Annotated in this window: 55 protein-coding genes, 1 tRNA gene and 2 pseudogenes (1 of these 58 cut by a window edge); 39 read left to right on the plus strand and 19 right to left on the minus strand. The window is 58.6% G+C overall.

All coding sequences use genetic code 11. The features are described 5' to 3' along the window. Nucleotides 1–107: pseudogene (locus tag PY650_RS19540) on the minus strand (SOS response-associated peptidase); the annotation flags it as partial. Nucleotides 108–415: 308 nt separating this feature from the next. Between PY650_RS19540 and PY650_RS19545 the strand changes: the two are divergent. From PY650_RS19545 to PY650_RS19555, 3 genes are all read left to right on the plus strand, one after another. After that, a complete protein-coding gene (locus PY650_RS19545) occupies nucleotides 416–577 on the plus strand; it encodes a DUF3309 family protein (protein ID WP_120704055.1) in 162 nt (53 codons plus the stop codon). Between the two features lie 198 nt (nucleotides 578–775). Continuing rightward, nucleotides 776–1,081, plus strand: a complete 306-nt coding sequence (locus tag PY650_RS19550) for an ETC complex I subunit (RefSeq protein ID WP_285881187.1) — start codon at nucleotides 776–778, stop codon at nucleotides 1,079–1,081. Between the two features lie 93 nt (nucleotides 1,082–1,174). Beyond that, a tRNA-Arg gene (locus PY650_RS19555) sits at nucleotides 1,175–1,251 on the plus strand. Between the two features lie 202 nt (nucleotides 1,252–1,453). Here PY650_RS19555 and PY650_RS19560 read toward each other — a convergent pair. Both PY650_RS19560 and PY650_RS19565 read right to left on the minus strand, forming a co-directional pair. Beyond that, entirely contained in the window at nucleotides 1,454–1,615 is a 162-nt protein-coding gene (locus tag PY650_RS19560; RefSeq protein ID WP_285881189.1) for a hypothetical protein, read from the minus strand. Nucleotides 1,616–1,702: 87 nt separating this feature from the next. Next, a complete protein-coding gene (locus PY650_RS19565) occupies nucleotides 1,703–2,422 on the minus strand; it encodes a LysE family translocator (RefSeq protein WP_285881190.1) in 720 nt (239 codons plus the stop codon). Between PY650_RS19565 and PY650_RS19570 the strand changes: the two genes are divergently transcribed. Further along, nucleotides 2,416–2,883 carry an Lrp/AsnC family transcriptional regulator gene (locus PY650_RS19570; RefSeq protein WP_285881192.1) on the plus strand — a complete coding sequence of 156 codons (468 nt, stop codon included), beginning with the start codon at nucleotides 2,416–2,418 and terminating at the stop codon, nucleotides 2,881–2,883. The genes PY650_RS19565 and PY650_RS19570 overlap by 7 nt on opposite strands. 48 nt (nucleotides 2,884–2,931) lie before the next feature. On the opposite strand, the gene PY650_RS19575 is transcribed toward PY650_RS19570, so the two are convergent. The 5 genes from PY650_RS19575 to PY650_RS19595 all read right to left on the minus strand — a co-directional run bounded on the left by PY650_RS19575 (nucleotide 2,932) and on the right by PY650_RS19595 (nucleotide 7,582). Then, nucleotides 2,932–3,171, minus strand: a complete 240-nt coding sequence (locus tag PY650_RS19575; RefSeq protein ID WP_285881193.1) for a hypothetical protein — start codon at nucleotides 3,169–3,171, stop codon at nucleotides 2,932–2,934. Nucleotides 3,172–3,320: 149 nt separating this feature from the next. Further along, nucleotides 3,321–4,094, minus strand: a complete 774-nt coding sequence (locus tag PY650_RS19580) for an amino acid ABC transporter ATP-binding protein (protein ID WP_285881194.1) — start codon at nucleotides 4,092–4,094, stop codon at nucleotides 3,321–3,323. Between the two features lie 20 nt (nucleotides 4,095–4,114). Continuing rightward, entirely contained in the window at nucleotides 4,115–5,269 is a 1,155-nt protein-coding gene (locus tag PY650_RS19585) for an amino acid ABC transporter permease (protein WP_285881197.1), read from the minus strand. A 1-nt stretch (nucleotide 5,270) separates the two neighbouring features. After that, a complete protein-coding gene (locus PY650_RS19590) occupies nucleotides 5,271–6,461 on the minus strand; it encodes an amino acid ABC transporter permease (protein ID WP_285881198.1) in 1,191 nt (396 codons plus the stop codon). A 95-nt stretch (nucleotides 6,462–6,556) separates the two neighbouring features. After that, a complete protein-coding gene (locus tag PY650_RS19595; protein WP_285881199.1) occupies nucleotides 6,557–7,582 on the minus strand; it encodes an amino acid ABC transporter substrate-binding protein in 1,026 nt (341 codons plus the stop codon). 375 nt (nucleotides 7,583–7,957) lie between these two features. Between PY650_RS19595 and PY650_RS19600 the strand changes: the two genes are divergently transcribed. Continuing rightward, nucleotides 7,958–9,148, plus strand: coding sequence for a cystathionine beta-lyase (locus PY650_RS19600; protein WP_285881200.1), 1,191 nt, complete (start codon nucleotides 7,958–7,960; stop codon nucleotides 9,146–9,148). On the opposite strand, the gene PY650_RS19605 is transcribed toward PY650_RS19600, so the two are convergent. Next, a complete protein-coding gene (locus PY650_RS19605) occupies nucleotides 9,149–10,312 on the minus strand; it encodes an FAD-dependent monooxygenase (RefSeq protein ID WP_285881201.1) in 1,164 nt (387 codons plus the stop codon). It lies immediately after the preceding gene. 29 nt (nucleotides 10,313–10,341) lie between these two features. Further along, complete coding sequence (locus PY650_RS19610; protein ID WP_285881202.1) at nucleotides 10,342–10,587, minus strand: zinc-finger domain-containing protein; 246 nt, start codon at nucleotides 10,585–10,587, stop codon at nucleotides 10,342–10,344. Between the two features lie 200 nt (nucleotides 10,588–10,787). Between PY650_RS19610 and PY650_RS19615 the strand changes: the two genes are divergently transcribed. Further along, nucleotides 10,788–11,573: an alpha/beta fold hydrolase gene (locus PY650_RS19615; protein ID WP_285881203.1), complete on the plus strand. Its 786-nt coding sequence runs from the start codon at nucleotides 10,788–10,790 to the stop codon at nucleotides 11,571–11,573. A gap of 5 nt (nucleotides 11,574–11,578) precedes the next feature. Here the strand turns inward: PY650_RS19615 and PY650_RS19620 are convergent, their stop codons facing one another. Then, nucleotides 11,579–12,379: an enoyl-CoA hydratase-related protein gene (locus tag PY650_RS19620; RefSeq protein ID WP_285881204.1), complete on the minus strand. Its 801-nt coding sequence runs from the start codon at nucleotides 12,377–12,379 to the stop codon at nucleotides 11,579–11,581. Between the two features lie 76 nt (nucleotides 12,380–12,455). Here PY650_RS19620 and cysE point away from each other — a divergent pair, with 76 nt between their 5' ends. The 5 genes from cysE (at nucleotide 12,456) to clpA (ending at nucleotide 17,613) form a co-directional block, all read left to right on the plus strand. After that, nucleotides 12,456–13,319, plus strand: a complete 864-nt coding sequence (gene cysE / locus PY650_RS19625; RefSeq protein WP_285881206.1) for a serine O-acetyltransferase — start codon at nucleotides 12,456–12,458, stop codon at nucleotides 13,317–13,319. A gap of 126 nt (nucleotides 13,320–13,445) precedes the next feature. Next, nucleotides 13,446–13,649: a DUF3126 family protein gene (locus PY650_RS19630; RefSeq protein ID WP_104822967.1), complete on the plus strand. Its 204-nt coding sequence runs from the start codon at nucleotides 13,446–13,448 to the stop codon at nucleotides 13,647–13,649. A 418-nt stretch (nucleotides 13,650–14,067) separates the two neighbouring features. After that, nucleotides 14,068–14,436, plus strand: a complete 369-nt coding sequence (locus tag PY650_RS19635) for a phasin family protein (RefSeq protein ID WP_285881208.1) — start codon at nucleotides 14,068–14,070, stop codon at nucleotides 14,434–14,436. 287 nt (nucleotides 14,437–14,723) lie between these two features. Then, nucleotides 14,724–15,077 carry an ATP-dependent Clp protease adapter ClpS gene (gene clpS / locus PY650_RS19640; protein ID WP_028755011.1) on the plus strand — a complete coding sequence of 118 codons (354 nt, stop codon included), beginning with the start codon at nucleotides 14,724–14,726 and terminating at the stop codon, nucleotides 15,075–15,077. A gap of 10 nt (nucleotides 15,078–15,087) precedes the next feature. Then, a complete protein-coding gene (gene clpA / locus PY650_RS19645) occupies nucleotides 15,088–17,613 on the plus strand; it encodes an ATP-dependent Clp protease ATP-binding subunit ClpA (RefSeq protein ID WP_285881210.1) in 2,526 nt (841 codons plus the stop codon). Between the two features lie 126 nt (nucleotides 17,614–17,739). On the opposite strand, the gene PY650_RS19650 is transcribed toward clpA, so the two are convergent. From PY650_RS19650 to PY650_RS19665, 4 genes are read right to left on the minus strand one after another with little or no spacing between them, the layout of a single operon-like run. Then, a complete protein-coding gene (locus PY650_RS19650) occupies nucleotides 17,740–18,168 on the minus strand; it encodes an HIT family protein (RefSeq protein ID WP_285881211.1) in 429 nt (142 codons plus the stop codon). Nucleotides 18,169–18,209: 41 nt separating this feature from the next. Then, entirely contained in the window at nucleotides 18,210–19,397 is a 1,188-nt protein-coding gene (locus tag PY650_RS19655) for a GNAT family N-acetyltransferase (protein ID WP_285881212.1), read from the minus strand. Next, entirely contained in the window at nucleotides 19,394–20,125 is a 732-nt protein-coding gene (locus tag PY650_RS19660; RefSeq protein WP_285881213.1) for a glycerophosphodiester phosphodiesterase, read from the minus strand. Before PY650_RS19660 ends, PY650_RS19655 begins: the two co-directional genes overlap by 4 nt. After that, complete coding sequence (locus tag PY650_RS19665; RefSeq protein WP_285881214.1) at nucleotides 20,125–20,592, minus strand: RidA family protein; 468 nt, start codon at nucleotides 20,590–20,592, stop codon at nucleotides 20,125–20,127. Before PY650_RS19665 ends, PY650_RS19660 begins: the two co-directional genes overlap by 1 nt. A gap of 137 nt (nucleotides 20,593–20,729) precedes the next feature. Between PY650_RS19665 and PY650_RS19670 the strand changes: the two genes are divergently transcribed. From PY650_RS19670 to lpxB, 18 genes are all read left to right on the plus strand, one after another. Then, the gene (locus PY650_RS19670) at nucleotides 20,730–21,557 is read left to right on the plus strand and encodes a cell envelope integrity EipB family protein (RefSeq protein WP_285881215.1); all 828 of its coding nucleotides are present in this window, start codon (nucleotides 20,730–20,732) and stop codon (nucleotides 21,555–21,557) included. Nucleotides 21,558–21,779: 222 nt separating this feature from the next. Next, the gene (locus PY650_RS19675; RefSeq protein ID WP_285881216.1) at nucleotides 21,780–22,859 is read left to right on the plus strand and encodes a toxic anion resistance protein; all 1,080 of its coding nucleotides are present in this window, start codon (nucleotides 21,780–21,782) and stop codon (nucleotides 22,857–22,859) included. After that, the gene (locus PY650_RS19680) at nucleotides 22,856–24,436 is read left to right on the plus strand and encodes a substrate-binding domain-containing protein (protein ID WP_432761553.1); all 1,581 of its coding nucleotides are present in this window, start codon (nucleotides 22,856–22,858) and stop codon (nucleotides 24,434–24,436) included. Before PY650_RS19675 ends, PY650_RS19680 begins: the two co-directional genes overlap by 4 nt. Before the next feature lie 7 nt (nucleotides 24,437–24,443). Then, complete coding sequence (locus PY650_RS19685; protein WP_285881217.1) at nucleotides 24,444–25,061, plus strand: 5-bromo-4-chloroindolyl phosphate hydrolysis family protein; 618 nt, start codon at nucleotides 24,444–24,446, stop codon at nucleotides 25,059–25,061. Further along, nucleotides 25,061–26,167, plus strand: coding sequence for a substrate-binding domain-containing protein (locus tag PY650_RS19690; RefSeq protein WP_285881219.1), 1,107 nt, complete (start codon nucleotides 25,061–25,063; stop codon nucleotides 26,165–26,167). The genes PY650_RS19685 and PY650_RS19690 overlap by 1 nt, the downstream gene beginning before the upstream one ends. A gap of 189 nt (nucleotides 26,168–26,356) precedes the next feature. Beyond that, the gene (rpsB, locus tag PY650_RS19695; RefSeq protein WP_120704078.1) at nucleotides 26,357–27,124 is read left to right on the plus strand and encodes a 30S ribosomal protein S2; all 768 of its coding nucleotides are present in this window, start codon (nucleotides 26,357–26,359) and stop codon (nucleotides 27,122–27,124) included. A 272-nt stretch (nucleotides 27,125–27,396) separates the two neighbouring features. After that, nucleotides 27,397–28,323 carry a translation elongation factor Ts gene (gene tsf, locus PY650_RS19700; RefSeq protein WP_285881220.1) on the plus strand — a complete coding sequence of 309 codons (927 nt, stop codon included), beginning with the start codon at nucleotides 27,397–27,399 and terminating at the stop codon, nucleotides 28,321–28,323. Between the two features lie 156 nt (nucleotides 28,324–28,479). Further along, entirely contained in the window at nucleotides 28,480–29,199 is a 720-nt protein-coding gene (gene pyrH / locus PY650_RS19705; protein ID WP_285881222.1) for a UMP kinase, read from the plus strand. Between the two features lie 56 nt (nucleotides 29,200–29,255). Further along, nucleotides 29,256–29,816 (plus strand): ribosome recycling factor, encoded by a 561-nt coding sequence (gene frr / locus PY650_RS19710; RefSeq protein WP_120704081.1) that lies wholly within the window; start codon nucleotides 29,256–29,258, stop codon nucleotides 29,814–29,816. A gap of 106 nt (nucleotides 29,817–29,922) precedes the next feature. Continuing rightward, entirely contained in the window at nucleotides 29,923–30,669 is a 747-nt protein-coding gene (locus PY650_RS19715; RefSeq protein WP_285881223.1) for an isoprenyl transferase, read from the plus strand. Beyond that, nucleotides 30,669–31,502 (plus strand): phosphatidate cytidylyltransferase, encoded by an 834-nt coding sequence (locus PY650_RS19720; protein ID WP_285881224.1) that lies wholly within the window; start codon nucleotides 30,669–30,671, stop codon nucleotides 31,500–31,502. Before PY650_RS19715 ends, PY650_RS19720 begins: the two co-directional genes overlap by 1 nt. 24 nt (nucleotides 31,503–31,526) lie before the next feature. Next, the gene (rseP, locus tag PY650_RS19725; protein ID WP_285881225.1) at nucleotides 31,527–33,200 is read left to right on the plus strand and encodes an RIP metalloprotease RseP; all 1,674 of its coding nucleotides are present in this window, start codon (nucleotides 31,527–31,529) and stop codon (nucleotides 33,198–33,200) included. A 199-nt stretch (nucleotides 33,201–33,399) separates the two neighbouring features. Next, the gene (gene bamA, locus PY650_RS19730; RefSeq protein ID WP_285881226.1) at nucleotides 33,400–35,733 is read left to right on the plus strand and encodes an outer membrane protein assembly factor BamA; all 2,334 of its coding nucleotides are present in this window, start codon (nucleotides 33,400–33,402) and stop codon (nucleotides 35,731–35,733) included. 50 nt (nucleotides 35,734–35,783) lie between these two features. Next, a complete protein-coding gene (lpxD, locus tag PY650_RS19735) occupies nucleotides 35,784–36,851 on the plus strand; it encodes a UDP-3-O-(3-hydroxymyristoyl)glucosamine N-acyltransferase (RefSeq protein WP_285881227.1) in 1,068 nt (355 codons plus the stop codon). After that, nucleotides 36,844–37,317, plus strand: a complete 474-nt coding sequence (gene fabZ / locus PY650_RS19740) for a 3-hydroxyacyl-ACP dehydratase FabZ (RefSeq protein ID WP_285881228.1) — start codon at nucleotides 36,844–36,846, stop codon at nucleotides 37,315–37,317. The genes lpxD and fabZ overlap by 8 nt, the downstream gene beginning before the upstream one ends. Then, complete coding sequence (gene lpxA, locus PY650_RS19745) at nucleotides 37,314–38,129, plus strand: acyl-ACP--UDP-N-acetylglucosamine O-acyltransferase (RefSeq protein ID WP_285881229.1); 816 nt, start codon at nucleotides 37,314–37,316, stop codon at nucleotides 38,127–38,129. Before fabZ ends, lpxA begins: the two co-directional genes overlap by 4 nt. 1 nt (nucleotide 38,130) lies before the next feature. Next, on the plus strand, nucleotides 38,131–39,012 hold the full coding sequence (locus tag PY650_RS19750; protein ID WP_285881231.1) for an LpxI family protein: 882 nt from the start codon (nucleotides 38,131–38,133) through the stop codon (nucleotides 39,010–39,012). Next, entirely contained in the window at nucleotides 39,009–40,190 is a 1,182-nt protein-coding gene (gene lpxB, locus PY650_RS19755; protein ID WP_285881232.1) for a lipid-A-disaccharide synthase, read from the plus strand. Before PY650_RS19750 ends, lpxB begins: the two co-directional genes overlap by 4 nt. A 29-nt stretch (nucleotides 40,191–40,219) precedes the next feature. Here the strand turns inward: lpxB and gltA are convergent, their stop codons facing one another. Continuing rightward, nucleotides 40,220–41,509, minus strand: a complete 1,290-nt coding sequence (gene gltA / locus PY650_RS19760; protein WP_285867450.1) for a citrate synthase — start codon at nucleotides 41,507–41,509, stop codon at nucleotides 40,220–40,222. A gap of 403 nt (nucleotides 41,510–41,912) precedes the next feature. Between gltA and PY650_RS19765 the strand changes: the two are divergent. Then, a pseudogene (locus PY650_RS19765) lies at nucleotides 41,913–42,077 on the plus strand (ComEC/Rec2 family competence protein); the annotation flags it as partial. Nucleotides 42,078–42,215: 138 nt separating this feature from the next. On the opposite strand, the gene lexA reads toward PY650_RS19765, so the two are convergent. The 3 genes from lexA to PY650_RS19780 form a co-directional block, all read right to left on the minus strand. Beyond that, entirely contained in the window at nucleotides 42,216–42,938 is a 723-nt protein-coding gene (gene lexA / locus PY650_RS19770) for a transcriptional repressor LexA (protein ID WP_285881234.1), read from the minus strand. Between the two features lie 431 nt (nucleotides 42,939–43,369). Then, entirely contained in the window at nucleotides 43,370–43,843 is a 474-nt protein-coding gene (locus PY650_RS19775; RefSeq protein WP_285881235.1) for a DUF2721 domain-containing protein, read from the minus strand. A 50-nt stretch (nucleotides 43,844–43,893) separates the two neighbouring features. Then, on the minus strand, nucleotides 43,894–45,999 hold the full coding sequence (locus tag PY650_RS19780) for a mechanosensitive ion channel family protein (RefSeq protein ID WP_285881237.1): 2,106 nt from the start codon (nucleotides 45,997–45,999) through the stop codon (nucleotides 43,894–43,896). A 386-nt stretch (nucleotides 46,000–46,385) separates the two neighbouring features. Between PY650_RS19780 and PY650_RS19785 the strand changes: the two genes are divergently transcribed. The 9 genes from PY650_RS19785 to lpdA form a co-directional block, all read left to right on the plus strand. Then, nucleotides 46,386–47,273 (plus strand): VOC family protein, encoded by an 888-nt coding sequence (locus tag PY650_RS19785; RefSeq protein WP_285881239.1) that lies wholly within the window; start codon nucleotides 46,386–46,388, stop codon nucleotides 47,271–47,273. Next, nucleotides 47,270–48,109, plus strand: a complete 840-nt coding sequence (gene kdsA, locus PY650_RS19790; RefSeq protein WP_285881241.1) for a 3-deoxy-8-phosphooctulonate synthase — start codon at nucleotides 47,270–47,272, stop codon at nucleotides 48,107–48,109. Before PY650_RS19785 ends, kdsA begins: the two co-directional genes overlap by 4 nt. 148 nt (nucleotides 48,110–48,257) lie before the next feature. After that, a complete protein-coding gene (eno, locus tag PY650_RS19795; RefSeq protein WP_285881243.1) occupies nucleotides 48,258–49,532 on the plus strand; it encodes a phosphopyruvate hydratase in 1,275 nt (424 codons plus the stop codon). A gap of 282 nt (nucleotides 49,533–49,814) precedes the next feature. After that, nucleotides 49,815–50,126, plus strand: coding sequence for an FtsB family cell division protein (locus PY650_RS19800; protein ID WP_285881244.1), 312 nt, complete (start codon nucleotides 49,815–49,817; stop codon nucleotides 50,124–50,126). 157 nt (nucleotides 50,127–50,283) lie between these two features. Further along, nucleotides 50,284–51,327: a pyruvate dehydrogenase (acetyl-transferring) E1 component subunit alpha gene (gene pdhA, locus PY650_RS19805; protein WP_285881246.1), complete on the plus strand. Its 1,044-nt coding sequence runs from the start codon at nucleotides 50,284–50,286 to the stop codon at nucleotides 51,325–51,327. A gap of 18 nt (nucleotides 51,328–51,345) precedes the next feature. Continuing rightward, nucleotides 51,346–52,731 (plus strand): pyruvate dehydrogenase complex E1 component subunit beta, encoded by a 1,386-nt coding sequence (locus tag PY650_RS19810; RefSeq protein ID WP_285881248.1) that lies wholly within the window; start codon nucleotides 51,346–51,348, stop codon nucleotides 52,729–52,731. Between the two features lie 15 nt (nucleotides 52,732–52,746). Then, nucleotides 52,747–54,093, plus strand: a complete 1,347-nt coding sequence (locus tag PY650_RS19815) for a pyruvate dehydrogenase complex dihydrolipoamide acetyltransferase (RefSeq protein WP_285881249.1) — start codon at nucleotides 52,747–52,749, stop codon at nucleotides 54,091–54,093. A 25-nt stretch (nucleotides 54,094–54,118) separates the two neighbouring features. Further along, the gene (locus tag PY650_RS19820; protein ID WP_285881250.1) at nucleotides 54,119–54,760 is read left to right on the plus strand and encodes an SGNH/GDSL hydrolase family protein; all 642 of its coding nucleotides are present in this window, start codon (nucleotides 54,119–54,121) and stop codon (nucleotides 54,758–54,760) included. A 130-nt stretch (nucleotides 54,761–54,890) separates the two neighbouring features. Next, nucleotides 54,891–55,942: the 5' portion of a dihydrolipoyl dehydrogenase gene (gene lpdA, locus PY650_RS19825; protein WP_285881252.1), read on the plus strand. Its footprint extends 394 nt past the window's final position; only the first 1,052 of its 1,446 coding nucleotides appear in the window; its start codon is at nucleotides 54,891–54,893; the stop codon falls past the right edge of the window.

Genomic DNA, 55,942 nt, shown 5'->3' on the forward strand with positions numbered 1-55,942 from the left:
TAGCGGGGAAAGCTGTTGGACAGCGGTTCGACATCGCCGGGGCCGGCAAAGGCGAAGTTGGCAAGCAGCTCTCTGAGGGATGTTCGAATGTAGATGCGCCCACACACAATCTATCCTCCCCTGATGGAAGTTGGTGCGCCGGGTGGTCAGCGCCATTGTTCCATTTACTGTCACCTCGAATTCCGTCGTCAAGGCTTCGCGATCTACTCAGTCAGGCGAACGCCCTGATCGCTTCTAAACTATAGAGGGAAACGAAGTGCTGATTATGATTGTAAGTCAATCGAGGCTGTAGTGAAGTAAACGCACGTAAAGGCAAAACGAATGCCGGCGCGGAGCTGAAACTTTGCCCGTCGTCGCCGACATCCGAAGCGACGGGAACGAGCTGGCGCTTATCAGTTGAACAGAGGAGGACAAAATGCTGCGCACGATTCTGTTGGTTATCCTGATTGTGGTCATGTTCGGCGCGTTGCCGTACTGGCCCTATATGGCGCCGCTCGGATTCGGCTATGGCCCCTCGAGCGTCGCGCTGGTCCTGCTGGCTATCGTCCTCATGCTGGTGCGTATGAGGCGGATATAGAACCTATTGCCGACACCTAGTCGTGAGCGCGGATCGAAGAGGTGACATCGAATGGCTAAGGCAATGGTGCGCCGCCTTTTTGCTTGAAACCAAGGGGATTCGCGGCTAAGCAAAATTCCATGTTGCTCGACCTTCACGGGGTCGGGCGAAGAGAAGCAAAAGGCGGGACTGTCCCGCTTACCCGGAGGCGCTGCAGCGATGCCTGCCAAGATTTACCGTCCCGCGAAAACTGCCATGCAGTCCGGCAAGGCCAAGACCCATTTGTGGGTTCTGGAATTCGACCAGGAGATCCCGCGCAAGATCGATCCGATCATGGGTTACACCTCTTCGGCCGACACGCGTCAGCAGCTCAAGCTGACCTTCGAGACGCAGGAGCAGGCCGAGGCCTATGCCCAACGCAATGGCATCGAATATCGTGTTCTTCCCCCAAAGGACGCCAACCGCCAGGTGGTTTCCTACACCGACAACTTCCGTTTCAATCGCATCCAGCCCTGGACCCATTGAGTCCTGCGGATTGATTTCGGCGCCCATTGAGTTTGATGGAAGTTTCAGGCATGTGTTGTCAGCCGCGACGAGTTCGCGGCGGCTTGGATTTCGGGCCCCTTAGCTCAGCTGGATAGAGCACCTGCCTTCTAAGCAGGTGGTCGCAGGTTCGAATCCTGCAGGGGTCGCCATCTCTTTCACAACTATTTTATTTTTAAGGATTATTTCCTCTGTTCTCCCTTCGCTGTTTAGAAAGCGGGTGGTGGAGGCGACGCCGCCCATCGGTCTTCTGACTAGAATTTCTGGCGAGTTATCAAAAGGGTCGGCGATTTCACCTTTCGGATCACCGCGGCTCAGCACGGCCAGCATGGCATAGCTGCTGTCGCGCGAGGCTCAATGCGTCCCCGCTGGCCATCCGCCGGCATCCGCAGGTCTGGTGGCGTTTACCGCCATGTCGATCAGATCATATCCGGTGATCGAGCCGATCAATTTTATGACGATGACTGCTACGCCGAGAAGCGCAAGCGTAATGACTATCTTGTCGTGTTTTTCCACGGCCCGTTCCCCAACGCCTTGTAAAATCTGCGTTTTATGCAGTCGGCGATAGTATATCGAGTCTGCTGCGGAGCGCTATGGGCATATTCAAGCTGCCAGCCAGCCTGCAGCTACAAGCATAACGCCGCCAGCTATTCTTTCGATCCATCTTCGGCGGCGATCACTGAGGCTGGCATGTGTTCCGACGGCTGCGACTACGAAACTAAGGATGGTGTAGACGATGCCGCATAATCCGATGAAGATCGCCGATAGGACGCACGCTTGCAGCGCGATGTTCTCCTCACGCTGCATGAATTGCGGAAGGATGGCGAAGTAAATCATCATACCTTTGGGATTGAGCAGGGCTGTCAGGAAGCCTCTTTGAAGCTGGTTTGCAGGAGCTCCCGTTGACAGCGTCACTCCGTCTGCTTTCATCGATGATTTGACGAGCTGGAACGCAAGATAGACCAGATAGGCGACGCCCAGCCAACGAAGGGCGGCAAAGAGTGTGGGCGAGGCGGCGATGATGGCTGCAAGACCCAACGCCACAAGGGCCGAGTGGGCCATGTAGCCGATGCACACTCCTGCCGTTGAACGCAGTCCGGCGGATGCGCCGGCGGAAAGTGATTGCGATGCCACAAACAGCATGTCCGGCCCCGGGGTGCAGATGAGAGGCAGGACAGTGGCTGCAAAGAGAAGCAATGTTGTGTTTTCCATGATTGGCATCGTAGACGCAAACGCAGGCAAGCTGGTTGCGAAGAAGCCAATTTTGCCAGAATAATTGGCATTCAAGTTGTGATTGATCGAATTATTGGTAGGGAATGCCAATGCGGCTGGATGAGATCGATAAGCGCATTTTGCGCGCCCTGCAGCGCGACGGGCGGCTCCAGAATATCGAGTTGGCAAAGGAAGTGGGCCTTTCTCCATCGCCCTGTCTGCGGCGGGTCAAGCTCCTCGAGGAGGCCGGTATCATCGACCGTTATGTGGCGGTGCTCAACCCGGTCAAGGCGGGATTGCCGCTCTCCATGTTCGCGCGCGTCTGGCTGACGGCCCAGGACGCTGATACCATCGATCATTTCATGGAAGCGATGAAGAAACTGCCGCAGGTGATGGAGTGCTACATCATGCTCGGAGAAAGCGATGCTTTATTGCGCGTCGTCGTTGCAGATCTCGACGACTACCGGCAATTTCAGTCGACACATCTAACGAGGATCAATGGCATTCAGAACGTCAAGACTGACGTACCGAGCCAGATCGTCAAACAGACCTACGCATTGCCTCTGCGCTGAAGATCGCTACTCGTGGACGCGAGAGCCTTTGCGCGCTGGTGTGATGCGTCAGGCGGCGTTCAGCTCCGCGATTTCGCCGTGCCGTGCGAGGAGGCGGGGGGAGGTCATGTCGCCGGTCTCTTCGTCGACCATGACCGAATAGGCGGCAACGCCGGCGAAACGCGCGGACATGGAGGAGGCGATCTTCTCCGCGCTGGCAGCGCTTGAGGCCTGCCGCATCTCTCCTGGAACCAGATTTCCGCGGTTCTTCTTGTAGGGAAGGATAATGAATTTTTCGCCGGATGCCATTGTGTTTGCCCTGATTTGTTCACACAATGTTCTGGTTTGCCCAGCCTGTCAAGACGGTTAACGGCGAGGCCGGTCGCAATTATCACATGCACATAGAAACGCCGGCTGCGTCACACAGCCGGCGGGTCTTGATTGCCGAGTTGGCCGGATTAATGCAGGATCTGGCTCAGGAACAGCTTGGTGCGTTCGTGCTGCGGGTTATCGAAGAATTCCTTCGGCGAATTCTGTTCGACGATCTGGCCCTGGTCCATGAAAATCACCCGGTTGGCGACCTGACGGGCGAAACCCATTTCGTGGGTGACGCAGAGCATGGTCATGCCTTCTTCGGCAAGGCCCACCATGGTGTCGAGCACTTCCTTGATCATTTCCGGGTCGAGCGCGGAGGTCGGCTCGTCGAACAGCATGATCTTCGGGTTCATGCAGAGCGAACGGGCGATCGCCACACGCTGTTGCTGGCCGCCTGAAAGCTGCCCTGGATATTTCTTCGCCTGCTCCGGGATCTTGACGCGGGTGAGGAAGTGCATGGCGATTTCTTCCGCCTGTTTCTTCGGCATCTTGCGCACCCAGATCGGCGCCAGCGTGCAGTTTTCCAGGATCGTCAGATGCGGAAAGAGATTGAAGTGCTGGAACACCATGCCGACTTCGCGGCGCACTTCGTCGATCTTCTTCAGGTCGTTGGTAAGTTCGACGCCATCGACGACGATCTTGCCCTTCTGGTGCTCCTCCAGGCGGTTGATGCAGCGGATCATCGTCGACTTGCCTGAGCCGGATGGGCCGGCAATGACGATGCGCTCACCGCGCATCACCTTGAGGTTGATATCGCGCAGCACGTGGAAATCGCCGTACCACTTGTTCATGTTGATCATTTCGACGGCGACTTCCGTGTCGGAAATGGTCAGCTTTTTGGGTTGGACTTCAGCCATATTGTTAGTTCCCTCAATTCTTATCGTTTGTGGCCTGTGTCGAGATGGCGCTCCACGAAACCTGAATAGCGCGACATGCCGAAGCAGAACAGCCAAAAAATGAAGCCGGCGAAGACCAGGCCGGTAATCGGTGTCACGGCGCTTGCCCAGTTTGCGTCGGAGAAGTTCTGGCGAACGATGCCGAGCAGATCGAACATGCCGATGATTGCCACCAGCGACGTGTCCTTGAACATGCCGATATAGGTGTTGACGATGCCGGGAATGACCAGCTTGATGGCCTGCGGCAGCACAATCAGCCGCATTTTCTGCCAATAGCCGAGGCCGAGCGAATCAGCCCCTTCGAACTGGCCCTTCGGTACGGCCTGAAGGCCGCCGCGGATGACTTCGGCCATGTAGGCCGAGGTGAAGATGGCGACGCCGACGACGGCGCGTAGCAGCTTATCCACCGTCCAGCCCTGCGGCATGAACAAGGGCAGCATGTAGCTTGCCATGAACAATACGGTGATCAAAGGCACGCCGCGGATGACCTCGATGAAGATCACGCACAGCATGCGAACGACGGGCATTTTCGAGCGGCGTCCGAGCGCAAGCAGGATGCCGAACGGAAAAGAGACCGCGATCCCGACGAAGGAAAGGACCAGGGTCACCAGCAAGCCGCCCCATCTTTCCGTTTCCACGATCTCGAGGCCGAAGCCGCCATGGAGCAGGAAGTACGAGATAACCGGCAGTACGAAGAATGCCAGGATTGCGTTCAACCCCTTCCTGGGAACCGAAGGTATCAGCAGTGGCACGAACGCAATGATCATCAGGATGGCGACGAGTATCGGCCGCCAGCGCTCCTCCGGCGGATAGAGACCGAACATGAAGATGACGAATTTCGAGCGGACGAAGGCCCAGCAGGCGGCATTCCAGCCATCCGGCTGCGTTCCTCCCTGAACGGTCGTGGCGCAGAATGTGCGATCGGTTCCGTTCCAGACTGCCTGTATGAACAGCCAGTTAACCAGGTGCGGGATCGCCCAGGCAAGGAAGGCGATGGCAAGCACGGTCAGAACGACGTCCTTTGGTGTGGCAAACAGGTTCTTCTTGCTCCAATGCCACGCGCCTCGTTCACTGGCGGGTGCGGGCTGCGGCGACAAAAGCCCCTTGCTGACGAAGTGTTGATCAACGTTGGCCATATTATCTCTCCACCAGAGCCATCTTGGCGTTGAACCAGTTCATGAACAGCGACGTTGCAACGCTCAGGGCGAGATAGATGACCATCCATATGATAACGACTTCGACCGCTCGGCCGGACTGATTGAGGATCACGCCGCCGACAGCGACGAGGTCGGCGTAGCCGATGGCGATGGCGAGCGAGGAATTCTTGATCAGATTGAGATATTGACTTGTCAGCGGCGGAATGATGATGCGCATTGCCTGCGGAATGACGACGAGCCTGGTGATGGCTGAGGCTCGAAGACCAAGCGCACCGGCCGCTTCTGACTGACCCTTTGCCACGCCGCGAATACCGGCGCGCACGATCTCGGCAATATAGGTTGCCGTATAGAGGGAAAGAGCCAGCAGAAGAGCGATGAACTCCGGTCCCACAACCATCCCGCCGGTCAGGTTGAACTTGCCGGCAACGGGATAGTCGAACGAGAGTGGCATACCCGTCGCGAAGAAGGTCAGCAACGGCAGGCCGATCAAGATGCCGATCGACACCCAGATCGTATGGAATTGCTGTCCCGTCGCTGCTTGACGTCTATGCGCCCATCGAGCGACGAAAAATACTGCCGCGATGGCGACGAGGAAAGCAACTCCGACGGCCCACATGCCGGCGCCGAAGATCGGGCTGGGGAAGGCGAGGCCACGATTGCTGAGATAGCTGGATAACGGCAGATGAACGGCATCCCGCGCCTGCGGCAGCAGCACTAGAACGCCGCTGTACCAGAAGAAGATGACGAGCAGCGGCGGGATGTTACGGAAGATTTCGACATAGGTCTGGGACAGCTTCGCAATAAGCCAGTTGTGCGAAAGCCTGCCGATGCCGACGATGAAGCCGACAATCGTTGCGGCAACGACACCGACCGCTGAAATAAGCATCGTATTGAGCAGGCCGACGAGAAGCGCGTCGATATTGGTAGAATCGCTGGTAAAGGGGATGAGCGCCTGTCCGAGATTGAAGCCGGCGCGGCCTGCGAGGAAGCCAAAGCCGAAGGAGCGGTTCAACGCGCGCAGATTATCAACTGTATTTGTGACGACGAACCAGCAGATAAATGCGAGAACGAGGACGGTCAGAACCTGATAGAACACTCCCCGGACTTTGGGATTGTTCAGCGCAGATGCGGATGCGCTATCGCCATGAGGCGAATTCGTAGTAATTGCCATGCAGAAATTTCCCCAATGTGCCTGTTTCAGGCTTGTTTTCTTGAGGTGAGAAAGGCGGCTTGCGGCCGCCTCCCTCCAAATTGGCCGTTTGCGGCTCAGCGAACCGGAGGCGCGTACTGTATGCCGCCCTTGTTCCACAGGGCGTTGAGGCCGCGAGCGATCTTCAGCGGGCTGCCTGCGCCAACATTGCGGTCGAAGACTTCGCCGTAATTACCGACACCCTTGATGATGTTGTAGGCCCACTCATTGGTCAGGCCGAGGTCGGTGCCGATCGTGGAGCCCTGTTCCGTGCCAAGGAAGCGCTTGATATCCGGATTCGGGGAGTTCTTCATCTCATCGACGTTCTTCTGCGTGATGCCGAATTCTTCGGCATTGACGAGCGCATAAGCCGTCCAGCTGACGATGTTGAACCATTGGTCGTCACCCTGGCGAACGGCCGGGCCAAGCGGCTCCTTGGAGATGATCTCGGGCAGAACGACGTTGTCGTCCGGGTTCTTCAGCGTCAGGCGCAGTGAATAAAGACCGGACTGGTCGGTGGTATAGACGTCGCAACGACCGGAGTCATAGGCGGTGTTGACTTCCTCGAGCTTGTCGAAGACGACCGGATTGTACTGCAGGTTGTTGGTCTTGAAGAAGTCGGCGAGGTTCAACTCCGTCGTCGTGCCAGACTGAACACAAACTGCGGCGCCGGAAAGCTCCAGAGCCGACTTCACGTTCAGCTCCTTGCGAACCATGAAGCCCTGGCCATCAAAATAGGTGACGGGGCGGAACTTGAGACCGAGCGCGGTATCGCGGTTGATCGTCCAGGTCGTATTGCGAGAAAGCACATCGATTTCGCCGGACTGTAGCGCTGTGAAGCGGTCTTTCGCGCTGAGGGGGGTGTACTTCACTTTGGTTACGTCACCAAAGACGGCCGCCGCGACTGCCTTGCAGAAGTCGACGTCGAAACCAGCCCAGTTCCCAGATGCATCGGGCTGTGCGAAGCCAAGAAGCCCCGTATTCACCCCGCATTGAACAAAGCCCTTGGCCTTCACATCGCTCAACGTCGAAGCCGACGCGCCAGAAGCGGTGTATGCCAAAGCTGCCGCTCCGAGGAATACGGACAGAGCAATCTTTTTCATCTTTCCCAACCTTTGTCTATTGTTTTATAGTTAAAGCTTATCGCTCCCGAAGCAGGCTCTCGGAGAACCGTGTCCCTCACTCCCCGGTGCGAGTGATCCTATCACAGTCGTAAATGCATTTGCGGTCAAGACACAGCCCAACTTATTGAAGAATAATTCGGCGTTTTCGCTCGGCCTGAGCTGATTATGGGCGCGTGGCATCTATTTGGGCAGCATTTTGCCAAAAAACTGCGCGAAAATGACGGATTGTTCCGTCATTCCCGTATTTTAGCTTATGCATAAATATTAGAATTTTCTGGATCGTTCGGGGGTTGACCCCGCCGCGCTTGGCAGCCACTAATCGAAGTCTCCACAGCGCCAAAGGCATACCCACACATGAAAGACAAAGACACATTGCTGCAAAACGCCGGCATCAACACGCGTTTGTCCCACATTGGCAACTCGCCCTCAGATTTCCACGGTTTCGTCAATCCGCCGGTCGTGCATGCCTCGACGGTGCTTTTCCCGAATGCGCGCACGATGGAGACGCGCGACCAGAAATATACCTACGGCACGCGTGGCACGCCGACGACCGATGCGCTCTGCGAAGCCATCGATGCGCTGGAAGGATCGGCGGGAACCATCATTGTGCCATCGGGGCTTGCGGCACTCACCGTGCCGTTCCTGGCCTTTCTGTCTGCTGGCGATCATGCCCTGATCGTCGATTCGGTCTACGGGCCGACGCGCATTTTCTGCGATACCATGCTGCAGCGTCTCGGCGTCGAGATCGAGTATTACGACCCGCTTGTCGGCGCTGGCATCGAACAACTTATCAAGCCGACCACCAAGCTGGTGCATACGGAAGCGCCGGGCTCCAACACCTTTGAAATGCAGGATATCTCCGCGATTTCGACGGCCGCTCACCGGCATGGCTGCGTGGTCACCATGGACAACACCTGGGCGACGCCGATTTATTTCAGGCCGTTGGATCATGGCGTCGACATCTCCATTCATGCCGCGACAAAATATCCGGCCGGTCACTCCGATATATTGATGGGAACGGTATCCGCCAATGCGGCCCATTGGGACCAGTTGAGGGAAGCCAATATTCAGCTCGGCATCTGCGGCGCGCCTGATGATGCCTATCAGGTGCTGCGGGGCTTGCGCACTATGGGAGTGCGTCTGGAGCGACACCAGGAAAGCGCGCTTGCCATCGCGCAATGGCTTGAGGGGCGCAAGGACGTCGCACGCGTTTTGCACCCGGCGCTGCCGAGCTTTCCGAGCCACGAGCTTTGGAAGCGCGACTTCAAAGGCTCGAGCGGCATCTTCTCCTTTGTGCTGGCTGCCGGCAGCCCGGACAAATACAAGGCCAAGGCGCACGCCTTCCTCGATGCGCTCCGGATTTTCGGCCTCGGCTATTCCTGGGGCGGTTTCGAGAGCCTCGCGGTGCATGTCTATCTTGGCGACCGGCGCATCACTAAGGCTCCGACGGAAGGGCCGGTCCTGCGCTTGCAGATCGGACTTGAGGATGTCGCCGATATCAAGGCCGATATCGAAAAGGGCCTCGCTGCGGCAAAAGAAGCCTGATCAGCCAGTGGCGTGGTAGCCGTAAACCCAATCCAGGTCCGCCGCGAGACTTTGCGGCGGACGCAGGGCGAGGACTAGATCGCGCGCTAGCCGCACTGGTCCGCGGGCATGATAGGCAAATTGGTTGAAAGCGGCGCGCTGGCGCAAGCGCGCAATGCGCGGTGCCCGGTGCTTTTCGAAGAGGTCGAGTGCCTCGGCCAGGGGGAGTGACGCGACCTTACCGGCGAGTTCGAAGGCATCCTCGATCGCCATGGCAGCGCCTTGTGCCGCAAAGGGCATCATCGCATGGGCCGCATCGCCGATTAATATGACGTCCTTGCCATTGTGCCAATGGCCGGCGCTTACCTGATAGAGCGGCCAGAAAGTGGCTTTCTCCTGCTGTTCCAGCAGTCCCGTGATAGCGCCGTTCCAGCCGGAGAAGTGTCGCAGAAGATGCTCGCGTTGGACCTTGGTGGCGGCGCCGCTCCAATCGTTGCCCGTATTGCTTCCGGAAATGATCGCCACGATATTGAAGGCGGCATTTTCCTTGATCGGATAGCTGATGAGATGTGCCGAGGGACCGAGAAAAGCCGTGACGCTTGTTCGGTCGAGGGTTCTCGGCGCCAGAGCCTCGGGAATGGTGAAGCGCCAGGCGATATTGCCGGAAAAATGCGGCGAGGGGCCGCCCGGTACCAGCGAGCGTACCTTCGACCAGACGCCATCGGCTCCGATGATCAGATCAGCATCCTCAGCGATGGTCGCCTCAAGCGCTTCTCGGTTCGTTGGGTCGATAGACCGGCCGAGGTGCAGCGTGCACAGTGGGTTGGCCATCACGGCATCGAGAAGCGCCTTTTGCAGCGTCGCGCGATGAAGGGCGCCATAGGGGGAACCCCAACGCTCTCTGGCGAAGCTGCCGCATGGCACCGATGCGATCAACCGCAGAGATGAACCGGAGACCAGGCGCACCTCTTTTGGCTCCAGCCATAGCGGCCTGAGAGCATCGAGCACGCTGAGCGTGTCGAGAATGCGGGATGCATTGGGTGAAATTTGCAGGCCGGCGCCGACCTCGGTCAGCGCTTCAGCCTGTTCGAAAATTATGGCGCGAACGCCGTGTCTCGCCAGCGCCAGCGCCGCCGTAAGGCCAGCTATGCCGGCGCCAATGATTGCGGCGGTCTTGATCGGCATTCAGTTATGTCCGATCCGGTTTCGGGGTATCAGGCAGCCTTGAAGTGGAAGACGCAGCCGGCCGGATTGGTTTCGTCCGCCTTCAGCGACGGATTGTAACGATAAAGCGTCGAGCAGTAGGAGCAGACCTTCTCGCTTTCATCGCCCATGTCGATGAAGATATGCGGATGGTCGTAGGGAACGGAGGCACCGGTGCACATGAATTCCTTGACGCCGATCTCGATCGCGCGATGTCCGCCGTCGTTCTGGAAATGGGGAATATTGTGGCCGGCCATGATGATCTCCGAATGCGTCTTGCCTTAGATGGCATGAATGTTGCGCCAGACTTGATAGCCCTCTTTATAATCCTTCTTGTCGAATGTGTAGTGCGAAAGTCCGGCTCGGCGCACAGATTTTCGCGAAGGCGGGGTTCACCTGATATTGCCGATAAAATAAGGTCCTGAGCAAAAGAGACGATGTTCACGAAGATCTTGCCATGAATTTGAATAGCCCCGCCTTTTCCTATTTCATCCATGACGGGCTGAAACTGGCCTATTTCGACGAGGGCGATCCGAATGGCGCGCCGGTGCTGCTCGTTCACGGTTTTGCCTCGACTGCGGTTGCCAATTGGGTCAATCCGGGGTGGCTCAAATCGTTGGGCGAGGCGGGTTATCGCGTCATCGCCATCGATAACAGGGGCCATGGTTTCAGCGACAAGGCCTATGACGCCGAAGCCTATCGTCCCTGGGTCATGGCCGAGGATGCGGTCGCTCTGCTCGATCATCTCGGCATTCCACAAGCCCATGTCATGGGATATTCCATGGGCGCGCGCATCTCGGCTTTCCTGGCGCTCGCCCATCCCGATCGCGTCCGTTCCCTGGTATTCGGCGGGCTCGGCATCGGCATGGTCGATGGAGTGGGTGACTGGGATCCGATTGCCGATGCATTGCTGGCGCCATCGGTCGACGACGTCACGCATATGCGCGGCCGGATGTTCCGCGCCTTCGCCGATCAGAACAAGAGCGATCGCATAGCGCTCGCTGCTTGCATCAGAGGCTCGCGCGATCTGGTCGCCAAGGAAGATGTGGCAAAGATCGCGGCACCGACCTTGATCGGCGTCGGCACAAAGGATGACATCGCCGGTTCGCCGCAGGAACTCGCGGCGCTGATGCCGCATGCCGAAGCGCTGGATATACCGAACCGCGACCACATGCTCGCCGTCGGCGACAAGGTATTCAAGCAAGCCGTCCTGGATTTCTACGCGCACCTTGCCAATCGATAGCTGGGTCACTTCCCGGTGAAATGCGGTTTGCGCCGCGCGGTGAAAGCTGCACGGCCTTCGACATAATCGGCGCTGTCGAAGGTCTCGGCGCCGATCACCTCCGCCTCGCGCAGCAGGTCGCTATCCTGTTCGATCACGGCGCGAACCGCCAGTTTTGAGGCATGCAGCGCAATCGGCGCATTAGCGGCAATTGCATGGGCAAGTGCCGAGACTTCGCCATCGAATGCATCGGGCGCGATCTCTTCCAGCAGGAAGCCGGCCGCGACCATCTTGTCGGCCGACATCGGTGCGCCGGTAAAAAGCGTGACCTTGGCCATTTGCGGCCCAAGCGCGTTGACGATGTCCTGCACCGCGTCGGCAGGGTAGGCTATGCCGAGGCGCACGGCGGGAATAGAAAAGCGCGCCCCTTGCGCGGCGACGCGCAGATCGCAGGCAGCGGCAATACCGAAACCGCCGCCGTAACAGATGCCGCGGATCGCCGCGATCGTCGGCACCCGGCAATGTCGGATCGCGGTGAAGGCGGTGCTGTTCAGCGCCTCGTAAACGACCGCGGTCTCGGCATTGTTGCGCAGGCTGTCGAATTCGCTGATGTCGGCGCCGGTCGAAAAATCCTGATCCGCACCGCCGATGACGATGACATGTGCATGTGCCTCGTCGGTCAAAACGCGAATGGCCTGCGGTATGGCGCGCCACATTGCCGCGTTGATGGCATTCTTGCGGCCAGGATTGTCGATGGTGAGTGTACCGATGGCGTCGCTACAGGTAGCGCGCAGGAAACCGTTAGCAAAATCACGCTCGAAACTCATGCGCGCCTGACCCATTTATGTTGTCGGACTTTTACTCTATATAATGTTTTACCGACAGGAAATTAGGAGACCGCCAATGGTCGCAGCATCGGACATTCGCCAGGTCGAAGGCTTAGGCTCGGTAAAGGTCGTCGATCCCATCTGGGACAGCGTGCGCGAAGAAGCTCGCGCAGCCGCCGACAGGGATCCGCTTCTGGCTGCCTTCCTCTATTCCACGATCATCAACCACCGGTCGCTGGAAGAATGCGTCATCTATCGTATTTGCGAGCGTCTCGACCATCCGGACATGCAGGGCATCCTTCTGCGCCAGACCTTCGAGGAAATGCTGTTGGATTGGCCGCAATGGGGTGCGATCCTGCGCGTCGACATCCAGGCTGTCTATGACCGCGACCCGGCCTGCCTGCGCTTCATGGAGCCGGTTCTCTATTTCAAGGGCTTCCATGCGCTGCAGACCCATCGTCTCGCGCATTGGCTCCTCAATCGCGGCCGTCGTGATTTCGCCCTCTATCTGCAGAGCCGTTCCTCCAGTGTTTTCCAGACCGATATCAACCCGGCTGCGCGCATCGGCAAGGGGATCTTCCTCGATCATGCAACCGGCCTGGTGGTCGGGGAAACGGCCGTCATCGGCGACAACGTCTCGATCCTGCACGGCGTCACTCTCGGGGGTACCGGCAAGGAAGGCAGCGACCGCCATCCGAAGATCGCCCATGGTGTGCTGATCGGTGCCGGGGCAAAGATTCTCGGCAATATCCAGATCGGCCATTGCTCGCGCATCGCTGCCGGGTCGGTGGTGTTGAAGGAAGTTCCGCCGAAGACGACGGTGGCCGGCGTGCCGGCCAAGGTGGTCGGTGAAGCCGGCTGTTCGGAGCCGTCCCGTTCCATGGATCAGATCCTTGCTGAACAGGTGGTCGTCGACCAGATCATGGGCGCCGGAATCTAAGGAAAATCACCTGATTTTCAGGGTTTTGCGCTGACGGTAAGGGCTGAAGGCGCGCTTCCGGCCTTTACACCGCCGCTTTTCCTATGCAAGAAGCGGCCAAGCTGAGAATCCTCACGGAGATGAATTGTGAAGCCTGACGAAATCAAGAAGCTCGACACCTACTTCAAACGCACGTTCAACCCGCAAATGGTAGTCAAAGCCCGCCCGCGCAAGAACGATTCCGCGGAAGTCTACCTTGGCGAGGAGTTTCTGGGCGTTGTCTACATCGACGACGAAGACGGCGACCGTTCCTATAACTTTTCCATGGCGATTCTGGACGTCGATCTGTGACAGACGGCTCGGCCGTCGGGCCGGCGTTACGACCCCTGGTCGATCCTCGGTTTCCAATAGAACTGGTATCGTAGAGCCGCATTTCACAAAAATGCGGCTCTTTCTTTGAGAAAGTGCTCTGAAGTAAGCCAAATGCTCGTTATTTGCGAACGAATTTGGCCGATCTGCTGCTGGGTCGCGGATTTTTTCATCGAAATCGAATATTTCTCGTATACCCTAAAGTTGTAGGGCGTTTGATATATTTTAGCAAAAACAGAAGGATGCCTTCGGGCCTACCGCGTGGTCATTCCCCTGTCATCGGAAATGCAATCTTAAGAGGATATTGCGACGCACAAGACTACTTGACTATTTGTGCGCCGCATTTAGATTTTCTTCGGGTAAACCGGCCATCGGCCGACAAGCAAAGGGACGGAGAAAGATGTTCAATTTCGATGAAGCGAACAAGAAGGGCAAGGAAGCCATGGACACGGCGCTGAAGAGCTATTCCGATGTCACCAAGGGTTTCCAGGCGATTGCCGCTGAGGCCGCTGAATTTTCCAAGAAGTCGTTCCAGGACGGCGTTACGCACTTCGAAACGCTGGCCGGCGTCAAGAGCTTCGAAGCCGCCTTTGAACTGCAGAGCAACTACGTAAAGTCGTCCTATGAAAACTTCGTCGCTGAAGCGACCAAGTTGAGCGAGATGTACGCTGATCTCGCCAAGACTGCTTACAAGCCCTACGAAGCACCGGTTGCCGCTGCCACGAAGGCCGTCGGCAAGGCCGCAGCTTCCGTCGCGCCTGCCGCATAAGCGCCTCGCTTCAGGACAGTGATTCCAGAGAGACCGGCTGCGTGACACGCGGCCGGTCTCTTGCGTTTCCGATTGCCGATATCGGTTTGATCGCAGCCACGACTTTTTTGATGACAGCCCCCTTTGGCAACGAATTGTGATTGCAGTGTTTGGCAGGGGGCTTAAAATCGCACCAATATGAACTAAGTTAGGGGTTCGGATATCCGGCCCGACAGAACCAGTACCCAATCCAGTTTGCCAAGTCGGAATGCGATAGCTTCTGCCGGATGATTTGAGGAATGAATGAAATGATCGCTGAGCCGATCCGGATGCAAAACGACAGCGAAAGGAACGGGGACAACGGAAATCGCGGGACCTCGGTGATCACGCGCACCAAGCCCAAAACCAAGAAACCCAACCTCTACCGCGTGCTGCTTCTGAACGACGACTATACGCCCATGGAGTTTGTGATCCATATCCTGGAGCGTTTCTTCCAAAAGGATCGAGAAAGTGCCACCCGCATTATGCTTCATGTCCACAATCACGGCGTCGGCGAATGCGGGATATATACATATGAAGTAGCTGAAACGAAGGTGAGCCAGGTGATGGATTTTGCCCGGCAGCACCAGCATCCGCTGCAATGTGTTATGGAAAAGAAGTGAGGATCTGAACGTGCCAACATTTTCGCCTAGTCTTGAGAAGGCGCTGCATCAGGCACTGACCTACGCGAACGAGCGGCATCACGAATATGCCACGCTGGAACATCTGCTATTGGCTTTGGTGGACGACGCCGATGCCGCAGCTGTCATGGGCGCGTGCAATGTTGATCTCGACGCGCTCCGTAAGACGCTGACTGAATACGTCGATAATGAACTTTCAAATTTGATCACTGGTTATGACGAGGACTCGAAGCCCACATCCGGCTTCCAGCGCGTCATCCAGCGTGCCGTTATCCATGTCCAATCCTCCGGCCGCGAGGAAGTGACAGGTGCCAACGTTCTCGTAGCGATCTTCGCCGAGCGGGAAAGCCATGCGGCCTTTTTCCTGCAGGAGCAGGAAATGACCCGTTACGATGCGGTCAACTATATCTCTCACGGCATCGGCAAGCGCCCGGGTTCGTCCCAGACCCGCACGCCGCGCGGCGCCGAGGATAGTGAAGCCGAAAGCAAGCCGACCTCCCGCGGCGAGCAGGAAGAGGGCAACAACAAGAAGCAGCAGGATGCGCTGAAGGCCTACTGCGTCAACCTCAACGAGAAGGCCAAGAGCGGCAAGATCGACCCGCTGATCGGCCGCAATTCCGAAGTCAGCCGCACCATCCAGGTCCTGTGCCGCCGTTCGAAGAACAATCCGCTCTATGTCGGCGACCCTGGCGTCGGCAAGACGGCGATCGCAGAAGGTCTTGCCAAGCGCATCGTCGAGGGCAAGGTTCCCGAAGCTTTGGCCGACGCAACGATCTTTTCGCTCGACATGGGCACGCTGCTGGCCGGCACCCGCTATCGCGGCGATTTCGAAGAGCGCCTGAAGCAGGTCGTCAAGGAGCTGGAAGAATATCCGGGCGCGGTGCTGTTCATCGACGAGATCCATACCGTCATCGGCGCTGGCGCCACCTCCGGCGGCGCGATGGATGCGTCGAACCTTTTGAAGCCGGCTCTGTCCTCGGGCGCCATCCGTTGCATCGGCTCGACCACCTATAAGGAATACCGTCAGTTCTTCGAGAAGGATCGGGCACTCGTCCGCCGCTTCCAAAAGATCGACGTCAATGAGCCGAGCATCGAGGATGCCATCGAAATCATGAAGGGCCTGAAGCCCTATTTCGAAGAGTATCATCACCTGCGCTATTCGAACGACGCCATCAAGACGGCGGTCGAATTGTCGGCTCGCTATATCTCCGACCGCAAGCTGCCGGACAAGGCGATCGACGTGATCGACGAAACGGGAGCCGCGCAAATGCTGCTGCCGCCGTCCAAGCGTCGTAAGCTGATCACCGAAAAGGAGATCGAGGCAACAATCGCCACGATGGCCCGCATCCCCCCGAAGACGGTATCCAAGGACGACGAGATGGTTCTTGCCAATCTCGAGCAGGAACTGCGTTCGGTGGTTTACGGCCAGGACACGGCCATCGAAGCTCTTTCGACTTCGATCAAGCTCGCGCGTGCGGGCCTGCGCGAACCGAACAAGCCGATCGGCTGCTACGTCTTCTCCGGCCCGACCGGCGTCGGCAAGACGGAAGTCGCCAAGCAGCTTGCTTTGTCGCTGGGCGTCGAGCTGCTGCGGTTCGACATGTCCGAATATATGGAGCGTCACACGGTCTCCCGTCTGCTCGGCGCACCTCCCGGCTATGTCGGCTTCGATCAGGGCGGTCTGCTGACCGATGGTGTCGATCAGCATCCGCATAGTGTCGTGCTGCTCGACGAAATCGAGAAGGCGCATCCGGATATCTTCAATATCCTGTTGCAGGTCATGGACCATGGCGCACTGACCGACCACAACGGCAAGAAGATCGACTTCCGTAACGTCATCCTGATCATGACGACCAATGCGGGCGCATCGGAAATGGCCAAGGCTGCTATCGGCTTCGGCTCATCCAAGCGTACGGGCGAGGATGAAGAGGCTCTCAACCGGCTCTTCACACCGGAATTCCGTAACCGCCTGGATGCGACCATTCCGTTCGCAGCGCTGCCGACCACTGTCATCCATAAGGTCGTGCAGAAGTTCATCATGCAGCTTGAGGCTCAGCTTTCCGAACGGAACGTGACCTTCGACCTGCACGAGGACGCGATCGCTTGGCTGTCCGAAAAGGGTTACGACGACAAGATGGGTGCCCGTCCGCTGGCGCGCGTCATTCAGGAAAACATCAAGAAGCCGCTGGCGAACGAAATCCTCTTCGGCAAGCTGAAGAAGGGTGGCGTCGTCAAGGTCACTGTCGGCAAGAAGGAAGACGGCACGACCGGTATCCTGCTCGACTCGATCGCCGATACCGCGCCGATCCGGCCGAAGCCGGAAGCCGAAGTGGTGGACGCCGTGGTTGAGGTGGACGAGGATGACGGCGATACCGTCAAGACCAGAAGCCGTGTCGGCAAGGCCGGCACCGCTTCCGACGCTCGCCGATCGCCGAAGACGCCGTCCTCTGCCGGCGACGGGCATGAAGGCAAGTCGCCACGCAAGGGCAGCGCCGTACCGAAGGTGCCGCGTAAGTAATCGGCGACTGATCGCCTCAAAAAATAAAACGGCTGCATTGGCGACAGTGCAGCCGTTTTCATATGCTTAAGAGGTATATCAAGAGGTATATCTCATAAAGGGATTTAGGGACTATTCGGCTTGAGATCAGCGCAGAAGCTCGATGATCTTCTTGGCATTCTGAGCCAACACTGCGCCATCTTCCATCTTGCCCGCATGTGGCTTCAAGGCGATGCCCTCATGGCGTGGGATGACGTGGAAATGCAGGTGGAATATCGTCTGGCCCGCGGCCGGCTCGTTGAACTGGGCGATATAGACGCCATCCGCATCGAAAGCTTCCTGAACCGCGACCGCGACTTTCTGGACCGTCGTGATCAGATGCGGCAGGGCGCTCGGATCGGCATCGAGAATGTTGCGCGAAGGTGATGTCGGCAGCACCAGCGTATGGCCTGGCGCCTGCGGCATGACATCCATGATAGCGACGGTGTGCTCGTCCTCATAGACACGATAGGACGGGATTTCGCCTTTCAGGATCTTCGCGAAAATATTGTTGGCATCATAGGCGGGGCTGGTCATCCAGGGTCTCCTCGTCTTCCGATTATAGTTCTCCAGAACAGCTAGATATCTTGCCGCTCGCCTTTGCGGAAGGGGCTGTGCTCGGTCAGGATCTCGCTCATCTCCTCCACTTGCTGGCGTTCGTGCTTGAGGTAGTCGGAAACGGCGCGGCGCAGGCCCTGATGGCCGATATAGTGCGCCGAATGCGTAATGACCGGCAGGTAGCCGCGAGCAAGTTTGTGTTCGCCTTGCGCACCGGCTTCGACCCGCTTCAGCCCCTTGGCCAGCGCGAAATCGATCGCCTGATGATAGCAGACTTCGAAGTGCAGGAAGGGATGATCCTCGATGCAGCCCCAATGCCTGCCATAGAGCGTTTCGCCGCCGATGAAGTTGATGGCGCCGGCGATATAGCGGCCTGCGCGCTTCGCCATGACCAGCAGGACATCGTCGGCCATCCGCTCGCCGATCAGCGAGTAAAATTTGCGGGTAAGGTAAGGCCGGCCCCATTTACGGCTGCCGGTGTCCATATAGAAGGTAAAGAACTGATCCCAGACGCGCTCGGTGAGGTCGCCGCCGGTCAGCCAGTCGATGCTGATGCCACCTTCGAGAGCGGCGCGGCGCTCCTTTTTCAGCGCCTTGCGCTTGCGCGACGCCAGCGTTTCCAGGAAGGCGTCATGATCGGCATAGCCCTCGTTGATGAAGTGGAACTGCTGATCGGTACGGTGCAGATAGCCGTCGCCTTCGAAGACGCCAATCTCGTCATCCGGCAGAAAGGTGATGTGGGCGGAGGAGACGCCGAGCTGCCGGGTCACTTCCTTCAGGCTTTCGGCCAGTGCCGGCTGAATCATCTTGCGATCTGCGCCTTCGGCAACAAGCAGGCGCGGGCCGGTCGCCGGCGTGAAGGGAATGGAACATTGCAGCTTCGGGTAATAGCGGCCGCCGGCACGTTCGAAGGCATCGGCCCAGCCATGATCGAAGACGTATTCGCCCTGGCTGTGGTTCTTGAGATAGCCGGCGACAGCGCCGATCAATTCGCCGCTGTCGGTTTCGAGCAGCAGGTGATTGCCGAGCCAGCCGGTTTTGTCGGTAGCCGAGCCTGACTCCTCGAGTGACGATAGGAAGGCATGCGAAACAAAGGGGTTGTAAGGCAGCACCGTGCCCGCCCTCGATGCCCCGGCGAGCTTCGACCAGCTCTCCGGTGCGATGTTCTTGAAGGAACGTTCTACGCGAATGGATAATTCGTCTGTCATGAAATGAGGGAAGGGCTCTCTCTGGGATCAAAACCTTCGAAGGTCATCTGGTCAGCGTTGGCAAATGTTTGTTTGCGGGCCGCTTCGTCGCGCACGGTCCAAGTGATGACCGGTATACCGCGCTGGCGTTGCGCCGTGATGAACGGGTTCGGCAGGTGGCCATAGAAATACGAAATGAAGTCTAGCCCAAGCTGCATGGCTTCGTCATGCTTAAAAAACGTCTCGGGCTCATTTCCATCCGCCGTCAGGCCGATCGGGTAGGGTGTATCAAGCGCCTTCAGGTCCTTGAGCAGCCAGTGATCGAAGCTCATAAGCGCCACATGGCCCTTATAGCCTTCCAGCACTTCGAGCACGGATTCTGCAAAGCCGTCATCATCGCCCTCGCGGCCTTTGAGTTCGAGCACGATCGGCACCTTGCCGTCGCAGAGATTGAGAAGCTGTTTCAGTGTTGGGACCTTGTCCTTGGTGCCGCCGATTGAAAGCAGGCCGAGCTCGGCCGAAGTGCGGTCGCGAAGCTCGCCGGGAAGATTGCAGACGCGTTGCAGATCATCGTCATGAAAGACGACCGGGACGCCGTCGGCGGCATAATGCAGATCGCATTCGATGGAAAAGCCCGCCTCGATCGCGCGCCCAAAGGCCGACAGCGTGTTTTCCCAAACCTGCCTGTTCATGTCGTGATAGCCGCGATGAGCGACCGGACGTTCGGTAAGCCAGGCAATCTTATTCATTATGCAATTTCCATGATGGCATCGACTTCGACGGCGGCATTGAGCGGCAGCGCCGCCATGCCGACAGCGGCGCGCGCATGCTTGCCGGCGTCGCCCAGTACATTTGCCAGAAGATTGGAGGCGCCGTTGATCACAAGATGTTGTTCGACGAATTCGGGCGCCGAAGCGACGAAGCCGTTCAGCTTTACGAGGCGCTTGATGCGGCCGAGGTCGCCGCCCAAAGCGGCCTTCGCCTGGGCGAGGATATTGATGGCGCAAAGCTCGGCAGCGCGTTGGCCGCCGGCGACATCGACATCCTTGCCGAGATGGCCGGTGATGGCGAGCCTGCCATTTTCCATGGGCAACTGCCCGGACAGATAAAGAAGATTGCCGCTGATGACATAGGGTAGATAGTTGGCGGCCGGCGCGGCAGCCTGTGGCAGGACGATGCCAAGCTCGTTCAGACGGCCCTCGATAGCGTCGGACATTTTCATCTCCGTTTTGTTGTAAAATCTTCAAAAATCCGGCATCAAGGCCAAATTCCCGTGATCGGGGGGTCGACAGCCTCGTTTTTAGCCGAATGCGTTCATATAACATCACGTGCGAGTCCAACAGGAGATAATGAATGTTCCGCTCGAGTCTTGCCGCCGTTGTTGTTTCGAGTTTGGGCGTCGCGTCTCTTTGGGTATCGGCTGCCCAAGCGGCCGGTCCGAGTGGGTTGATCGCCCATCGCGCCGTCTACGATCTCGAACTGAAGGACGCCTCTGACCGTTCCGGCATCGCTGGCATGTTCGGCCGTATGGTCTACGAGTTCGACGGCTCGGATTGCACCGGCTTCACCACCAATTTCCGTTTCGTCACGCGGATCGACACGGGCGATTCAACGCGTGTCAGCGACCAGCAGACGACCACGTTCGAAGATCTCGCCAAGCGGGTATTCCGCTTCGAAACCAAGTCCTACACCGACGATCAGCTCGACAAGGACGTGCGCGGCGCGGCGGCGGACGATCAAAAGGGCATCAAGGTCAACCTGACCCAGCCAAAGGCCAAGCAAGTCGAGCTCATCCAAAGCCGTTTTCCGACGGAACATATGCTCGACATCATCCATAATGCCAAGCTGGGCAAGAATTTCTTCGAGGCCGAGGTTTTCGACGGCTCCGACGATGGCGACAAGTCGTTGATCGCAACCACCATTGTCGGCAAACAGGCGGCGCCCTCAACCGACGATCCCGATGCGGACAAGGCCGGCGCCTTCGCCAAGACGCCGTACTGGCCGGTGACCGTTGCCTATTTCAACGACAAGTCCAAGGGCGACGCCGTTCCGGTCTACCGCATGTCGTTCAAGCTCTATGAAAACGGCATTACCCGCGACCTCACCATGGACTACGGCGATTTCGTGCTGACCGGCAAGCTCTCCAAGCTTGAGGTGCTCGACACCAAGGCCTGCCAATAGGTTTTGTGTAGGCGCAGCCCACAAAGCAGATTCTCCGTCATAAAACCGTGTTCGAAGTTTCACTATTCTGTGAAGCGTTCGGCACGCGGTGAATGAGTCATTCGTCCCGCCGTGCCCATCTGGAATTGTAGCGGGCCGCGCGGGCCGCGTCGTTTATCGTCGCAATAATCGGCTGGTGTTTCGCAGACGGGTCCCGTGTTGATAGACGAGAGAGTACGACCGATGGCCAATACCGATCTCGCCCCTACCTCCAATGCTGCTCTGCCGGTTGTCACTGCCGATCCGGCAGAGATCGCCCGCATCGGCGATACCATCGATCTGAACGATCGCGCCGGCATTTCCGTTTATGGCGACCGCGCTCAGCAGTCGGTCTCCGACTATTCCGACAGGATTCTCCGCGAAGTCCGCAATCGGGATCTTGGCGAAGTCGGCAAGCTTTTGACTGATATCATCATCAAATCGAAGAGGCTCGACCCGGCGTCGCTGAAGGACGAGGGTTTCCTTTCCAGGATGTTCTCATCATTCAAGGCGAGGCTCGAACGCTTCAAGGAGGAGTTCGAGGATGTGGCCGGCCAGATCGACCGCATCGGCCTCGAGCTCGACCGGCATAAGGATACGCTCCGCCGCGATATCGCACTTCTCGACGATCTCCATGAGGAGACGAAGCAGTCCATCCTGAAGCTCGACGCCTATGTCGAGGCTGGCAAGACCTTCGCCGAGCGATTTCGCAGTGTCGAACTGCCGAGGCTGAAAACTGCCGCCGACGCAGCCGCGGCCAATCCCGGCGGTGGCATGCTGGAGGCGCAGACCTATCAGGACAGCCTGCAAGCCCTCGACCGGCTGGAGAAGCGGGTGTTTTACCTGCAGCAGGCGCGCCAGCTCGGCATTCAGCAATTGCCGCAGATCCGCATCGTGCAGGCAGGCGACGAGACGCTGATCGAAAACCTGCAGGCGACGTCGGCGCTGACGGTGCCGGCCTGGAAGCAGAAGATGGTGATCTTACTCGGGCTGTCGCGACAGAAATCGGCGCTTGAGCTGCAGAAGAGCGTCACCGACGCCACCAATGACATGATCCGCCAGGCATCCGAGATGATGAAAGATCAGGCGATCGCGATCGAAAAGCAATCGCAACGCGGCATCGTCGATATCGATACGCTTTCCGCCGCCAACCGTGACTTGATCGACACGATCAACGGTGTCCTTAAGGTGCAGGAGGAGGGCCGCAGGAAGCGGGCCGAGGCCGAGCAGCAGATGGAGAAAATGACCATCGAACTCAAGAAGGCGATGATCGAGGCACTATGAGCGGCATGATGATCCGCACATTTCTCACCGGCCTGGCGCTGACGGCGGCCCTTGCCCTCACGGGCTGCAATTCCGGCATGGGACAGAAGTTCTCGATCGTCTCCGGTTCGGAAAATACGGTTATCCAGCCAATCGTCGAAGAGTTCTGCCAACAGAAGGGCGCGACCTGCAGCTTCACCTACGAAGGTACGCTCGATATCGGGTTGGCGCTAAAGAGCGACAAAGGTGTCGAAGAGGATGCCGTCTGGCCGGCATCGAGCGTCTGGGTCGATATGTTTGATATCAAACGCCGCGTGAAGTCGCTGACATCGGTCGCGCAGATGCCGGTCATTCTCGGTGTGCGCAAATCCAAGGCCGAGGCGCTCGGCTGGATCGGCAAGCCGGTCTATATGAAGGACATATTGGCGGCGGTAAAGAACGGCTCGCTGACGTTTCTCATGACCTCGGCAACCCAGTCCAATTCAGGTGCCAGCGCCTATCTGGCCATGCTTTCGAGCGCGCTCGGCGACAAGCCCGTCGTCGAGCCGGGCGATCTCGACAAGCCGGATGTCCAAGGCACCGTCAGGGCATTGCTTGCCGGGGTCGAACGCTCGTCCGGTTCGTCCGGCTGGCTTGCGGATCTCTACACGGGATCCGCCAGCAAGGGCACGCTCTATGACGCCATGTGGAATTACGAGGCGGTGCTGAAGGAAACCAATGACAAGCTCGTTGGCATGGGCAAGGAGCCGCTTTACGCGATCTATCCGGCCGACGGCGTAGCGATTGCGGATTCGCCGATCGGTTTTGTCGATCACGGACGCGGGCCAAAGGTCGAGAGCTTCTTTAACGAGCTTGTCGCCTATCTGCGCTCCGCAGCAGTGCAGCAGCGCATTGCCGATACCGGCCGGCGCATTCCATTGGGAGGGGCCGCAGCCAAAGCGGACCCGAATTGGAATTTCGATCCGACCCGGCTGGTGACGGCGATTCGCATGCCGGAGCCGGCCGTCATTCGTCAGGCGCTCGATCTTTATCAGAGCGCCTTGCGCAAGCCGTCGCTGACCGCCCTTTGCCTCGATTTTTCCGGCTCGATGGAGGGCAAGGGCGAAACGCAATTGCAAGCGGCCATGCAATTTCTGTTCAATCCGGATGAAACCGGCAGGGTGTTGGCGCAATGGACGCCGGCGGATCGCATCATGGTCGTTCCATTCGACAGCCGCGTGCGGACGACCTTTTTGGCAACGGGTGACCCGGCGCAACAAAAGGGCCTTGTAGACAAGGTGTCGCTGCAGCATGCCGGTGGCGGCACCGATATGTATGCTTGCGCAAGCAGGGCGCTTGGCCGCATGAGGGATACTCCAAACCTGTCATCCTATCTGCCGGCGATCGTCATCATGACTGACGGAAAATCCGAGGATGCGAGCCGCGAATTCCTCGACGAGTGGAAGGCTACTGATCCGCATGTGCCCGTTTTCGGCATCACCTTTGGCGATGCCGACAAGACACAACTCGATGCCCTGGCCAAGGCGACATCGGCGCGTGTATTCGATGGCAGGGATGATCTCGTCAGCGCGTTCCGCGCCGTGCGTGGTTACAACTAGGACAGCAATGCGCAACTGGTTCGGCAATGACTGGAATTGGATCGTGGCGGGGCTCGCCGCGGCGATCGTCGTTCCCGTCTTGAGTTTCTTCGCCGCAATGCCGTTGTGGATCGCGGCCATCATAGGCGTGCTCGTTTTTGCAGGCCTTGTGTTCGCCCTGTCGCCGCGCCGGCTTTTCGAAGGTCTGGACGCCAAAGCGATTGGCAGGGGACGTCTCGATTTCGCGCGTGATCTTTTGACTGCAGCCACTCCGGCGGCGCAGAGGCTGGAAGCCTCGGCCGATCACATCACCAATAAGGAGACGGCAAGGCGGGTGCGGCATCTGGCCGAAATCGCGGCCGACGTCTTCGCCAAGGTGGAGGCGAGCCCGGAAAGTGCAGGCACGGTGCGGCGGTTTCTCAGTTATTACCTGCCGCGCGCGGCCGAAGTCGCCGAGGGTTTTGCCACCCTCGAGGCCAAGCGCGTGCCCGACCAGAAACGGCTGCAGGACGTCGATCTCGTGCTCACCAAGCTCGAGGATGCCTTCGCGCACTATTCGGATAGCCTCGTCGACGACAAGCTCGATACGCTGGACACCGAACTGCGCCTCATACAGGCATCGCTCAAAGAGGATATCGGACGCTGATGGCCATTTCTCGCCGCGCCTTTGGGGTTGGACTACTTGCTGCCGGCGTTGCCGGTACTGGCGGCTTTTTCGCCGTGAAGGACAAGCCCGAGTTCCAGGGACTACTCGGCAACCGCACAAAGCTCTTCGGCTTTATCGGCGGCGAGAAAGAGGCGTTTCTGGCTGACAATGATGTGGTCGGCGCATTGCATGGCTATGGATTGGATATAGACAGCCGTGTGACTGGCTCCGTCGAGATGGTGCGCGAGCAGGCGCTTCTGTCGCAGGCTCCCGCTTTCCTCTGGCCGTCGTCATCGATCATGGTCGATATCGCCCGGCAGAGCGGCGTCAAGATACGCAATGACCGAGTGGTGCTGAACACACCGGTCGTCGTCTACACCTGGCAGCCGGTGGTCGATGGATTGATGAAAGCCGGGCTGGTCAGCGTCACAGCCACGCACCAGTACCAGCTCGATCTCAAGGCGTTGCTCGATGCCGTTCTTGCCGGAACGAGCTGGTCCAAGCTCGGGATCGACGCGCTCTACGGGCAGGCACGCATCGTCTCGACCGATCCAAACCGCTCCAATTCCGGCTTCATGTTTGCCGGACTGGTCCTGAGCCTGTTTGCCGGCAATGTCGCAACGTCTTCCGGTCTCGCCCAATTCGGCGACAAGGCGCAGACCATCTTCCGCAATATGGGCTTCAAGTCGCCATCTTCCGGCAAGCTTTTCGATCAATATCTGGCCGGCGGCCTCGGCGGCGAACCGATGATCGTCGGCTATGAGAATCAGTTGGTCGAGTGGATCATCGCCGATCCGGAACGGTGGAAGCGTGTTCAATCGAGTTCCACCGCGAAGCCGGTCATGCTCTATCCGCATCCGACCGTCTATTCCTCCCATCCCCTCATCGTCGTCGATGAGACCGCCAACCGGCTGATGGATGCGCTTTCAAGCCCGAAGCTGCAGGAACTGGCCTTTACCAAGCACGGCTTCCGTGGGCAGCTGGGCACGGCAACCGGCAATGCCGATAGCGCCATTGCGGGCCTGCTGCCGGCCGAGATCGACGCGGTGCTGCCGATACCAGACGCCAACGTCATGCTGGCGCTGCTCGATAAGCTGGCGGCATGAGGGCAGAAAACCTGCGCATATTTTTCGCCCAAGCCTTGCATTCTCGATAAATCGAATGTATGGGCAGCCGCATTCCACACGTAAGGCATGGGATTGTCCGGGAGAAATCCGGATCGTTCCGCCCGGTGGCATCTTCGAAGAGGATGCTGTTCGCCTTGCGGAGGTTCAACCGGAAAAGGAGTCAAAGGCATGGCATTGCCTGATTTTTCTATGCGCCAGCTTCTGGAAGCTGGTGTTCACTTCGGCCACCAGACCCATCGCTGGAACCCGAAGATGAAGCCGTACATCTTCGGCGATCGTAACAACATTCACATCATCGACCTCGCTCAGACCGTTCCGATGCTGAGCCGCGCCCTGCAGGTCGTCAGCGACACTGTTGCCCGTGGCGGCCGCGTTCTGTTCGTCGGCACCAAGCGCCAAGCGTCCGAACTGATCGCCGACAGCGCGAAGCGTTCGGCTCAGTACTACGTCAACGCCCGCTGGCTCGGCGGCATGATGACCAACTGGAAGACGATTTCGAACTCCATCCAGCGTCTGCGCAAGCTCGACGAGATCCTCAACGGCGAAGCCCAGGGCTTCACCAAGAAGGAACGTCTGAACCTTGAGCGCGAGCGCGAAAAGCTGGACAAGGCTCTCGGCGGTATCCGCGATATGGGCGGCACCCCTGACCTGATGTTCATCATCGACACCAACAAGGAAAAGATCGCGATCGACGAAGCCAAGCGCCTCGGCATTCCGGTCGTCGCCATCATCGATTCGAACTGCGATCCGGACCTGATCGACTACCCGATCCCGGGCAACGACGACGCCTCGCGCGCCATCGCTCTTTACTGCGACCTGATCTCGCGTGCTGCCATCGATGGCATCGCTCGTCAGCAAAGCGCATCCGGCCGCGACCTCGGCGCTTCCATCGAAGCTCCGATCGAGGAGACCCTGGTGGACGGCACCGAAGCCTGATCGCGTCCCGCGGCGGACAGACTTTGTCCGCCCGGGCGTATTGATATCCGGGATAAGGCCGTTTGCGACTTCAAGAAGTTCGAGCGGCCTTGTTCTGTTTTTGGGCATCGCGTTGCCTGGGCGATAAATCCAGGCGTGTCCAACCAAGAATTCCAGTGTATGGCGCGGCTTCATAACGCTGTCATACTTAGGGGTACATTTCGTCCCTCAAATCGGTGCCGCGTCGGTTTAACACCGCTTGCCGCATCGTCCGAACCCACAAGAGGAAGCTTATGACCGAGATTACGGCTGCAATGGTGAAAGAACTGCGCGAAAAGACCGGCGCAGGCATGATGGACTGCAAGAAGGCCCTGGCCGAAACCGCTGGCGACATGGAAGCAGCGATCGACTGGCTGCGCGCCAAGGGCATCGCCAAGGCTGACAAGAAGTCCGGCCGCACCGCCGCCGAAGGCCTCATTGGCGTTGCCGGTGCCGGCACGAAGGCTGTCGTCGTCGAAGTCAACTCCGAAACCGACTTCGTTGCCCGCAACGATGCCTTCCAGGACCTCGTCCGTGGTATCGGCCAGGTTGCCCTTTCCACCAGCGGCTCCGTTGAAGCCGTCGCTGCTGCTACCTATCCGGCTTCCGGCAAGTCGGTTGCCGACACGATCAAGGACGCGATCGCCACCATCGGCGAAAACATGAACCTGCGCCGCTCGGTGCTGCTGTCGGTCGAAGACGGCGTTGTCGCAACCTACATCCACAATGCCGTTTCCGACGGTCTCGGCAAGCTCGGCGTTCTCGTCGCTCTGAAGTCGACCGGCAACAAGGAAGCTCTGAGCGCCATCGGCCGTCAGATTGCGATGCACATCGCCGCGACCGCGCCGCTCGCAATCCGCCCGGAAGAAGTCGACGCCGCTGTTGCCGAGCGCGAACGCAACGTCTTCATCGAGCAGTCCCGCGCTTCCGGCAAGCCGGACAACATCATCGAAAAGATGGTCGAAGGCCGCATGCGCAAGTTCTTCGAAGAAGTCGCTCTTCTGTCGCAGGCTTTCGTCATCAACCCGGACCTGACCGTTGGCGCTGCCCTCAAGGAAGCTGAAAAGACCGTCGGCGCGCCGATCGAAATCACCGGCATGGCCCGTCTGCTTCTCGGTGAAGGCATCGAGAAGGAAGAGACTGACTTCGCTGCCGAAGTCGCTGCTGCCGCCAAGGGCTGATCGGCGAAATCATTTCGCCTGTTGACGAAACGAAACCATACCCCAGATAGGTGAAACCATATCAGGGGAAACCCGTGGGCATCGCGTGACAACGCGGTGCCCTTCGTGTATCCGGCTTTCACAATCAATCCCCCGCGATCACTTCAAGGAACCACGATGTCCCAGCCGATCTACAAGCGTGTTTTGCTCAAGGCCTCCGGCGAAGCTCTGATGGGCAGCCAAGGGTTCGGTATCGACGTTACCGTCGCTGACCGGATTGCATCCGATATTGCTGCAGCGCGCGAGATGGGTGTCGAAGTCGGCGTCGTTGTCGGCGGCGGCAATATCTTCCGCGGCGTCGCCGTGGCTTCCAAAGGAGGAGACCGCGTTACCGGCGACCACATGGGCATGCTCGGGACCATCATCAACGCGCTGGCGCTCGCCACGTCGCTGCGCAAGCTGGACATCGATACTGTGGTGCTTTCCGCCATCTCCATGCCAGAGATCTGCGAAAGCTTTTCGCAGCGCGCCACCCTCTACCATCTCTCGCTTGGCCGTGTGGTGATCTTTGCCGGCGGCACCGGCAATCCCTTCTTCACCACCGATTCCGCGGCAGCGCTTCGCGCCGCCGAAATGGGCGCCGAGGCGATCTTCAAGGGCACGCAGGTCGATGGCATCTATTCCGCTGATCCGAAGAAGTTCCCGGACGCTGAACGTTTCGAGCATCTGACCCATAGTCAGGTACTGGAAAAGGGATTGGCGGTGATGGATGTGGCCGCTGTGGCGCTGGCGCGGGAAAATTCAATTCCAATCATCGTCTTTTCAATTCATGAAAAAGGCGGCTTCGCGGAAATCTTGACCGGCGGCGGCCGTAAGACCATCGTATCAGACAACTGACGTTCCGGTGGCACCGGCTTTGCCCGGCGCCGCCTACTACATGGGAGTATAAGCACATGAGTGAAGGCACCGACCTCAAGGAACTGAAGCGCCGCATGGACGGCGCCATTGCTGCATTCAAGAGCGACATCGCCTCGCTGCGCACCGGGCGCGCATCCGCCAACATTCTCGATCCGGTAACGGTTGAAGCCTATGGCTCGCGCATGCCGCTGAACCAGGTCGCCAACATCACTGTGCCCGAGCCGCGCATGCTGACCGTCTCCGTCTGGGACAAGGCGATGGTCGGGGCTGTAGAGCGGTCGATCCGGGAATCCAATCTCGGCCTCAACCCGATCGTCGATGGACAAAATCTGCGCATCCCGTTGCCGGAACTCAACGAAGAGCGCCGTCGCTCGCTGGTCAAGGTCGCCCATGAATATGCCGAGAAGGCGAAGGTGGCGATTCGCCATGTCCGCCGTGATGGCATGGATGGTCTCAAAAAGGCCGAAAAGGACGGTGTAATCGGGCAAGACGAAAGCCGTGCCCAGTCCGAGCGTGTACAGAAGATGACGGATGATACGATTTCCGACATCGACCGCTTGCTCGCCGAGAAAGAAAAGGAAATCATGCAGGTCTAATTGTAGGCTAGAGCATCCCGCTTTCGATCAGCAAATATTGAAAGCGGCGAGGGTGCGCTAGATTTATAAGCCTAGAGCATTTCCTGCCGAACGAAACCGGATCCATATGTCAATTCCCACCTTCTCTGCGATACCCAATCACGTTGCCATCATCATGGATGGCAACGGACGCTGGGCCAATGCGCGCGGCCTGCCGCGCACCATGGGGCACCGTAAGGGCGTGGAGGCGGTGCGCGAGACGGTGAGGGCGGCCGGTGATGTCGGTGTAAAATACTTGACACTCTTTGCCTTCTCCTCGGAGAACTGGCGCCGTCCCGAGACAGAGGTGAGCGATCTTCTTGGTCTGCTCAAAGCCTTCATCCGGCGGGACCTTGCGGAGTTGCATCGCCAGAACGTCCGCATTCGGGTGATCGGCGATCGCTACAACTTGCGCAGCGATATCCTGCCGTTGTTGATCGAGGCCGAAGAGACCACCAGGAACAATACCGCCCTGACGCTGGTCATTGCCTTCAACTATGGCTCGCGCGACGAAATCGCTCGCGCAGTTGTCAGTCTCGCCAAGGATGTCGAAGCCGGACGACTGCGCCCGCAGGATATCCGCCCCGAATTGATCGATGCACGGCTGGATACCGCCGGGATACCCGATCCCGATCTCATCATTCGGACCAGCGGTGAGGAGCGGCTGTCGAATTTTCTGCTGTGGCAGGCCGCCTATTCGGAATTCATGTTCATACCGGAATACTGGCCGGACTTCAGCCGCGACCTTTTCTTCTCCGCGCTGGAGAAGTATGCCGCGCGCGACCGGCGGTTTGGTGGCCTTTCCGCAAAGCAGGCCGCGGCCGTGGGGTCCTGATGAGCCGTGAACTCAGACTGCGCATTATTTCCGGCATCATTCTTGCCGGGGTGGTTCTGGCTGCCACGTGGTATGGCGGTCTGAGCTTTCGTGTCCTGGCGGCGGCGATCGGTTTGCTTGTCTATTACGAATGGTCGACGATAACGGATCTGCATGGCCGAGATCCCCAGGGCAATGCACTCGGCTGGCTCGGCCTGGTGCTGATAGCCGGCGCGACGCTTGCGGGAGAATCGGTCTACTCACTCGAGGTGTTGGTCGTCTTCGTTGCAATTGCGGCCGTCATGGTCGCCATGCGCCGCAAAAGTTGGTGGCTGCCTGGCGGAATATTCTATGCGGGATTGACGGCCATAACCCTCGCCGAGATCCGCGACGATGACCTGCGCGGCTTCGTGCTGATGCTGTTCATCTTCGCCACTGTTTGGGCGACGGATATTTTCGCCTATTTCGTCGGCCGCGCCATCAAAGGACCGAAGCTTGCCCCACGCATATCGCCGGGCAAGACCTGGTCGGGGGCGATTGGTGGTGCTATCGCCGCCGTTATTGCCGGGACGGCGGTCGTCTGGAGCTTTTTCTCTGCGGAAGGTTTATGGATTCCCGTGCTCGCGCTTTTACTGTCGATTTGCAGCCAGATCGGTGATTTGTTCGAGTCTTTCGTCAAGCGCCGTTTCACAGTGAAAGACTCAAGTCATCTCATCCCCGGGCATGGCGGTGTCATGGATCGGGTCGATGGACTAATTTTTGCTTGTTTTGCAGCGTTTTTGTTGGCTATCGTAATATCGCTGACAATGAGCGGCGAGACCATGTCACTGGGCGGCGTGCTGCTCGGTGTCTGAAATCAACGCGAACAGGATCGTTGCATGGGTAGCGCGGCAGGCATCATCGGCTTCTTGACGAACAACGTCATCACGTTTGTTTTCGTGCTGTCATTGCTCGTTTTTGTGCATGAGATGGGCCATTATCTGGTCGGGCGTTGGTCCGGCATCCGTATCATGGCCTTTTCGCTCGGTTTCGGTCCGGAAATCGCCGGCTTTACCGACCGCCATGGCACCCGCTGGAAACTGTCGATCATTCCCCTTGGCGGCTATGTCCGTTTCTTCGGCGATGAGGACGCATCGAGCAAGACCGATGTCGATCAACTCGCGGCCATGACGGAGGAGGATCGTGCCCGATCCTTCGCCGGCGCTAAGCTCTGGAAGCGGGCCGCAACCGTGGCGGCCGGTCCGATCGCCAATTTCATTCTCGCCATCGCGATCTTTGCCGTGCTCTTCAGCGTTTATGGTCGCACTGTCGCCGATCCGGTTGTCGCCATGGTCACGCGCGACGGCGCCGCTGCTGATGCCGGGATTGAACCCGGCGACCGTCTCGTCGCAATCGATGGCACGAAGGTTTCGACTTTCGACGAGGTGCAGCGCTATGTCGGTCTGCGGCCCGGCCGCAATATCGTGCTGACCGTCGAACGCGACGGTCAGAAACGCGATTTCGGCATTGTGCCGAAACTGGTGGAAGACACGGATCAGTTCGGCAACAAAATGGAGATGGGCCGCATTGGCATCGCCCTCGTCGATCCGCTGGTGACGGCGGTCGCGCCGGGCGGACCGGCGGCCCAGGCGGGCGTAAAGTCCGGCGACCGTCTGATTGCCATCGATGGCAACAATGTCGCAACCTACTACGATATCGCCCGTTACGTCGCCGATCGCCCCGGCAAGAGCCTTGTCTTGACGGTCGAACGCAACGGCCAAACGCGCGATTTGTCGATGGTGCCGGAAACCCTGTCGGCAACCGACGCTTCCGGCAACAAGAAGGATGTCGGTAGCATCGGTATTTCGCCGGTCGACCCGCTCGTTGCTTCGATCGCACCGGGCAGCCCGGCAGAAGCAGCGGGCATCATGATTGGCGACCGTGTCCTGTCCGTGGATGGGCGCAGGATCGAGGCCATCGGTGAGGTGCAGCGTTATGTCGCGTCCCGTCCGGGCAAGACCGTGACGCTGTCAGTCGAGCGCGACGGCAAAACGCTCGACGTCCAGGTGGTGCCGAGGAAGGCGGAGGAACCCGATGCCTTTGGCAACCCGATGGAGATCGGCAGCATCGGTATCACCGACGGCCAGAAGCCGATCAAACTCCGTTATGAGACATATGGTCCGCTCCAGGCGCTGAGCGAAGGCGTCAAGCAGACCGGCAGCATCGTATCCGGTACCTTCGAATATCTCGGCAATGTCATCGGCGGTTACATGAAAGCGGATCAGCTTGGCGGCCCCATCCGGGTCGCACAGCTTTCCGGGCAGATGGCAACTCTGGGTTTTTCGGCGGTGCTTCAGTTCGCCGCCATACTTTCTGTTTCCATTGGGTTATTAAATTTGATGCCGGTGCCGGTACTTGATGGCGGGCACCTGATGTTTTATGCGATTGAAGCCGTAAGGGGAAAACCGCTGGGTGCGCGGGCACAGGATATCGCTTTCCGAATTGGCTTTGCGATGGTGCTGTCACTCATGGTGTTTGCGACTTGGAACGACATCAGCTCCAGGATAGGCTGATGGGGCATTGAAGAGGAAATTACGATTTATTTACGATGTTTCAAAGCTGTAGTGGCGAATGAGCCACTGTTTGAAATGAAGTAAACAGAAATTAACGTGCTCCCTTGCTTGTATGTCAAAAGCGGGTAAAACGACACACGTGGCCGGAATCGGGTTCTCCCGAGGCTGGGGACGACTGATAAAAAGGTAAGAAGTTAAGATGAAGGCTGGTTCAAGATTTTTGAACGCAGTATCGGCGGTAGCGCTGTCTGCTGGTGTTGTTGCGTCGGGCGCTGGTGTTATCACCCTTGCTTCTGTTTCTGTCGCAGAAGCCGCTGTCATACAGAAGATCGACGTCAGGGGAGCTGAGCGCGTTGGTGCAGAGGCTGTCCGGGACAATATCACGATCAAGCCTGGCAAGAGCTTCTCGCCCGCCGATATCGATAATTCGGTAAAGCAGCTCTATGCCACCGGATATTTCTCCGATGTGCATGTGACTGTCTCCGGCAGCACGCTGGTCATTGCTGTTAAGGAAAACCAGTTGATCAACGCGGTGGTCTTCAACGGCAACCACAAGATCAAGGACGACAAGCTGCAGGGGATCGTCCAGACCCATGCCGCTGGTCCTTATAGCGAAAGCCAGATCCAGGCCGATATCAAGACCATCAAGGACGCCTACGCCGCGATCGGCCGTAATGAAGTCCAGGTGACGACGCAGACCGTTCAGGTCGCGCAGGGCCGTGTCAACGTGGCCTTCGTCATCAACGAAGGTGAACGCACCAAGATCGACAAGATCAATTTCACTGGCAACCAGGCTTACAGCAGCGGTCGTCTTGCTTCGGTGATCAGCACCAAGAAGACGAACTTCATGTCGTTCCTGACCCGTAAGGACGTCTATAGCCCCGAGCGCCAGCAGGCCGACCAGGATGCGTTGCGTCAATTCTATTACAATCACGGTTATGCCGATTTCCGCATCGTCAGTGCCGATGCGACGTTGAACGAGCAGACCAACGAATACACGCTGAACTTCAACGTCGATGAAGGTCCGCGCTATACCTATGGCGACATCAACGTCGTTTCGACTGTCGAGGGCATCAATGCCGATGACCTGAAGAGCCTGGTCATCACGCATAAGGGTGATGTCTATAGCGCCAAGGACATTCAGGCCTCGATCGAAAACATTTCCAAGCGCGTTGCGGCTGCGGGCTATCCGTTTGCCCACATTACGCCGCGCGGCAACCGTGACCTCGCGGGCCACACGATTGGCATCGAATATCTGGTTGACCAGGGTGAGCGCGCCTATGTCGAGCGCATCGAGATCCGCGGCAACACACGCACGCGTGACTACGTTATTCGCCGCGAGTTCGATCTCAATGAAGGTGACGCCTTCAACCAGGAAATGATTACCCGCGCCAAGCGCCGTCTCGACGCGCTCGGCTACTTCACCAAGGTCGATATCACCACGGCCCCGGGCAGCGCTCCGGACCGCGTGGTCGTCATCGTCAACGTCGAAGACCAGCCGACCGGTTCGTTCGGTATCGGCGCCGGTTACGCCGTCGGCAACAATGGCGGTCTGCTCCTGGAAGCTTCGGTTGAAGAAAAGAACTTCCTCGGTCGTGGCCAGTACATCCGTCTCGCTGCAGGTGCGGGTACACAGGGTAGCCGTACCTATAACATCTCGTTCACCGAGCCCTATTTCCTCGGCTATCGTCTGGCTGCCGGTTTCGACATCTTCAGGAACCAGACCTCGAGCGACGATAACTACGATTATTCGGAAGAGGGCTTCTCGCTGCGCGTCACCGCGCCGATCACGGAGACCCTCGCCACGACGCTGCGCTACAACTATAAGCGCCTCCAGTACGACGGCACGGGTGATTGGCAGAACAATCTGTCTGCTCCCTATATCAATCTGGTGGAGAATAGCCCCTGGGTTCAGTCGACGGTTTCGCAGACATTCACCTACAATACTCTGGACGACCAGAACCTGCCGCGTGAAGGTATCATCGCCAAGTTCACGCATGAATATGCTGGTCTGGGCGGCGACTCCGACTTCTATAAGCTGAGCGGTAAGGCTCGTTACTATAAGATGATCAGTGACGAGGCCGACATCATCGGCTCGCTGACGGTTGGTGCTGGTTACGTGCTGCCGACGAACGGCAAGCTGAACGTCTTCGATCAGTTCACGATCGGCGGTCGCGAAATCCGCGGTTTCGAGAATGCTGGTATCGGTCCGCGTTCGTCGCATGGCGACCCGCTCGGTGGTACGACCTACTTCACCGCGTCGGCTGAAGCGAGCATGCCGATGCCGGGTGTTCCGCAGGACATCGGTCTGCGTCTCGCAGCCTTTGCCGATGCAGGTACGCTTTATGGCAACAAGGCGGATCTCTTCGGTGACGTATTGCACGACAGCAGCTCGATCCGTGCCTCGCTGGGTGCGGGCGTGATCTGGTCGTCGCCCTTCGGCGTCATCCGTGTTGACTATGCCGTGCCGGTTCTCAAGCAAGACTTCGACAAGACTGAGAATTTCCGGTTTGGCATTGCCAACCAGTTCTGATATCGGCAGCCCAGAACTGCAAGCTTAACACCGTTCTGGAGCTGGTGCTTATGGAACATACTGGTTTTTTCCCGCCCCATGATGGCGTCAGCCTCCGTGCGCTGGCCGAGCATCTTGGGGCGGAGCTTGTTGATGAGGCTTTTGCCGGTGTCATCATCAAGTCCATCGCCCCCGTTTACCGGGCCGGCGAAGGCGAGGTTTGCTATATTCTTTCTCGCAAAAATCGGGCGGAATTGGAGACCTGTCGGGCTTCGGCGATCATTTGTCTGCCGGCGTTGAAGTCTTTCGTTCCCGCGCATATCCCGGTTCTGCTTTCCAAAAAGCCACATACGGATTTCGCATTGGCGGGTGCTTTGCTGCATCCGCAAGCCATGCGTCCCGTTGCGCTGACTTCGACCCCGACGTTGATTTCGCCGGCTGCCTTCATCGATCCGAGCGCCAAGCTCGAGGCCGATGTCGGCGTGGAGCCATGCGCAGTCATCGGGGCGGGTGCCGAGATCGGCGAGGGGACGCGCATCGGAGCCGGCGCCATGATCGGACCGGGCGTCAAGATCGGGCGCAATTGCACGATCAGCGGCGGCGCCAGCGTGCTTTGCTCCTATCTCGGTAATGGCGTCATCATCCATAATGGCGCGCGTATCGGCCAGGACGGTTTTGGCTATGCGCCAGGCCCGCGCGGCATGGTGAAGATCGTGCAGATCGGTCGCGTCATCATTCAGGACAACGTCGAGATCGGCGCCAACACGACGATCGATCGTGGCACCATGGATGATACGGTCATCGGCGAAGGTACCAAGATCGACAATCAGGTGCAGATCGGACATAACGTCCGTATCGGCCGCCATTGCGCCATCGTCAGCCAGGTCGGCATAGCTGGCAGCACGGTGATCGGCGACGGTGTGCAGATCGGTGGTCAGGCAGGCCTGAATGGTCATATCCATATTGGCGACGGCGCGCAGATCGGCGCCAAGAGCGGCGTGATGAACAGCATTCCGGCGGGGGAGCGTTATGCTGGCCTTCCGGCACGGCCGCTGTGGGATTTTCTGAGAGAGTCGGCGGAGATCGCAAAACGGTCAGGAGCCAGGGATAAGAAGGACGGGAGTGCGGAGCATGACTGAAGAAGCCAAGACGTCGATGTCGACGGCGGACGTCATCGAAATCATGAAGCTTTTGCCGCATCGCTATCCTTTCCTGATGGTCGATAAGATCATCGAGATCGATAGCGATAATTCCGCGATCGGCATCAAGAACGTCACAGCGAACGAGCCGCAGTTTACCGGCCACTTCCCGGAATCGCCGATCATGCCGGGCGTCCTGCTAATCGAAGGTATGGCGCAGACGGCAGGCGCGATCTGCGCCCGCAAGGACGGAATTGGCGGCAATCTCGTCTATTTCATGACAATCGACAATGCCCGTTTCCGCAAGCCGGTCGTGCCGGGCGACCGTGTTGAATTTCACGTCGTCAAGCTCAAGCAGCGTGGTACGATCTGGAAATTCCACTGCGACGCCAAGGTCGATGGCTCGCTGGTTGCCGAGGCCGATATAGGCGCGATGATCGTACGGAAGGACCAAGAGCAGGCATGAGCAGCATCGCAAAAAGCGCGCGCATTCATAAGCTCGCGGTCGTCGAGGACGGTGCGGTTATCGGCGAGAACGTTGTGGTCGGCCCGTTCTGCCATGTCGGTCCCAAGGTCGTGCTGCATGATGCTGTCGAGCTGCTGACGCATGCGATCGTGACCGGCCGGACGACGATCGGCAAGGGCACGAAGATATTCCCCATGGCGGTGGTCGGCGGCGATCCGCAGAGCGTGCATCACGGCGGCGAAGAGACAACGCTCGACGTTGGCGAGAATTGCACGATCCGCGAAGGCGTGACGATCAATACTGGCACGGCTGACTACGGCGGTAAGACCGTTGTCGGCAACAACAATCTGTTCCTAGCCAATTCGCACGTCGCCCATGATTGCCGTGTCGGCAACAATGTCATCATGTCGAACAATGTCATGCTGGCTGGGCACGTCACGGTCGACGACCGCGCCATTCTCGGCGGCGGCTGCGCGGTGCATCAGTTCACCCGCATCGGCCGGCAGGCCTTTATCGGTGGTCTCTCGGCCGCGAGCTACGACGTGATTCCTTATGGCATGCTGAACGGAAATCCGGGTGTGCTCTCGGGTCTCAACATCGTCGGCATGACCCGTGCTGGAATTGAACGCTCGGTGATCCATACCGTTCGCCGTGCCTACAAAAGCATTTTCGAAGGCGAAGGTTCGATCCGCGACAATGCTGCGGCGATCCGCGATGAATATGCCGATTGCAAGGAAGTGATGGAGATCCTCGATTTCATCGCCGCCGACAGCGATCGCGCGTTGTCGTCGCCCAATCGTGGCAAGAGCTGAGGTGGCCGCGAGCGGTCAAGACCAAAAGGGCAGGCTGGCGATTATCGCGGGCAGTGGCTTTTTGCCCGCCTATGTTGCAGACGCCGCGCGCCAGGCAGGCGAAAATCCCGTTGTTGTCGCACTGACGGATGAAGCGGATCGGGACTGGTCCGCATTCGATCATGCCAATCTCGGCGTCGGCAATTTTGCCGGTTTGGAGGCCGTGTTCCGCCGCTATGGCGTCGACCGGGTCGTGATGTCTGGCGGCGTTTCGCGCCGCCCGGCCTGGCGCGATGTGCGGCCGACCTGGCGCGTCATCGGGGAGTTGCCCTCCACCATCCGCACCCTTCTTTCCGGCGGCGACAATGCCGTGCTGCAGATGGTGATCCGCCTGATCGAGGCTGGCGGCGTCCGGGTCGTTGGCGCACATGAGATCGCGCCGGATCTGCTGGCGACCACTGGGCCACTTGGTCGTTTCTCGCCGTCGGAAGAGGATCTGCGCGATATCGCGCAGGGTGCGAAAGCAGCCGATGCCCTCGGGCTTCTTGATGTCGGGCAGGGCGCCGTCAGTGTCGGCGGGCGTGTCGTGGCCCTAGAAGGCGCCGAGGGCACGGACAAGATGATCGAGCGTGTCGCGAGTTTAAGGGCCGAGGGTCGCATATCGAAACGTCGCCGAGGCGTATTGGTCAAGCTTTGCAAGCCGCAGCAGGATGTACGCGCCGACCTGCCGTCGATCGGGGTTTCGACGGTCCTCAACGCCAAAAAGGCTGGCCTTGCCGGCGTCGCCGTCGAGGCGGGCAGGGCGCTGGTGCTCGAGCGCGAGGCGGTTATTGCGGCGGCGGACGAAGCTGGGCTTTTCGTCTGCGGCATAGACCGTGGCCTCTCCGCGGAGGGCTTTATGTGAGTAGCGCGCCCTTGAAACTCGCTGTGGTCGCCGGCGAAGTCTCCGGCGATCTGCTAGGCGGTGATCTCGTCGCGGCATTGAAACAACGTTACGATGGTCCCGTGGAACTGATCGGCGTTGGTGGCGATGCTCTGGAGGCGCAGGGCTTGCATTCGCTTTTCGATTATTCCGAACTGTCGATCATGGGTTTTGCGCAGGTCATCAAGCGACTGCCGAAGCTGCTTGCCCGCATCCGCCAGACGGCGGACGCCATTATCGCGGCCAAGCCCGATGTGCTTTTGATCATCGATAGCCCGGATTTCACCCATCGTGTCGCCAAGAAGGTGCGCGCGGCGCTGCCGGACCTTTCGATCGTCGATTATGTCTGCCCAAGCGTATGGGCATGGAAGGAGTATCGCGCGCAGAAAATGCTCGCCTATGTCGATCACGTGCTGGCAATTCTGCCATTCGAGCCGGCGGCGATGCAGCGGCTATCGGGGCCGGCGACGACCTATGTCGGCCATCGTCTGACGGTGGACGCGAGCCTGGTCGAGACCCGTCGCCGGCGCGCGCTTCGCACCATGAGCGGGCCTGATGGCGAGAAGACAATCCTGCTCTTGCCCGGCTCGCGCTCCTCGGAAATCCGTCAGCTTCTACCGGTTTTCGAGCAGGCGGTGCAGGAATTTAGCCGGCGAAACGAACGCGTTCGTTATGTGTTGCCTACCGTTCCGCGACAAGAGGCGTTAGTGCGTTCCCTGCTTGAAAATTGGAGTGTAAAGCCGGAAGTCTACGTAGGCCAGGATGCGAAGTGGAACGCTTTTCGGGAGGCCGATGCCGCGATGGCGGCTTCCGGCACAGTGGTCCTGGAATTGGGGCTTGCCGGTGTTCCCGTCGTCTCGACCTATAAGACCGAGTGGCTGGCGCGATTTGTGATGTCGCGCATCAAGACCTGGACAGCGGCTTTGCCGAACCTGATTGCCGACTATGCGGTCGTGCCCGAGCTGATCAACGATGTGCTGCGACCCGGCCTGCTGGCGCGCTACATGGAGCGCTTGTCCAACGATACGACGGAGCTGGCAGCCATGCTCCAGGGTTATGATCTGGTCTGGCAGCGAATGCAGACCGAAGAGCCACCCGGCGAAAAGGCGGCGGCGATCGTTCTCGATGTCTTGTCAAAGAAAAAACCCGGCCATTTCTGACCGGGTTTTTTGTTGGCTTACTTTTCGGCTTAGCGCTTGGAAACCGGAACGTATTCGCGCTGTCCTGCGCCGATGTAGAGCTGGCGCGGGCGACCGATACGCTGATCGGGATCTTCGATCATCTCGTTCCACTGGGCGATCCAGCCAACGGTGCGGGCAAGAGCGAACAGCACCGTGAACATCGTGGTGGGGAAGCCCAGAGCCTTCAGCGTAATGCCGGAATAGAAATCGACGTTCGGGTAAAGCTTCTTCTCGATGAAATAATCATCGGTCAGTGCGATACGCTCGAGTTCGATCGCGATGTCGAGCAGCGGATCGTCCTTGATGCCGAGTTCGCCGAGAACCTCGTGCGCCGTCTTCTGCATGATCTTGGCGCGCGGGTCGTAGTTCTTGTAGACGCGGTGGCCAAAGCCCATCAGGCGGAACGGATCGTTCTTGTCCTTGGCGCGGGCGATATATTCAGGAATGCGATCGACCGTGCCGATTTCCGTCAGCATGTTCAGCGCAGCTTCATTGGCGCCGCCATGGGCTGGGCCCCAGAGGCAGGCGATGCCGGCAGCGATGCATGCGAACGGATTGGCGCCGGAAGAGCCGGCGAGGCGAACCGTCGAAGTCGAAGCATTCTGCTCGTGATCGGCGTGCAGGATGAAAATGCGGTCCATGGCGCGTGCGAGCACCGGGTTGACCACATATTCCTCGCAAGGGACGGCAAAGCACATGCGCAGGAAGTTCGACGCGTAGTCGAGATCGTTCTTCGGGTAAACGAAGGGCTGGCCGATGTGGTACTTGTAGGCCATGGCGGCAAGCGTCGGCATTTTGGCGATCATGCGCAGGCTCGCAACCATGCGCTGGTGCGGATCGGTGATGTCGGTCGAATCGTGATAGAAAGCCGACAGAGCGCCGACGCAGCCGCACATAACGGCCATCGGATGCGCATCGCGGCGGAAGCCGGTGAAGAAGCGGGACATCTGCTCATGCACCATGGTGTGGTGCACGACGCGATAGTCGAAGTCCTTCTTCTGGGCTGCGGTCGGCAGTTCGCCGTAGAGCAGCAGGTAGCAGACTTCAAGGAAATCGCCGTGTTCAGCAAGCTGTTCGATCGGATAACCGCGATGCAGTAGGACGCCTTCGTCGCCATCAATAAAGGTGATGCTGGATTCGCACGACGCAGTCGAAGTGAAGCCAGGATCATAAGTGAAAGTGGAGGTGTTCTTATAAAGGGCACCAATATCAATGACACTCGGGCCGATGGTTCCGGTTTTCACCGGCAGCTCCACCGTCTTTTCACCCCAAGTTAGTTTCGCGCTTTGTTCCGTCATGCTGATCCTCCAAGATTTGGCGGGATTGACGCCTGAAAAAGCGCCAAAAGGTTAAGCGACTACCGATTAGCTATATGATCCAGAGCCTAATGCCAAGTTATCCTTACGCCTATTTGTGCATTGCGGTATCAACTTTTGGGCACTGCGATAGGCCGATCCGTCCGGTTCGTCCGCAGATTGTCGTCGATTGTTGACGACTGGGTCGATTTCGGTTGAATTCACCGCACGGTGACCGAAAAATCCCGTTATATCTGCAGTTTGCGTCACCGTGGGCGCGAATGCCTAATCTAGAGGCACCGGATCAGCCGGCGGGTAGCCGGGATCTTGCTCCGCTCGCCGTGCGTGGCCGTGGCAAAACGACCGTTATTTTTCGCGCCAAGGCAACCCAACCGCAGGGACGCAAGGCCTGCGCTATGCCCTAAGCCTGTTTTTCGGTCTGGCGCAGGCCAGGCCAACGAAAAAGATTAAAGCCCTCAGCGCGCTGATCGCTGTAACGGCCTACTATCTCATTTCCGGTTTCGGTATAGCGGTGGAACGCGCTTTCACCATGATGGCGATCATTCGGATTCCATCGAAATGGACCTCAGCGCCGACAAACTGGCAGCAAAGACTGTGTTTCAACCTTTGGCGCGGCGTTGAAAATTGCAACGCGCCTATGATTGGCAATCGGGCACGTTTGGAGCGCCGATCGCACCGGTGTCGCCGGTCAGTGATAACGGCGGATGAGGCCGACGAGCTTGCCCTGCACCTTGACGCGATCCGGTCCGAAGATCCGGGTCTCGTAAGCCGGGTTCGCCGCCTCAAGTGCGATCGAGGCACCCTTGCGGCGGAAGCGCTTCAACGTTGCCTCTTCATCATCAACGAGAGCCACAACGATATCGCCGGGGTTGGCTGTCGTGGCGTTACGGATAATCACCGTGTCGCCGTCAAAAATGCCGGCATCGATCATCGAATCGCCCTTGACCTCAAGCGCATAATGTTCGCCGGAACCAAGCATATCGGCTGGAACGGTGATGTCGTGGGTATTGTTCTGGATTGCAGAGATCGGCACACCGGCGGCAATGCGCCCCATGACCGGCACGGAGACGGAGCTGTTATTTTCCTCATTCGTCGGTCTGGCGGGAGCGGGTGGCGGTACCAGCTGCGGCTTGCCAAGGCTGCCCTCGATGACGCTCGGCGAAAAGCCGCGGCGTGGCTGCAGACTTGGACTATAGGCTTCCGGCAGCTTGATGACCTCTAACGCGCGAGCCCGGTTCGGCAGGCGGCGAATGAAGCCGCGCTCTTCCAAAGCGGTGATGAGGCGGTGAATGCCGGATTTGGACGCGAGGTCCAACGCATCCTTCATTTCATCGAAAGATGGCGGGACACCGGACTCCTTCATTCGTTCGTGAATGAAGAGAAGCAGTTCCTGCTGCTTGCGTGTCAACATCGTCTTCGGACCCCAGAATTGAGTAAAGCGTCGTGAAACAAATACAGAACGGACACTATATGTTCCATATGTGTTCCGCAAGCCCTTAAATTTTGGTGAAGGTTTTGTAAGCGCATCAAATAAATGAGAACATAACCGGTCCCAACCGGACGGTTTTTCGGGATATGCATGTGTTAACAAACGGAAATATAAGCAGAATCTGACGCACAGAAATTTTTCTATCGAAAGCCTTATGTCTTCAAGGGGGATGAGAAACCAAAGCTGTCAGCGCGATAAGCTCTTTGGAGGACGATGCTCTCCGAATGGCGGGGAGCAGGCAGCGGATCAAGTTTTGAGGACCGCATCTAAAAGTGGCGCGACTGCGAGTATCTGCGCGATCCGCGGCGAGATCGTGCACGAATTCAACAGGCTGGGCGGAGATTGGATATTTCTCATAACCCCTCCCGGCGACGCTCGAGCAAGGCGCGGTCGTTGGCGATCTGATTCAGCATGCTGCGGCCGGCGAGGAACATCTCGAAGAGAAAGGCGGCGAAAGCGCCCATAAGCGCGACAACGGCGAGGCCGAAGAACCAGAGCAGCAGTTGCTCGCGATACTGCTGGCGAATCGCTCCGCTCATGAGGCCGAGTGTCGCGAGACAAGTGAATACGCCCGATACCGTACCGAAGAGGACGGCAATCTCCAGCGCCAATGTTCGCCGGCGCAGGTAATAGAGCTGCAGTAGGCGCGCTTCATCGGAATTGTCTGAGATCACCCGCTCAAAAAGGCTGTTCACCCGATCCGAGACACGGGCGAGTCTGGTCGAGAAGACATTGAGGCACCCGGCTGTGCCGGCAAGCAGGAAGACTGGCGTCAATGCTACCTGAATAACGTGTGCAGCATCGGGCGTTAGCTGGTCACTCAGCACGGTTGGTCTCCTTCAAATCTAATGTCATCCGCCGACATGACGCACATGTTTCATGTTCGCGGCGATGGCGATCTCGCCATTTGTTCACCCCACTTCTTCTGCAGCGTCAAAGCGGCGGCGTCGGATTTGTCCTCGCCACCCGCCTGCGCGGCCGGCTGGGCGAAATCGATGCCATTTTCGATAAAGGCGTCGCGGATCATGGTATAGGCCTGCCGCCGAATGTAGGTCTGCCGACCGGGGAGGGCTGTAAAGGCGAAGCTGAGTTCGACGCCGAAGTCGCCGATCTGCTCGACACCCTTCATCTCCAGCGTCTTGAGGATCTGCGGGCCGATTTCCGGGTCCTCCTTCAATTGCTCTCCGATTTGCGTGATGATCCTTTTTGCCTTGGCCACATCGGTGTTGAAGGGAAACCGCAGCAGGAATTTATCGGCCACCCAGTCGCGGCTCATATTCTGAACTGCGCCGAGTTCACCGAACGGCACCGTAAACACGGCACCGCGATGATGCCGGAGCCTGACGGAGCGGAGGCTGAAGGATTCCACCGTTCCCATATAATTCCCGCTTTGAATGTATTCTCCGACGCGGAAGGCATCGTCCATCAAGTAGAAAATGCCGCTGACGATATCCTTGACGAGCGTTTGCGAGCCGAAGCCCACGGCCACGCCAAATATTCCAGCTCCCGCGATCAGCGGCCCGATCTGCACGCCCATTTCCGCCAGCACGGTAAGGACGGCAGCGGCGATGACGACGGCCGCCAGCGCGTTGCGGAAAATTGGCAGCAGGGTGCGTAGGCGGCCTGCGCGCGCCACATCCGCCGATGGCGACGATGCGACGCTGTCGGCATCACCCATCCTTGCATCGATGAATGCCTTTGATAGCTGCCAACAAAGATCGGCAAAAATCAGAATGACGATGCTCTTCAACGCACCGCGGACTGCAGCGTCAATCGTTGGATTTTCCCTTACGAGAATATTGGGATTGTATTGCCAGATGAATATGACCCACGCGACCGCCGCGACGATGACGAACGCCCGCGCACCCCGAACGGCCAGGACCGTACGCGCGCTGGTCTTGTTGTCGTTGGGCCAGCGTCCTTTTGCGAAGGCCTCGGCCGTTCGCCCGACGGCGGTCAACAGCCTGGGAAGAACGATGAGATAGATTCCCGCCCAGAAGAGGCCGAGGAAGTTGACCGCCCAGAAAAACCAGAGGCAGATCATGTAAAGCGAATAAAGGACGCTCACAACGGTTCGCTGTTCGGCGGCGCTTGCATTTTCCGGTCGTCGCCAAACGGCCTCGATTGCAATCAGCAATAGGAGAATGGAGAAACCGTAGGACATGATGGTTTCGACATCTCTGTCGATGGAGAGCGGTCTCGCCAGCGAGGTGGTGGCGCCGGCGACCGCCAGGACAGCAATGAAAAGGCGGATCCTGCGAGTGCCGAAAGCCGACAGAGCGCCAGCGTCCGTCAACGGCTTTAAGACGGCAAACGCCAGGCGGGCGATGATGAACGCCAGCAGATAAAACAGGATCACCACGTGTAGAAGTGGTGGCCAGTCTATCGCCAGGAAGATGGCGGAGCTGACGAGCATGAAGGTGACCCACGGCCCGAATTCGCCTACCGCGTATGCAACAAGAGGATTGCCAAATCGCGCCTTGACGACGGCTTTCTTGAAAAACCACTCTGCCGCGAAGCCGACGCAGACCAATGCCGTGAACATTACGGTGGCGGGCGCAAAGCCGCTATTCTTCGCCTGTTCACGCACCCTGCTTGCCGCGGCGGCAATCTGTGCCGGCACGGTTGGAATGGCCGATCGCAGCGCCTGATATCGGGTGCGAGCCTTGGCCTCTCCGCTTTCTATCATTGTCTCGGCGATTGCGGGTGTCGGCTGCTCGGCAGCCTGACGCTTTTCCAGCCATTGGCGCAACTCCGGATCGTTCATCAGGTGAAGCAGTTCCGACACCTTTGCAGGCAGGGGCGCAGGCTGGGGCGCGGGGGGCATCTCCGGCGACTGTGCGTGGCAGGGCTGTTGCGCGATCGCCATGAATAGAAGGGCAAATATAAAGGGGATCAAGCCACGGGAGAAGGCAAGATGAATACGAACCGACAGGAACAAGATCGCGCGTGTGGGCGCCCCCTCGACGAGCATCAAGCGCATGTCTCCCCGCAAACACCCGATAAACCAAATTAAGGACTGCCGCAAAATAGTAGCAGCGGCAGATCGCTGTCTTGTCTTTCCGAACACGGATGGTGAACTGCGCTAGTTTTGGATGATCCGAAACGGAAGAATGCGTATTTTGTGTTGCTGTCGGGAAAGAGGCTTTCGGCGCTATCGTCACCAGCATCAATTACCTGCGACTGCATTCCAGCTCATTTTATTGCAGTACGGTATCAATAGTGATCGAATTATTGTGCGTCCACAAGGGAGAGTTTCAAGCCGGAGCATATGTAATTCGGCTGGGTTGCCCGGAGGCTGCGCAGCGCTTTCATCTTGAATTGAATGGCAGATGAGCGCAAACCTGCGCAGATGTGAAGGAAGAGACCATGACCTCATCGCCGCATCTTTTGGATCATCTCGTTCTGCCAACCATAAACATCGCCGTGGTGCGGGAAAGGCTGGGCAAGCTCGGCTTTACGGTGGCCGCCGAGGCGCGACACCCCTTCGGTACCGAGAACGCATGCGTTTTCCTGTCCGACAAGACCTATCTGGAGCCCTTGGGCATTGCATCACGTGAAAAGTACGAGGCGAGTGTGGGGGAGGGCAATGTTTTCGTCGCCCGCGACCAGGCCTATCGTTTTCGTATCGACGAAGAAGGATTTTCGGCCATCGTTTTCGCAACGGACGATGCGGTTGCCGACGACGAGCGATTCCGGGCCAACGCCATATCGGGCGGAAACATGCTGGATTTTGCCCGACCGATGCGCATGCCGGATGGCTCGGAGGTGACGGCCGGTTTTCGTCTTGCTTTTGCGGCCGATCTTCGTTCGCCGGATTTCTTGACCTTCTGCTGCCAGCGCATCAATCCATTGCCGGCTGATCGCAGTTCCTTGGAGCGCCATGAAAACGGCGTCACGGGAATTGCACGGGTTGCGGTATCGGCGCCGAAGCCAGCAGCCTTTCGCGGCTTTTTCGAACAGGTCGCCGATGGACCGAAGATATCGACGCATTCCTTTGGCATCACCGTCGAGACCGAAAATGCCAAGATCGAGGTGCTGACCCCGGAAGGCATGGAAGCCTTTTACGATCAAACCGTGCCAGATGAAGATCCTGGCCTTCGAGCGCGGGCAATCCTTTTCAAGACCCGCGATCTTTCCGTGACATCGGCGCATTTGGCTGCTAACGGCGTCACATACACGCGTAAGAACAATCGTATTCTGGCAAAACCCGCCCCAGGACAGGGGGCGCTGTTTGCCTTCGAGGAGATAGCATGAGCACCAATTCCGAAGTGATCGTCGGCGAGGGCGCATCCAAGGTTCTGTTTTCCAATACCGCCAAGCTGTCGTTGATCGCTGGCCCCTGCCAGATGGAAAGTCGCGATCATGCCTTCATGATCGCCGGCGTGTTGAAGGAGCTCTGCGACAAGCTTGGCATCGGCCTTGTCTATAAGTCGTCCTTCGATAAGGCGAACCGCACGTCTCTCTCCGGCAAGCGCGGCATGGGGCTGGAAAAGTCCATGGACGTCTTTGCCGATCTGAAGAAGGAGTTCGGCTTTCCGGTTCTGACCGACATCCATACGGAAGAACAATGCGCCATCGTCGCCAAGACGGTGGATATTCTGCAGATCCCCGCGTTTCTGTCGCGACAGACCGACCTTCTCGTCGCCGCAGCCAAGACCGGCCGCGTCGTCAACGTTAAGAAAGGCCAGTTCCTCGCGCCCTGGGACATGAAGAACGTGCTGGCAAAGTTGAATGACAGCGGCAACCCCAATGTGCTTTTGTGCGAGCGTGGTGCTTCCTTCGGCTACAACACCTTGGTCTCCGACATGCGCTCGCTGCCGATCATGGCGGCCATGGGTGCGCCGGTGATTTTCGATGCGACTCATTCGGTGCAGCAGCCGGGCGGCCAGGGTGGCTCCACCGGTGGCGAACGTCGTTTCGTGGAGACCCTGGCACGCGCGGCCGTCGCTGTCGGCGTAGCGGGCGTCTTCGTTGAGACCCATGAAGATCCGGACAACGCTCCGTCTGACGGCCCGAACATGGTCTACCTGAAGGACATGCCGCGGCTCTTGGAAAGGCTTCTTGCCTTCGACGCGATCGCCAAGGCCTGAGAAATAAGAGGCGTTCAACAGGCTGACATCAAGTTGCGCTAAGCGGCCTTTAGGAGTGCCAAATAGGGGCGCGGATCTGCTTTGTAAATTCCGCGTCTTAGACTAAGACGATTTAAATCGATTTATAACCAGCGAGCAGGAAGCTATCATGACCGCAATCACCGACATTATCGCCCGCGAGATTCTCGACAGCCGTGGTAATCCCACCGTCGAAGTCGATGTCTACCTCGAAGACGGCAGCATGGGCCGCGCAGCGGTTCCGTCGGGCGCGTCTACGGGCGCGCATGAAGCCGTTGAAGTTCGCGACGGCGGCAAGCGTTATCATGGCAAGGGTGTCGAGAAGGCCGTTGAAGCCGTCAATACGGAGATCTTCGACGCAATCGGCGGCATCGATGCCGAGAACCAGATCCAGATCGACAATATCATGATCGAACTCGATGGCACGCCGAACAAGTCGCGCCTCGGCGCAAACGCCATCCTCGGCGTATCGCTTGCCGTCGCCAAGGCTGCCGCCCAGTGCGCCAACCTGCCGCTCTATCGCTATGTCGGCGGCGCCCATGCCCGCCTGCTGCCGGTTCCGATGATGAATATCATCAACGGCGGTGCCCATGCCGACAATCCGATCGACTTCCAGGAATTCATGATCCTGCCGGTCGGCGCAGATACCCTGCGCGACGCCGTGCGCATGGGCTCTGAAGTTTTCCACGTCCTCAAGAAGGAACTCGCTTCCCAGGGCCACAACACCAATGTCGGCGACGAAGGCGGTTTCGCACCTGGCCTCTCCAGCGCACCGGCTGCCCTCGACTTCATCATGAAATCCATCGAAAAGGCTGGCTACAAGCCGGGCGAGGAAATCGCTCTCGGCCTCGACTGCGCTTCGACGGAATTCTTCAAGGACGGCAAATACGTTTTGGAAGGTGAAGGCCGAACGCTGGAATCCGGCGCCATGGCAGAATACCTTGCCGAACTCGCCGCCAAGTATCCGATCGTTTCGATCGAAGACGGCATGGCCGAAGACGATTGGGAAGGCTGGAAGACCTTGACCGATCTGATCGGCAAGAAGACGCAACTCGTCGGCGACGATCTGTTCGTCACCAACTCGGCCCGTCTGCGCGACGGCATCCGCATGGGTGTCGCCAACTCGATCCTCGTAAAGGTCAACCAGATCGGCTCGCTCACCGAAACGCTCGATGCTGTCGAAACCGCGCACAAGGCGAACTACACGGCCGTCATGTCACACCGTTCCGGCGAAACCGAAGATTCGACCATCGCCGATCTTGCAGTTGCTACCAACTGCGGTCAGATCAAGACCGGCTCGCTGTCGCGTTCGGATCGTCTTGCCAAGTACAACCAGCTCATCCGCATCGAAGAAGCGCTCGGCCCGCAGGCACAATATGCCGGTCGCTCCATCATTCGCGGCTGATAATTCGTGCCCCTGAAAATCAAAGGGTTTCAGGAAGGCTTGTTCGCACCGGATAACGATCCTGTCGACTTATAAGCCAATATATTCCTGATCTTGAACCGCGCCTTCGGGCGCGGTTTTTTGTTGGAAAAATGGCAGAGTCAACGGATGGTTAATCTCTCACCTCTAGTGTCTTCATGGATGTCTGATTTAGCGTGATCTTATCTGGATTGGCCGCGCATTTCCGCCGCGCGGACCTGAAGTTCGGGATCATTCTCGGTAGAGCGTTTTGAGCAAGCGAGTATGTGGACAAAATATCATAAGAAGCGAAAGTTCGGCCGTTTCATCCTTCCCGCCATCACGGTCGCCTTCGTGAGCTATTTTGGCTATCACTGCATTCATGGCGACTACGGTCTGAAGGCGACCGAGGTTTTCGAGCAGCAGCGCATCGAGCGCAGCAAAGAGCTTGCCGATCTCGTCGCCAAGCGCGAACATCTTGAAAAGGAAGTGGCTTTGCTCAGCGATGGCTCGCTGGACAAGGATATGCTCGACCAATATGCGCGCTATCAATTGACCTATTCCAAAACCGACGAAATCGTCATCTTCAACAAATAGCCACAATTAACCGATTTTAGGTTAATCGCACTTTTTATAAGCATATCAATCGCTTGTGGAGAATATGAGCCATGCAATTATAGCATTGCTGTGGCGAACAATCTTGCCTATGTTACGCGGCGCTACAACACGATGCTACTCACACAGGGAGGGTTGAATGGCGCCGCGAAAATCCGCGTCCGTTTCCAGCCGCAAGACAACATCCAAGCCTGTCAAAGACACCAACGGTGGTGCGATCGCGGAATTCGACCGCGATGCGGAGCTCAAGGCCTATCGTGAGATGCTCCTGATCCGCCGCTTTGAAGAGAAAGCCGGCCAGCTTTACGGCATGGGCTTCATCGGCGGCTTCTGTCACCTTTACATCGGTCAGGAAGCGGTCGTTGTCGGCATGCAGTTGGCCCTGAAGGATGGCGACCAGGTCATCACCGGCTATCGTGACCACGGCCATATGCTGGCGACCGGCATGAGCGCCCGCGGCGTCATGGCCGAGCTCACCGGACGCCGGGGCGGCTATTCCCGAGGCAAGGGCGGCTCCATGCATATGTTCTCCAAGGAAAAGAACTTCTACGGCGGCCACGGCATCGTCGGTGCGCAGGTCTCGCTCGGCACCGGCCTCGGCTTCGCCAACTGGTATCGCGGTAATGACAATGTCAGCGTCGCCTATTTCGGCGACGGCGCTGCCAACCAGGGCCAGGTCTACGAAAGCTTCAACATGGCGGAGCTCTGGAAGCTGCCGGTGATCTACGTGATCGAGAACAACCGTTACGCCATGGGTACGTCGACCGCACGCGCAACCGCGCAAGCCGACTTCTCCAAGCGCGGCGCCTCCTTCGGCATCCCCGGCATCCAGGTCGATGGCATGGATGTTCGCGCCGTCAAGGCTGCCGCCGATGAAGCGGTTGAATATTGCCGTTCCGGCAAGGGCCCGATCATTCTGGAAATGCTGACCTATCGTTACCGCGGCCATTCCATGTCGGACCCGGCTAAGTATCGTTCCAAGGACGAAGTGCAGAAGATGCGCTCCGAACATGACCCGATCGAGCAGGTTCGTGCCCGCCTCTTGGAAAAGGGTTGGGCGTCGGAAGACGAGCTGAAGGCGATCGACAAGGATGTTCGCGACATCGTCGCTGACAGCGCCGACTTCGCCCAGGCCGATCCGGAGCCGGATGCATCCGAGCTCTTTACCGACATTCTGCTCTAAATCGGGGAGGGACGATCCATGCCCATCGATATTCTTATGCCCGCCCTTTCTCCGACGATGGAAGAGGGCACCCTTTCGAAATGGCTCAAGCACGAAGGCGACAAGGTTGCTTCCGGCGACGTTATTGCCGAAATCGAGACCGACAAGGCCACCATGGAAGTGGAAGCTGTCGACGAAGGCACGATCGGCAAGCTTTTGATCGAAGCCGGCACCGAAGGCGTCAAGGTCAACACCAAGATCGCGATCCTGTTGCAGGATGGTGAGTCCGCTTCGGACATTTCGACCGCCAAGGCTGCTCCGGCTGTCGAACCGCCAAAGGCCGAGGCCGCTGCAACCGGTCCGGCGCCCGTAGCCGCCGCACCCGTTCCGGCCCAGCCCAAGGCTCATGCTCCCGCCGATCCGGAAATTCCGGCCGGCACGGAAATGGTGTCGATGACGGTACGTGAAGCGCTGCGCGACGCCATGGCTGAAGAAATGCGCGCCAATCCGGACGTCTTCGTCATGGGCGAAGAAGTCGCCGAATACCAGGGCGCCTATAAGGTTACGCAGGGCCTGCTGCAGGAATTCGGTCCACGCCGCGTGATCGATACCCCGATCACCGAGCACGGTTTTGCCGGCGTCGGCGTCGGTGCGGCCATGGCAGGCCTTCGCCCGATCGTCGAGTTCATGACTTTCAACTTCGCCATGCAGGCGATCGACCAGATCATCAACTCCGCCGCCAAGACGCTCTATATGTCCGGCGGCCAGATGGGTGCCCCGATGGTTTTCCGCGGGCCGAACGGCGCGGCGGCACGCGTCGCGGCCCAGCACAGCCAGGACTATGCAGCCTGGTACAGCCACATTCCGGGTCTGAAGGTGGTCATGCCCTACACGGCAGCCGACGCCAAGGGTCTGCTGAAAGCGGCGATCCGCGACCCGAACCCGGTGATCTTCCTTGAAAACGAGATTCTTTACGGCCAGCACTTCGACGTGCCAAAGCTCGATAATTTCGTTGTGCCGATCGGCAAGGCCCGCATCCATCGTTCCGGCAAGGACGCAACGGTCGTGTCCTTCGGTATCGGCATGACCTATGCCACCAAGGCGGTCGCCGAGCTGGAAGCCCAGGGCATTGATGTCGAGCTCATCGACCTTCGCACCATCCGTCCGATGGACCTGCCGACGATCATCGGTTCCGTCAAGAAGACCGGTCGCCTGGTGACTGTCGAGGAAGGCTATCCGCAGTCGTCCGTCGGCACTGAAATCGCCACCCGCGTCATGCAGCAGGCCTTCGATTATCTCGACGCGCCGATCCTGACGGTCGCCGGCAAGGATGTGCCCATGCCCTACGCCGCCAACCTCGAAAAGCTGGCGCTTCCGAGCGTCGCCGAAGTGGTCGATGCGGTGAAAGCCGTTTGCTACAAATAAGGGGAGGGCTCTTCGATGCCTATCAACATCACCATGCCTGCCCTCTCGCCGACCATGGAAGAGGGCAACCTCGCCAAGTGGCTTGTCAAGGAAGGCGATAAGATCAAGTCCGGTGACGTTATCGCCGAGATCGAGACCGACAAAGCAACGATGGAAGTCGAAGCCGTCGATGAAGGCACCGTCGCCAAGATCGTTGTTCCGGCCGGTACGGAAGGCGTCAAGGTTAATGCGCTGATCGCAGTTCTGGCCGGCGAAGGCGAGGATGTTTCCGCCGCTGCCTCCGGCGCCGCTGCTGCGCCTGCCGCCGCGGCACCAGCGCCAAAGGCGGAGACTGCTCCGGCCCATTCCGCGCCGGCCGCACAGCCTGCGCCGGTTGTGCCTGCGGCCCTTTCGACGGATGGTCATCGCACCTTCGCTTCGCCGCTCGCTCGCCGCCTTGCCAAGGAGTCCGGCATCGACCTGACGGCGCTCGTCGGCTCCGGCCCGCATGGCCGGGTGATCAAGAAGGATATCGAAGCGGCTGTTGCCGGCACAGGCGTTGCCAAGGCCGCTCCGGCGGCTGCTCCTGCCGCTCAACCGGCCGCCGCTGCCCAGGCCGCGGCCGCAGCAGCGCTGAAGGGCATGTCGGAAGACGCCGTTCTCAAGCTGTTCGAGCCCGGTTCCTACGAGCTCGTGCCGCATGACGGCATGCGCAAGACCATTGCCAAGCGCCTGCAGGAATCCAAGCAGACCGTTCCGCATTTCTACGTCACCGTCGATTGCGAATTGGACGCATTGTTGGCGCTGCGCACGCAGCTCAACGATGCTGCTCCAAAGTCGAAGGATGGCGTTGCGGCCTACAAGCTCTCGGTCAATGACATGGTCATCAAGGCTCTGGCGCTTTCGCTGCGCGATGTACCGGATGCCAACGTCTCCTGGACCGACAACAACATGGTCAAGCACAAGCACGCCGATGTCGGCGTTGCCGTGTCCATACCGGGCGGCCTGATCACGCCGATCATCCGCAGCGCCGAGCTGAAGACGCTGTCGGCCATCTCCAACGAGATGAAGGACTACGGCAAGCGCGCCAAGGAGCGCAAGCTGAAGCCTGAGGAATACCAGGGCGGCACGACTGCCGTGTCGAATATGGGCATGATGGGCGTCAAGAACTTCTCCGCTGTCATCAACCCGCCGCATGCGACCATCCTGGCCGTCGGCGCGGGCGAGCAGCGTGTCATCGTCAAGAAGGGTGAAATGGCCATCGCCACCATGATGAGCGTCACCTTGTCGACCGACCATCGTTGTGTCGACGGTGCGCTTGGCGCGGAACTTCTGGCAGCCTTCAAGGGCTATATCGAAAACCCGATGGGGATGCTCGTCTGAGCCTTGTCGTCAAACGGAGGCATGAATGACCAAGACCGTTCTGTGTTATGGCGACTCGCTGACATGGGGCTATAACGCCGAGACGATCGGACGGCATGCCTTCGAAGATCGATGGCCGAGCGTGCTACAGAAGGCGCTCGGCGATCAGGTCCGGATGATTCCGGAAGGGCTGAACGGACGCACTACGGCTTTCGACGACCATCTCGCCGATTGCGATCGTAACGGTGTGAAGGTCTTGCCGACGATCCTGCAGACGCACACGCCGCTCGATCTCGTCATCATCATGTTGGGCACCAACGACATGAAGCCGGTGATCGCCGGTTCGGCCTTTGCCGCTTTGCAGGGCATCAGCCGCTTGATTCAGCTGGTGCGCAGTCATACATCGGGCTTCGAATATGAAGTCCCCGACATTTTGATCGTGGCTCCCCCACCCATCAGCGAGACCGCCAATGCGGCTTTCGCCGCTCATTTCCTCGGCGCGGTCAAGGAGTCGGCAAAGCTTGCAACGCTCTATCGCGATTTGGCCGACGAACAGGGCTGCGGCTTTTTCGACGCAGGCACGGTTGCCGTCACCACGCCGCTCGACGGCGTGCATCTCGATGCAGATAACACGCGGGCGCTCGGCCGCGGCCTCGAGCCGATCGTGCGGATGATGCTCGGGCTTTAACCATTTGATTGAGTGCGATCTTACCTGAAAGCCGCTTCAAATCCCTGCGGTCCTTCGGTTTGGTATCGGGCTTCGGGAAAATTAAGGCAGGCTGGGCTTCGACTGGTCGCCAACCAAAGGCAGGAAACATATGGCTGAGAATTACGACGTCATCATCATCGGCTCTGGCCCTGGCGGCTATGTCGCCGCCGTGCGCGCCGGCCAGCTTGGCCTGAAGACGGCGATCGTCGAACGAGAGCACTTGGGCGGCATCTGCCTGAACTGGGGCTGCATTCCGACCAAAGCGCTGTTGCGCTCGGCCGAAATCCTCGATCATTCCAATCATCTGAAGGACTATGGCCTTGTCCTGGAAGGCAAGGTTACGCCCGATGTCAAGGCGGTCGTCGCCCGTTCGCGCGGCGTATCCCTCCGCCTCAACATGGGCGTCGGCTTCCTCATGAAGAAGAACAAGGTCGACGTGATCTGGGGCGAGGCCAAGATTACCAAGCCCGGCGAAATCGTCGTCGGCAAGTCGACCAAGCCTGTCGTCGAGCCGCAGCATCCGCTGCCGAAGAACGTCAAGGGCGAGGGCACCTATACCGCCAAGCACATCATCGTCGCCACCGGCGCCCGTCCGCGCGCTTTGCCCGGTATCGAACCGGACGGCAAGCTGATCTGGACCTATTTCGAAGCGTTGAAGCCGGATTTCCTGCCAAAGTCGCTCGTGGTCATGGGTTCCGGCGCCATCGGCATCGAATTTGCAAGTTTCTATCGCTCGCTCGGCGTCGATGTCACCGTCGTTGAAATCATGCCGACCGTCATGCCGGTCGAAGACGCCGAAATTTCCGGTATCGCCCGCAAGCAGTTGGAAAAGCGTGGCCTGAAGATCTTCACCAAGACGAAGGTCACCAAGGTCGACAAGAGTGCCAACTCCATCACCGCGCACATCGAGACTGAAGACGGCAAGGTGCAGCAGATCACCGCCGACCGCATGATCTCCGCCGTCGGCGTGCAGGGCAATATCGAGAATCTCGGCCTGGAAGCGCTCGGCGTGAAGACAGATCGTGGTTGCGTGGTCATCGACGGCTACGGCAAGACTAACGTTGCGGGCATCTATGCGATCGGCGACGTCGCCGGCCCGCCGATGCTGGCGCACAAGGCCGAACATGAGGGGGTCGTCTGCGTCGAGAAGATCGCCGGCTT

The sequence above is a fragment of the Martinezella calliandrae genome, from assembly GCF_030272695.1.
GTDB classification, from domain to species: Bacteria; Pseudomonadota; Alphaproteobacteria; order Rhizobiales; family Rhizobiaceae; genus Rhizobium; species Rhizobium calliandrae.

What these genes read in the sequence shown, in the direction of transcription:
- PY650_RS19545 (WP_120704055.1), top strand. Translation starts at nt 416, where the DNA reads ATGCTGCGCACGATTCTGTTGGTTATCCTGATTGTGGTCATGTTCGGC.
- PY650_RS19550 (WP_285881187.1), top strand. Translation starts at nt 776, where the DNA reads ATGCCTGCCAAGATTTACCGTCCCGCGAAAACTGCCATGCAGTCCGGC.
- PY650_RS19570 (WP_285881192.1), top strand. Translation starts at nt 2,416, where the DNA reads ATGCCAATGCGGCTGGATGAGATCGATAAGCGCATTTTGCGCGCCCTG.
- PY650_RS19575 (WP_285881193.1), bottom strand. Translation starts at nt 3,171, where the DNA reads ATGGCATCCGGCGAAAAATTCATTATCCTTCCCTACAAGAAGAACCGC.
- PY650_RS19580 (WP_285881194.1), bottom strand. Translation starts at nt 4,094, where the DNA reads ATGGCTGAAGTCCAACCCAAAAAGCTGACCATTTCCGACACGGAAGTC.
- PY650_RS19585 (WP_285881197.1), bottom strand. Translation starts at nt 5,269, where the DNA reads ATGGCCAACGTTGATCAACACTTCGTCAGCAAGGGGCTTTTGTCGCCG.
- PY650_RS19590 (WP_285881198.1), bottom strand. Translation starts at nt 6,461, where the DNA reads ATGGCAATTACTACGAATTCGCCTCATGGCGATAGCGCATCCGCATCT.
- PY650_RS19595 (WP_285881199.1), bottom strand. Translation starts at nt 7,582, where the DNA reads ATGAAAAAGATTGCTCTGTCCGTATTCCTCGGAGCGGCAGCTTTGGCA.
- PY650_RS19600 (WP_285881200.1), top strand. Translation starts at nt 7,958, where the DNA reads ATGAAAGACAAAGACACATTGCTGCAAAACGCCGGCATCAACACGCGT.
- PY650_RS19605 (WP_285881201.1), bottom strand. Translation starts at nt 10,312, where the DNA reads ATGCCGATCAAGACCGCCGCAATCATTGGCGCCGGCATAGCTGGCCTT.
- PY650_RS19610 (WP_285881202.1), bottom strand. Translation starts at nt 10,587, where the DNA reads ATGGCCGGCCACAATATTCCCCATTTCCAGAACGACGGCGGACATCGC.
- PY650_RS19615 (WP_285881203.1), top strand. Translation starts at nt 10,788, where the DNA reads ATGAATTTGAATAGCCCCGCCTTTTCCTATTTCATCCATGACGGGCTG.
- PY650_RS19620 (WP_285881204.1), bottom strand. Translation starts at nt 12,379, where the DNA reads ATGAGTTTCGAGCGTGATTTTGCTAACGGTTTCCTGCGCGCTACCTGT.
- cysE (WP_285881206.1), top strand. Translation starts at nt 12,456, where the DNA reads ATGGTCGCAGCATCGGACATTCGCCAGGTCGAAGGCTTAGGCTCGGTA.
- PY650_RS19635 (WP_285881208.1), top strand. Translation starts at nt 14,068, where the DNA reads ATGTTCAATTTCGATGAAGCGAACAAGAAGGGCAAGGAAGCCATGGAC.
- clpS (WP_028755011.1), top strand. Translation starts at nt 14,724, where the DNA reads ATGATCGCTGAGCCGATCCGGATGCAAAACGACAGCGAAAGGAACGGG.
- PY650_RS19650 (WP_285881211.1), bottom strand. Translation starts at nt 18,168, where the DNA reads ATGACCAGCCCCGCCTATGATGCCAACAATATTTTCGCGAAGATCCTG.
- PY650_RS19655 (WP_285881212.1), bottom strand. Translation starts at nt 19,397, where the DNA reads ATGACAGACGAATTATCCATTCGCGTAGAACGTTCCTTCAAGAACATC.
- PY650_RS19660 (WP_285881213.1), bottom strand. Translation starts at nt 20,125, where the DNA reads ATGAATAAGATTGCCTGGCTTACCGAACGTCCGGTCGCTCATCGCGGC.
- PY650_RS19665 (WP_285881214.1), bottom strand. Translation starts at nt 20,592, where the DNA reads ATGTCCGACGCTATCGAGGGCCGTCTGAACGAGCTTGGCATCGTCCTG.
- PY650_RS19670 (WP_285881215.1), top strand. Translation starts at nt 20,730, where the DNA reads ATGTTCCGCTCGAGTCTTGCCGCCGTTGTTGTTTCGAGTTTGGGCGTC.
- PY650_RS19675 (WP_285881216.1), top strand. Translation starts at nt 21,780, where the DNA reads ATGGCCAATACCGATCTCGCCCCTACCTCCAATGCTGCTCTGCCGGTT.
- PY650_RS19680 (WP_432761553.1), top strand. Translation starts at nt 22,856, where the DNA reads ATGAGCGGCATGATGATCCGCACATTTCTCACCGGCCTGGCGCTGACG.
- PY650_RS19685 (WP_285881217.1), top strand. Translation starts at nt 24,444, where the DNA reads ATGCGCAACTGGTTCGGCAATGACTGGAATTGGATCGTGGCGGGGCTC.
- PY650_RS19690 (WP_285881219.1), top strand. Translation starts at nt 25,061, where the DNA reads ATGGCCATTTCTCGCCGCGCCTTTGGGGTTGGACTACTTGCTGCCGGC.
- rpsB (WP_120704078.1), top strand. Translation starts at nt 26,357, where the DNA reads ATGGCATTGCCTGATTTTTCTATGCGCCAGCTTCTGGAAGCTGGTGTT.
- tsf (WP_285881220.1), top strand. Translation starts at nt 27,397, where the DNA reads ATGACCGAGATTACGGCTGCAATGGTGAAAGAACTGCGCGAAAAGACC.
- pyrH (WP_285881222.1), top strand. Translation starts at nt 28,480, where the DNA reads ATGTCCCAGCCGATCTACAAGCGTGTTTTGCTCAAGGCCTCCGGCGAA.
- frr (WP_120704081.1), top strand. Translation starts at nt 29,256, where the DNA reads ATGAGTGAAGGCACCGACCTCAAGGAACTGAAGCGCCGCATGGACGGC.
- PY650_RS19715 (WP_285881223.1), top strand. Translation starts at nt 29,923, where the DNA reads ATGTCAATTCCCACCTTCTCTGCGATACCCAATCACGTTGCCATCATC.
- PY650_RS19720 (WP_285881224.1), top strand. Translation starts at nt 30,669, where the DNA reads ATGAGCCGTGAACTCAGACTGCGCATTATTTCCGGCATCATTCTTGCC.
- rseP (WP_285881225.1), top strand. Translation starts at nt 31,527, where the DNA reads ATGGGTAGCGCGGCAGGCATCATCGGCTTCTTGACGAACAACGTCATC.
- bamA (WP_285881226.1), top strand. Translation starts at nt 33,400, where the DNA reads ATGAAGGCTGGTTCAAGATTTTTGAACGCAGTATCGGCGGTAGCGCTG.
- lpxD (WP_285881227.1), top strand. Translation starts at nt 35,784, where the DNA reads ATGGAACATACTGGTTTTTTCCCGCCCCATGATGGCGTCAGCCTCCGT.
- fabZ (WP_285881228.1), top strand. Translation starts at nt 36,844, where the DNA reads ATGACTGAAGAAGCCAAGACGTCGATGTCGACGGCGGACGTCATCGAA.
- lpxA (WP_285881229.1), top strand. Translation starts at nt 37,314, where the DNA reads ATGAGCAGCATCGCAAAAAGCGCGCGCATTCATAAGCTCGCGGTCGTC.
- gltA (WP_285867450.1), bottom strand. Translation starts at nt 41,509, where the DNA reads ATGACGGAACAAAGCGCGAAACTAACTTGGGGTGAAAAGACGGTGGAG.
- lexA (WP_285881234.1), bottom strand. Translation starts at nt 42,938, where the DNA reads ATGTTGACACGCAAGCAGCAGGAACTGCTTCTCTTCATTCACGAACGA.
- PY650_RS19780 (WP_285881237.1), bottom strand. Translation starts at nt 45,999, where the DNA reads ATGCGCTTGATGCTCGTCGAGGGGGCGCCCACACGCGCGATCTTGTTC.
- PY650_RS19785 (WP_285881239.1), top strand. Translation starts at nt 46,386, where the DNA reads ATGACCTCATCGCCGCATCTTTTGGATCATCTCGTTCTGCCAACCATA.
- kdsA (WP_285881241.1), top strand. Translation starts at nt 47,270, where the DNA reads ATGAGCACCAATTCCGAAGTGATCGTCGGCGAGGGCGCATCCAAGGTT.
- eno (WP_285881243.1), top strand. Translation starts at nt 48,258, where the DNA reads ATGACCGCAATCACCGACATTATCGCCCGCGAGATTCTCGACAGCCGT.
- PY650_RS19800 (WP_285881244.1), top strand. Translation starts at nt 49,815, where the DNA reads ATGTGGACAAAATATCATAAGAAGCGAAAGTTCGGCCGTTTCATCCTT.
- pdhA (WP_285881246.1), top strand. Translation starts at nt 50,284, where the DNA reads ATGGCGCCGCGAAAATCCGCGTCCGTTTCCAGCCGCAAGACAACATCC.
- PY650_RS19810 (WP_285881248.1), top strand. Translation starts at nt 51,346, where the DNA reads ATGCCCATCGATATTCTTATGCCCGCCCTTTCTCCGACGATGGAAGAG.
- PY650_RS19815 (WP_285881249.1), top strand. Translation starts at nt 52,747, where the DNA reads ATGCCTATCAACATCACCATGCCTGCCCTCTCGCCGACCATGGAAGAG.
- PY650_RS19820 (WP_285881250.1), top strand. Translation starts at nt 54,119, where the DNA reads ATGACCAAGACCGTTCTGTGTTATGGCGACTCGCTGACATGGGGCTAT.